General features: G+C 60.9%; 56 protein-coding genes, 2 tRNA genes and 2 pseudogenes (2 of these 60 cut by a window edge). 31 read left to right on the forward strand and 29 right to left on the reverse strand.

What is annotated here, in order from left to right:
* The 3 genes in view from HU749_RS24895 to HU749_RS24905 are tightly spaced (at most 39 nt apart) and all read right to left on the reverse strand, a layout consistent with a single transcriptional unit that may run on beyond the window.
* Window positions 1-418, reverse strand: partial view of an SOS response-associated peptidase gene (locus HU749_RS24895; protein ID WP_046063546.1) — the 5' portion only. The gene continues 206 nt to the left of window position 1, outside the view; the window shows 418 of its 624 coding nt (coding positions 1-418); the start codon lies at window positions 416-418; the stop codon falls past the left edge of the window.
* A gap of 39 nt (window positions 419-457) precedes the next feature.
* Window positions 458-718, reverse strand: coding sequence for a putative signal transducing protein (locus HU749_RS24900; RefSeq protein WP_046063545.1), 261 nt, complete (start codon window positions 716-718; stop codon window positions 458-460).
* A 14-nt stretch (window positions 719-732) separates the two neighbouring features.
* A complete protein-coding gene (locus tag HU749_RS24905) occupies window positions 733-915 on the reverse strand; it encodes a CPXCG motif-containing cysteine-rich protein (RefSeq protein WP_041476139.1) in 183 nt (60 codons plus the stop codon).
* A 139-nt stretch (window positions 916-1,054) separates the two neighbouring features.
* Here HU749_RS24905 and HU749_RS24910 point away from each other — a divergent pair, with 139 nt between their 5' ends.
* The gene (locus HU749_RS24910) at window positions 1,055-2,221 is read left to right on the forward strand and encodes a 1-acyl-sn-glycerol-3-phosphate acyltransferase (RefSeq protein WP_046063544.1); all 1,167 of its coding nucleotides are present in this window, start codon (window positions 1,055-1,057) and stop codon (window positions 2,219-2,221) included.
* 201 nt (window positions 2,222-2,422) lie between these two features.
* On the opposite strand, the gene HU749_RS24915 is transcribed toward HU749_RS24910, so the two are convergent.
* Complete coding sequence (locus HU749_RS24915) at window positions 2,423-2,704, reverse strand: hypothetical protein (protein WP_014340169.1); 282 nt, start codon at window positions 2,702-2,704, stop codon at window positions 2,423-2,425.
* 230 nt (window positions 2,705-2,934) lie between these two features.
* Here HU749_RS24915 and HU749_RS24920 point away from each other — a divergent pair, with 230 nt between their 5' ends.
* A complete protein-coding gene (locus tag HU749_RS24920) occupies window positions 2,935-3,141 on the forward strand; it encodes a hypothetical protein (RefSeq protein WP_046063543.1) in 207 nt (68 codons plus the stop codon).
* A gap of 63 nt (window positions 3,142-3,204) precedes the next feature.
* Here the strand turns inward: HU749_RS24920 and HU749_RS24925 are convergent, their stop codons facing one another.
* Window positions 3,205-3,789: a YajG family lipoprotein gene (locus HU749_RS24925; RefSeq protein ID WP_003205489.1), complete on the reverse strand. Its 585-nt coding sequence runs from the start codon at window positions 3,787-3,789 to the stop codon at window positions 3,205-3,207.
* 205 nt (window positions 3,790-3,994) lie between these two features.
* Here HU749_RS24925 and HU749_RS24930 point away from each other — a divergent pair, with 205 nt between their 5' ends.
* On the forward strand, window positions 3,995-4,228 hold the full coding sequence (locus HU749_RS24930; RefSeq protein ID WP_072344449.1) for a hypothetical protein: 234 nt from the start codon (window positions 3,995-3,997) through the stop codon (window positions 4,226-4,228).
* A 738-nt stretch (window positions 4,229-4,966) separates the two neighbouring features.
* Window positions 4,967-6,475, forward strand: coding sequence for a malate dehydrogenase (quinone) (gene mqo, locus HU749_RS24935; protein ID WP_095974503.1), 1,509 nt, complete (start codon window positions 4,967-4,969; stop codon window positions 6,473-6,475).
* Between the two features lie 116 nt (window positions 6,476-6,591).
* Here the strand turns inward: mqo and HU749_RS24940 are convergent, their stop codons facing one another.
* Window positions 6,592-6,879: a PA4642 family protein gene (locus tag HU749_RS24940; RefSeq protein WP_014340173.1), complete on the reverse strand. Its 288-nt coding sequence runs from the start codon at window positions 6,877-6,879 to the stop codon at window positions 6,592-6,594.
* 61 nt (window positions 6,880-6,940) lie between these two features.
* Entirely contained in the window at window positions 6,941-7,426 is a 486-nt protein-coding gene (locus HU749_RS24945) for a hypothetical protein (RefSeq protein ID WP_014340174.1), read from the reverse strand.
* A gap of 324 nt (window positions 7,427-7,750) precedes the next feature.
* Between HU749_RS24945 and dauA the strand changes: the two genes are divergently transcribed.
* Window positions 7,751-9,493, forward strand: a complete 1,743-nt coding sequence (dauA, locus tag HU749_RS24950) for a C4-dicarboxylic acid transporter DauA (RefSeq protein ID WP_046063541.1) — start codon at window positions 7,751-7,753, stop codon at window positions 9,491-9,493.
* Window positions 9,494-9,517: 24 nt separating this feature from the next.
* Here the strand turns inward: dauA and HU749_RS24955 are convergent, their stop codons facing one another.
* The gene (locus tag HU749_RS24955) at window positions 9,518-9,994 is read right to left on the reverse strand and encodes a WbuC family cupin fold metalloprotein (protein ID WP_079302624.1); all 477 of its coding nucleotides are present in this window, start codon (window positions 9,992-9,994) and stop codon (window positions 9,518-9,520) included.
* Window positions 9,995-9,997: 3 nt separating this feature from the next.
* Entirely contained in the window at window positions 9,998-10,555 is a 558-nt protein-coding gene (locus HU749_RS24960; protein WP_018606488.1) for a hypoxanthine-guanine phosphoribosyltransferase, read from the reverse strand.
* Between the two features lie 162 nt (window positions 10,556-10,717).
* Between HU749_RS24960 and upp the strand changes: the two genes are divergently transcribed.
* Entirely contained in the window at window positions 10,718-11,356 is a 639-nt protein-coding gene (upp, locus tag HU749_RS24965; RefSeq protein ID WP_018606486.1) for a uracil phosphoribosyltransferase, read from the forward strand.
* Between the two features lie 2 nt (window positions 11,357-11,358).
* Window positions 11,359-12,633 carry a uracil-xanthine permease family protein gene (locus tag HU749_RS24970; protein ID WP_046063539.1) on the forward strand — a complete coding sequence of 425 codons (1,275 nt, stop codon included), beginning with the start codon at window positions 11,359-11,361 and terminating at the stop codon, window positions 12,631-12,633.
* Window positions 12,634-12,757: 124 nt separating this feature from the next.
* Here HU749_RS24970 and hemH read toward each other — a convergent pair whose 3' ends face one another.
* Window positions 12,758-13,783: a ferrochelatase gene (hemH, locus tag HU749_RS24975; RefSeq protein ID WP_186652093.1), complete on the reverse strand. Its 1,026-nt coding sequence runs from the start codon at window positions 13,781-13,783 to the stop codon at window positions 12,758-12,760.
* A 13-nt stretch (window positions 13,784-13,796) separates the two neighbouring features.
* Complete coding sequence (locus tag HU749_RS24980) at window positions 13,797-14,696, reverse strand: TIGR01777 family oxidoreductase (protein ID WP_095974934.1); 900 nt, start codon at window positions 14,694-14,696, stop codon at window positions 13,797-13,799.
* A 196-nt stretch (window positions 14,697-14,892) separates the two neighbouring features.
* On the opposite strand from HU749_RS24980, the gene HU749_RS24985 reads away from it, so the two are divergent.
* The 6 genes from HU749_RS24985 to HU749_RS25010 all read left to right on the forward strand — a co-directional run bounded on the left by HU749_RS24985 (window position 14,893) and on the right by HU749_RS25010 (window position 20,658).
* Window positions 14,893-15,879 (forward strand): NAD(P)/FAD-dependent oxidoreductase, encoded by a 987-nt coding sequence (locus HU749_RS24985; RefSeq protein WP_014340182.1) that lies wholly within the window; start codon window positions 14,893-14,895, stop codon window positions 15,877-15,879.
* A 174-nt stretch (window positions 15,880-16,053) separates the two neighbouring features.
* Window positions 16,054-17,016 (forward strand): YbgA family protein, encoded by a 963-nt coding sequence (locus HU749_RS24990; protein WP_046063537.1) that lies wholly within the window; start codon window positions 16,054-16,056, stop codon window positions 17,014-17,016.
* Window positions 17,016-17,963, forward strand: coding sequence for a MerR family transcriptional regulator (locus tag HU749_RS24995; RefSeq protein ID WP_186652091.1), 948 nt, complete (start codon window positions 17,016-17,018; stop codon window positions 17,961-17,963). Before HU749_RS24990 ends, HU749_RS24995 begins: the two co-directional genes overlap by 1 nt.
* Window positions 17,964-17,975: 12 nt before the next feature.
* Window positions 17,976-19,427: a deoxyribodipyrimidine photo-lyase gene (gene phrB / locus HU749_RS25000; RefSeq protein WP_186652089.1), complete on the forward strand. Its 1,452-nt coding sequence runs from the start codon at window positions 17,976-17,978 to the stop codon at window positions 19,425-19,427.
* A 124-nt stretch (window positions 19,428-19,551) separates the two neighbouring features.
* Window positions 19,552-20,325 carry an SDR family NAD(P)-dependent oxidoreductase gene (locus tag HU749_RS25005; RefSeq protein WP_186652087.1) on the forward strand — a complete coding sequence of 258 codons (774 nt, stop codon included), beginning with the start codon at window positions 19,552-19,554 and terminating at the stop codon, window positions 20,323-20,325.
* Between the two features lie 27 nt (window positions 20,326-20,352).
* Window positions 20,353-20,658: a YkgJ family cysteine cluster protein gene (locus HU749_RS25010; protein WP_041476142.1), complete on the forward strand. Its 306-nt coding sequence runs from the start codon at window positions 20,353-20,355 to the stop codon at window positions 20,656-20,658.
* 124 nt (window positions 20,659-20,782) lie between these two features.
* On the opposite strand, the gene HU749_RS25015 is transcribed toward HU749_RS25010, so the two are convergent.
* The 6 genes from HU749_RS25015 to hemA all read right to left on the reverse strand — a co-directional run bounded on the left by HU749_RS25015 (window position 20,783) and on the right by hemA (window position 26,162).
* Entirely contained in the window at window positions 20,783-21,301 is a 519-nt protein-coding gene (locus tag HU749_RS25015; protein WP_014340188.1) for an acyloxyacyl hydrolase, read from the reverse strand.
* A 114-nt stretch (window positions 21,302-21,415) separates the two neighbouring features.
* The gene (gene murI / locus HU749_RS25020; RefSeq protein WP_079302631.1) at window positions 21,416-22,207 is read right to left on the reverse strand and encodes a glutamate racemase; all 792 of its coding nucleotides are present in this window, start codon (window positions 22,205-22,207) and stop codon (window positions 21,416-21,418) included.
* A complete protein-coding gene (locus tag HU749_RS25025; RefSeq protein ID WP_003205517.1) occupies window positions 22,200-22,955 on the reverse strand; it encodes a molybdopterin-synthase adenylyltransferase MoeB in 756 nt (251 codons plus the stop codon). The genes murI and HU749_RS25025 overlap by 8 nt, the downstream gene beginning before the upstream one ends.
* A complete protein-coding gene (prmC, locus tag HU749_RS25030) occupies window positions 22,949-23,779 on the reverse strand; it encodes a peptide chain release factor N(5)-glutamine methyltransferase (protein ID WP_079302632.1) in 831 nt (276 codons plus the stop codon). Before prmC ends, HU749_RS25025 begins: the two co-directional genes overlap by 7 nt.
* Before the next feature lie 14 nt (window positions 23,780-23,793).
* Complete coding sequence (prfA, locus tag HU749_RS25035) at window positions 23,794-24,876, reverse strand: peptide chain release factor 1 (protein ID WP_003205519.1); 1,083 nt, start codon at window positions 24,874-24,876, stop codon at window positions 23,794-23,796.
* Window positions 24,873-26,162 carry a glutamyl-tRNA reductase gene (gene hemA / locus HU749_RS25040; RefSeq protein ID WP_014340192.1) on the reverse strand — a complete coding sequence of 430 codons (1,290 nt, stop codon included), beginning with the start codon at window positions 26,160-26,162 and terminating at the stop codon, window positions 24,873-24,875. Before hemA ends, prfA begins: the two co-directional genes overlap by 4 nt.
* Window positions 26,163-26,334: 172 nt before the next feature.
* Between hemA and HU749_RS25045 the strand changes: the two genes are divergently transcribed.
* The 8 genes from HU749_RS25045 to ychF all read left to right on the forward strand — a co-directional run bounded on the left by HU749_RS25045 (window position 26,335) and on the right by ychF (window position 33,255).
* Window positions 26,335-28,059, forward strand: coding sequence for a tetratricopeptide repeat protein (locus tag HU749_RS25045; protein ID WP_186652085.1), 1,725 nt, complete (start codon window positions 26,335-26,337; stop codon window positions 28,057-28,059).
* 4 nt (window positions 28,060-28,063) lie between these two features.
* The gene (gene lolB, locus HU749_RS25050; RefSeq protein ID WP_018606458.1) at window positions 28,064-28,681 is read left to right on the forward strand and encodes a lipoprotein insertase outer membrane protein LolB; all 618 of its coding nucleotides are present in this window, start codon (window positions 28,064-28,066) and stop codon (window positions 28,679-28,681) included.
* A gap of 1 nt (window position 28,682) precedes the next feature.
* Window positions 28,683-29,534: a 4-(cytidine 5'-diphospho)-2-C-methyl-D-erythritol kinase gene (ispE, locus tag HU749_RS25055; RefSeq protein ID WP_014340195.1), complete on the forward strand. Its 852-nt coding sequence runs from the start codon at window positions 28,683-28,685 to the stop codon at window positions 29,532-29,534.
* A gap of 37 nt (window positions 29,535-29,571) precedes the next feature.
* A tRNA-Gln gene (locus tag HU749_RS25060) sits at window positions 29,572-29,646 on the forward strand.
* 47 nt (window positions 29,647-29,693) lie between these two features.
* Window positions 29,694-30,635 (forward strand): ribose-phosphate pyrophosphokinase, encoded by a 942-nt coding sequence (locus HU749_RS25065; protein WP_003171603.1) that lies wholly within the window; start codon window positions 29,694-29,696, stop codon window positions 30,633-30,635.
* 143 nt (window positions 30,636-30,778) lie between these two features.
* Window positions 30,779-31,381: a 50S ribosomal protein L25/general stress protein Ctc gene (locus tag HU749_RS25070; protein ID WP_018606432.1), complete on the forward strand. Its 603-nt coding sequence runs from the start codon at window positions 30,779-30,781 to the stop codon at window positions 31,379-31,381.
* A 166-nt stretch (window positions 31,382-31,547) separates the two neighbouring features.
* A complete protein-coding gene (gene pth, locus HU749_RS25075) occupies window positions 31,548-32,132 on the forward strand; it encodes an aminoacyl-tRNA hydrolase (protein ID WP_003185374.1) in 585 nt (194 codons plus the stop codon).
* A 22-nt stretch (window positions 32,133-32,154) separates the two neighbouring features.
* Entirely contained in the window at window positions 32,155-33,255 is a 1,101-nt protein-coding gene (gene ychF / locus HU749_RS25080; protein WP_079302634.1) for a redox-regulated ATPase YchF, read from the forward strand.
* A 763-nt stretch (window positions 33,256-34,018) separates the two neighbouring features.
* On the opposite strand, the gene HU749_RS25085 is transcribed toward ychF, so the two are convergent.
* The 5 genes and pseudogenes from HU749_RS25085 to HU749_RS29730 form a co-directional block, all read right to left on the reverse strand.
* Window positions 34,019-34,396 carry a c-type cytochrome gene (locus HU749_RS25085; RefSeq protein ID WP_079303959.1) on the reverse strand — a complete coding sequence of 126 codons (378 nt, stop codon included), beginning with the start codon at window positions 34,394-34,396 and terminating at the stop codon, window positions 34,019-34,021.
* Between the two features lie 106 nt (window positions 34,397-34,502).
* Window positions 34,503-35,090, reverse strand: coding sequence for a hypothetical protein (locus HU749_RS25090; RefSeq protein WP_079303961.1), 588 nt, complete (start codon window positions 35,088-35,090; stop codon window positions 34,503-34,505).
* Window positions 35,091-35,094: 4 nt separating this feature from the next.
* A complete protein-coding gene (locus HU749_RS25095; RefSeq protein ID WP_095963349.1) occupies window positions 35,095-35,538 on the reverse strand; it encodes a DUF3592 domain-containing protein in 444 nt (147 codons plus the stop codon).
* 131 nt (window positions 35,539-35,669) lie between these two features.
* Window positions 35,670-36,575: a methyl-accepting chemotaxis protein gene (locus HU749_RS29725; RefSeq protein WP_373419653.1), complete on the reverse strand. Its 906-nt coding sequence runs from the start codon at window positions 36,573-36,575 to the stop codon at window positions 35,670-35,672.
* Window positions 36,570-37,832, reverse strand: a pseudogene (locus HU749_RS29730) (methyl-accepting chemotaxis protein); the annotation flags it as partial. The pseudogene HU749_RS29730 and the gene HU749_RS29725, both read right to left, overlap by 6 nt.
* Window positions 37,833-38,764: 932 nt before the next feature.
* On the opposite strand from HU749_RS29730, the gene HU749_RS25105 reads away from it, so the two are divergent.
* Complete coding sequence (locus tag HU749_RS25105; protein ID WP_186652081.1) at window positions 38,765-41,065, forward strand: hypothetical protein; 2,301 nt, start codon at window positions 38,765-38,767, stop codon at window positions 41,063-41,065.
* A gap of 243 nt (window positions 41,066-41,308) precedes the next feature.
* On the opposite strand, the gene HU749_RS25110 is transcribed toward HU749_RS25105, so the two are convergent.
* Window positions 41,309-42,526, reverse strand: a complete 1,218-nt coding sequence (locus HU749_RS25110) for an MFS transporter (RefSeq protein WP_018604610.1) — start codon at window positions 42,524-42,526, stop codon at window positions 41,309-41,311.
* Between the two features lie 332 nt (window positions 42,527-42,858).
* Between HU749_RS25110 and HU749_RS25115 the strand changes: the two genes are divergently transcribed.
* From HU749_RS25115 to ggt, 3 genes are all read left to right on the forward strand, one after another.
* A complete protein-coding gene (locus tag HU749_RS25115; RefSeq protein ID WP_186652079.1) occupies window positions 42,859-44,916 on the forward strand; it encodes a methyl-accepting chemotaxis protein in 2,058 nt (685 codons plus the stop codon).
* A 103-nt stretch (window positions 44,917-45,019) separates the two neighbouring features.
* Window positions 45,020-45,096: transfer RNA gene (locus HU749_RS25120), tRNA-Met, on the forward strand.
* Between the two features lie 162 nt (window positions 45,097-45,258).
* The gene (gene ggt / locus HU749_RS25125; RefSeq protein ID WP_186652077.1) at window positions 45,259-47,112 is read left to right on the forward strand and encodes a gamma-glutamyltransferase; all 1,854 of its coding nucleotides are present in this window, start codon (window positions 45,259-45,261) and stop codon (window positions 47,110-47,112) included.
* A gap of 168 nt (window positions 47,113-47,280) precedes the next feature.
* Here the strand turns inward: ggt and HU749_RS29735 are convergent, their stop codons facing one another.
* Entirely contained in the window at window positions 47,281-47,712 is a 432-nt protein-coding gene (locus HU749_RS29735; RefSeq protein WP_370873836.1) for a methyl-accepting chemotaxis protein, read from the reverse strand.
* A 108-nt stretch (window positions 47,713-47,820) separates the two neighbouring features.
* Window positions 47,821-48,597: pseudogene (locus HU749_RS29740) on the reverse strand (PAS domain-containing protein); the annotation flags it as partial.
* A 217-nt stretch (window positions 48,598-48,814) separates the two neighbouring features.
* On the opposite strand from HU749_RS29740, the gene HU749_RS25135 reads away from it, so the two are divergent.
* The 3 genes from HU749_RS25135 (at window position 48,815) to HU749_RS25145 (ending at window position 52,223) form a co-directional block, all read left to right on the forward strand.
* Entirely contained in the window at window positions 48,815-50,233 is a 1,419-nt protein-coding gene (locus tag HU749_RS25135) for a short-chain fatty acid transporter (protein ID WP_079301793.1), read from the forward strand.
* 113 nt (window positions 50,234-50,346) lie between these two features.
* Window positions 50,347-51,516, forward strand: coding sequence for a hypothetical protein (locus HU749_RS25140; RefSeq protein WP_186652073.1), 1,170 nt, complete (start codon window positions 50,347-50,349; stop codon window positions 51,514-51,516).
* A gap of 179 nt (window positions 51,517-51,695) precedes the next feature.
* Window positions 51,696-52,223, forward strand: coding sequence for an SET domain-containing protein (locus HU749_RS25145; RefSeq protein ID WP_079301791.1), 528 nt, complete (start codon window positions 51,696-51,698; stop codon window positions 52,221-52,223).
* 10 nt (window positions 52,224-52,233) lie between these two features.
* Here HU749_RS25145 and can read toward each other — a convergent pair whose 3' ends face one another.
* The gene (gene can, locus HU749_RS25150; protein WP_003205581.1) at window positions 52,234-52,878 is read right to left on the reverse strand and encodes a carbonate dehydratase; all 645 of its coding nucleotides are present in this window, start codon (window positions 52,876-52,878) and stop codon (window positions 52,234-52,236) included.
* Window positions 52,879-52,883: 5 nt separating this feature from the next.
* A complete protein-coding gene (locus HU749_RS29385) occupies window positions 52,884-53,012 on the reverse strand; it encodes a hypothetical protein (protein ID WP_256365268.1) in 129 nt (42 codons plus the stop codon).
* Between HU749_RS29385 and HU749_RS25155 the strand changes: the two genes are divergently transcribed.
* Window positions 53,011-53,415: a hypothetical protein gene (locus HU749_RS25155; protein WP_046063523.1), complete on the forward strand. Its 405-nt coding sequence runs from the start codon at window positions 53,011-53,013 to the stop codon at window positions 53,413-53,415. The two genes, HU749_RS29385 and HU749_RS25155, sit on opposite strands and share 2 nt — an antisense overlap.
* A 52-nt stretch (window positions 53,416-53,467) precedes the next feature.
* On the opposite strand, the gene rimI is transcribed toward HU749_RS25155, so the two are convergent.
* Window positions 53,468-53,920 (reverse strand): ribosomal protein S18-alanine N-acetyltransferase, encoded by a 453-nt coding sequence (rimI, locus tag HU749_RS25160; protein WP_003205585.1) that lies wholly within the window; start codon window positions 53,918-53,920, stop codon window positions 53,468-53,470.
* Window positions 53,913-54,692 carry a hypothetical protein gene (locus tag HU749_RS25165; RefSeq protein WP_018604593.1) on the reverse strand — a complete coding sequence of 260 codons (780 nt, stop codon included), beginning with the start codon at window positions 54,690-54,692 and terminating at the stop codon, window positions 53,913-53,915. Before HU749_RS25165 ends, rimI begins: the two co-directional genes overlap by 8 nt.
* Before the next feature lie 181 nt (window positions 54,693-54,873).
* On the opposite strand from HU749_RS25165, the gene mksB reads away from it, so the two are divergent.
* Window positions 54,874-56,154 (forward strand): Mks condensin complex protein MksB, encoded by a 1,281-nt coding sequence (gene mksB / locus HU749_RS25170; protein ID WP_041476417.1) that lies wholly within the window; start codon window positions 54,874-54,876, stop codon window positions 56,152-56,154.
* Window positions 56,144-56,413: the beginning of an Mks condensin complex protein MksE gene (gene mksE / locus HU749_RS25175; RefSeq protein ID WP_186652071.1), read on the forward strand. Its footprint extends 432 nt past the window's final position; 270 of the gene's 702 nt are visible here — the first part of the coding sequence; it begins with the start codon at window positions 56,144-56,146; the stop codon falls past the right edge of the window. Before mksB ends, mksE begins: the two co-directional genes overlap by 11 nt.

The raw sequence follows: 56,413 nt of genomic DNA on the forward strand, positions 1-56,413 counted from the left end.
CCGTGCTCAGCCACACCTGTTCCTGTACCGGATACGCCTCCCAGATCGCGGCAAAAAACAGCGATGAACCCTCTCCCGGCGTCAGCCAGTACGGACGCTTGCGCGTACCGCCGCGCCACTCATAGAAACCATTGGCCGGCAGCAGGCAGCGGCGCAGGCGCAAGGCCTCGCGGAACATCGGCTGCTCGGCGACGGTTTCGGCCCGGGCGTGTGCTGGCGTGCGGGACAGGTCGGTCAGCCACGGCGGCGTCAGGCCCCAGCGCGCCCGGGCCAGTTCGCGCTGGCCCTCGGCACCGGCCCGCAGGATCAACACCGAATCGTTGGGCGAAATATTCCATTGAGCCTTCTGGTCGGCGGGAAAGCCGGGCAAGGCCGCGAAGGTGGGGTTCCAGCGAAACAGGGCATAACGTCCACACATGGGGCAACACGACTCTTGATCGAACAAACGGCCGCCAGCCTAACAGACCAGCGTGCCGGGATAGCTGTCCGGTTCATCGCCGGGCAACGGCAGTGCGACATTGTACGCGGCGATCAACTCTCGGGCGTATTGCGCCTGGTCGTCTTCCACCGCCAGCCCGAGCAATCCATACATCGGCAATTCCCCCGCGCCACCGACCAGATCGCGCCCCACCAGGTGCGCCGTGATGCCCTCACTGGCGAGCATCCCTTGCAGCAACTCGCCTTCCATCAGGTTTTCCAGCTCGTAGATTCGCTGCATCGGTGTCGCCCCCGTCAGTCGTTTTCGCTGAAGACCTCGAGATGCCATTCCTCACCATGGACCTGCAGTACAAAGGTGATTGGCCGGCAACACACCTGACAGTCCTCGATGTAGGTCTGGTCGCCGCCGGACAAGTCCACGGATGTCTCAACTTCCTCCCCGCAATAGGGACATTCATAACGAGCGCTTTCCAGCATCGCGGTCTCCCAGGTGACTTGTGCGTATAATCGCCGGTCTATTTGCAGGGCTATTTTTGTCTGGCTTATCTTCCAGGCCGTGCCCTGTCGGTTTTTCGATCGAACCTTTACTTACCCTAGCCGTTTCCTACAAGAGAGCATGATGGGCGAATTCGATGCCATCCGACCTTACGACGACAGCGAAGTCCCAGCGGTGCTGGCACGACTGCTTGGCGACAAGGCGTTTCTAGATATCCTCACCCACTTCCGCTTCCCACGCCTGGCCGGCGCCTTCGGCTGGATGCTCAAACCCCTTATAGCGCAAAGATTGCGCCGTGAGTTCGCCGGAGTGACGTCGGTCGCCACGTTACAGGACAAGGTGGAGTTCTACGTCGACCACACCATCGAGCGCGCCACCGATGGCGTGACCTATACCGGGGTGGAGCAATTCAAGTCCGGCAGTGCGTACCTGTTCATCGCCAACCACCGCGATATCGTGATGGACCCGGCCTTCGTCAACTATGCCGTGTACCACGCCGGCCTGCCGACCCCGCGCATCGCCATTGGCGACAACCTGCTGCAAAAGCCTTTTGTCAGCGACCTGATGCGCCTGAACAAGAGCTTCATCGTGCACCGCTCCATCACCGGCCGGCGGGAAAAAATGGCGGCGTACCAGTTGTTGTCGGCGTACATCAACCATTCGATCCGCCACGACTGCGCCTCGATCTGGATCGCCCAGGCCGAAGGGCGGGCCAAGGACGGTGACGACCGGACCGAATCGGCGATCCTCAAGATGTTCCACATGAGCCGCAAGGACGAGCCGTTCGGCGAGGTGATCCAGTCACTGAATCTCACACCGGTGTCGATCAGCTACGAATACGACCCGTGCGACCAGGCCAAGGCCCGCGAGTTGTACATCCGCGCCACCACCGGCACCTACACCAAGGCACCGGGCGAGGACGACGTGAGCATCGCCAAGGGCATCACCGGCTACAAGGGCCGGGTCCACGTGAACTTCGCCGCGCCCATCACCGAGCTGTTCGAGGACACCAAGCAATTGGCCCAGGAAATGGATCGGCAGATTCTCGGCGGCTACCGCCTGTTCCCAGTGCACTACCTGGCTTATGCCCAATGGGCCGATGCCGACCCGCAGTTGCAGGTGCCCACGGCGGCCGAGGTGTTTGGCGCCGAAGAGCTGGCCAAGGCCCAGGAAGAATGGCAACGCCGGCTGGACGCTTGCCCGCCGGAACACCGGCCGTTCCTGGTGCTGCAATACGCAACGCCGGTGCGAAATCAGTATCGGGTCAAGGCGGGGTTGGCGCTTTAAAGCCAGGTTGGCCAGGGCCTGAAGTGGCCTCTGTGGCGAGGGAGCTTGCTCCCGCTCGATTGCGCAGCAATCGCAACACAGGCTTGGCGTTAGGGTTGAGCGTTCGAGAGGGGCTGCTTTGCAGCCCAGCGGGAGCAAGCTCCCTCGCCACAAAAGCGTCTTTGCCTGACAAACCTCACTTGCCCTGCCACGGCTACTGCTTCAGAACTGCGTACTGATCCACGACACCAGCAACGCCAGCGCCAGGCAACCAAAGCCAAACCGGTAGAAAAACCGGTTCATCCGCTGAGTGGCCAGATCCAGCAGCGCTTCAAATCGTTCGTTGCCATCGCGATTGCGTGCTTCAAGGCAGGCCCGCGCCCGTTGTTCACGGCGGCGCGTCGCATGCAGCACCCAGCCACCCGGGCAGGCAAACAGCAACGCGAGCAGGTTGATCAGTTTGGCGGGGTGGGCGGCGAACAACGAAAGCAGATGCGACGACATTACGAACCTCAAACGAAAAACGGACAGGGCACGTCCGTGGCCTACGAACAGGGCGCGGATTCTACCGAAAGCCTGCCGCCCTGCGCCGCTTTTTCCGACCAGTAACGATCCCGCCGCAACGCTGGGTTCTTTTGTGGCGAGGGAGCAAGTCCAGGGTTAATTTCACCCGTCACGGTTTCGTCATCTGATTAGGCCACTCTGTCGCCCTTCAAACCTGCACGGAACCCGTCATGCTGCACGCCGAAAACCAGGACCGCCTCTATCTCATCAGCCCAAGCGACGAACAACAGAACCTCGTCGGCAGCCTGTCCTTCAACGTGCAGGACCGACATTGGCTGGTGTATTGCGCCCTCGGCGGCCATCAACATGCCGACCTGCCAGAGACAGACCTGCTGACCGGGATCAGTGTGCTGGAGTTCTATTCCCAGGCAGCCTGAGAATCTCGCCCATAAAAAACCCTGTGGGAGCAAGCTTCCACAGGGTTTATGAGGCCTTGTTACTTACTCAGCCAGCACCTGGCCAATGGTCGGGTCCTTGAACAGCCGGGTCAGGGCATCGCTCAAGACGTCGCTGACCAGCTTGGTGTTGGTGTCCTGGTTAGGCGCCATGCCGAAGCGCTGGTCCAAAGAAGCACCGTAACGACCACTGTAGCGGCGGTTGGCGTTCTGCACGTCGGAGCGGAAGGTCGCGCCGATGGTGGCTTCGGTCACGTACATGCCTTCCTTGGGCGACTGGTACTTGAGCTCGGCCAGGGTCACGGTCAGTTGCGGTGCATTCAAGGCATTGGCGGTCGGCGTGAAGCCCAGCAAACGCACGGCGGCTTCAGCCTGGGCCTGCAGCTTGGGCAGGATCTGCGCGCCCTGCACCGTGATCACACTGGTTTCCGGATACAGCCCGCCACGGGTGCCGAGCGTCGGCGACGGACGACCGTCCACCACCCGCACCACCACCGGCTGGCCACGACCCACAGGCGCCAGCTGGGCATTGAGCTTGGGCTCCGGGTTAAGTTGTTGCGGGCTGTGGGCGCAGCCGACGAGGGTCAGACTGGTCACAGCGATCAAACCGAACAACAGGCGTTGCAACATGCTCTTCTCTCCAGAATCGGGCACAAACAGGCCGGCAGTATAGCGGTGCGCCATCGCGGTGAACTAGAGACTTGCGATGAATACTGGAATGTCTGACACGGGCCGTGGTTGCCGGTTCCTGTCACCCCACTGTCACGGTCCTTACACCGGCATGTCATGGGCCGCTGTCAAGCTTATCCCAAGCTCCCTGACCCGGTATTCGATCATGCGCTTCCTTATTTCCCTGTTCACCCCTCGTCCCCATCACCGCAGCTTCGCCTTGCTCGATCGCAACGGCCGTTGCCAGGCGTTCAAGCAGTGCAGTCTGCAACCCATGGGCGAAGGCTGGGTGGAAATCGAAGAGATCCGTCTCAACTGGCTGCACCAGCCATTGCCCGCCAGCGCCCGCGTGCAACCGCTTCCTGCCCGCGCACGTAACCGGCAGCTGTTGACCATCTGACCGGACGGCTAATAAAAGTCATTAAACACGACCATTTCCCTGCGTTTCTTCGATACAATCTCCCCCCGATTATAAGGACGTCTCCTGATCGGGCCTCGCAACGCCGCTGATGCGCTGGTATTGGCACCCCGCAACGCCCACAGAGAGCCGCCCACACAGATCGAGTGAAGCTGGCGCGCTTGCTGTTCCTCCAGGCAAATCACCACTTTTCGCGAATCTGCAGAGCTGTCATTACGCTCGGTCACTGAGCTGTCTGCCCGTTTTGCCTGTCATGTACTACATGGGGGCAACCAAACCGGGCGCAGTGCCAGGCTGGGACAGCCCTTTTTTGAGGTTCACGTCTTCAAAAGAGCGTGAAAAAACGGGTTTTCACAACTTCACGAGAGTGTGGCGAGCAAATGAATAGTTTTGCGTCTGAACAAGCACCATTAGCGTCTGAAACAGCCCAACGACACAGGACCGGATATCGCTCAAGAACCGGCGCCTGAAGCCTGTCCGCTACGGATTTGGTTGCACGAACGGATGTCTCGGCCATAAGTCGAATTGCCTGCCCGGCGCTTAAATGAGTTCATGTGACTCTTGAGGCCAGGCTGCATGCATCCGCAGTAGGTGCGAAAAATTGCGAAGATTCGGACATGGCGATCCTGGCCATGGATAACTGGGGCGCAACTGACCTGCCCCGCCTCTCTTGGCCGCTATGCCGACAATTTGGTGCTGCAGATTTTGGAGACGCGTTAAATGGCGCATAACGAAGCAGTCGATGTAGTTCTGGTAGGGGCCGGTATCATGAGTGCCACCCTGGCCGTACTGCTCAAGGAGCTCGACCCCGCGATCTCGCTGGAAGTCGTCGAGCTGATGGATTCCGGTGCCGCGGAGAGTTCCAACCCTTGGAACAACGCCGGTACCGGCCACGCCGGGCTGTGTGAGCTCAATTACACGCCCCAGGCGGCCGACGGCAATGTCGACATCAAGAAAGCCGTGCACATCAACACCCAGTTCGAGGTGTCGAAGCAGTTCTGGACGTACCTGACCAAAAAAAGCACGTTCGGCTCCTCCAAGTCCTTCATCGCCCCGGTGCCACACCTGAGCTTCGTGCAAGGCGAGAAAGGCGTGTCGTTCCTGAAGAAGCGCTTCGAGCTGATGCACCAGCATCACGCCTTTGCCGACATGGAATACACCGAGGACAAGGCCCGGATGGCCGAGTGGATGCCGCTGATGATGCCTGGCCGGCCTGACGACGAAGTCATCGCCGCCACCCGGGTCATGAACGGTACCGACGTCAACTTCGGCGCCCTGACCAACCAGTTGCTCAAGCACCTGACCAGCGCCCCGGACACCCAGGTCAAATACTGCAAGCGCGTCACCGGCCTCAAGCGCAACGGCAGTGGCTGGACCGTGAGCATCAAGGACGTCAATTCCGGCAGCAGCCGCGATGTCGACGCCAAGTTCGTGTTCCTCGGTGCCGGCGGTGCGGCGTTGCCGCTGCTGCAAGCCTCGGGCATCGAGGAAAGCAAGGGCTTCGGCGGCTTCCCGGTCAGCGGCCAGTGGCTGCGTTGCGACAACCCGGAAGTGGTCAAGCACCACCAGGCCAAGGTATACAGCCAGGCCGCCGTGGGCTCGCCGCCGATGTCGGTGCCGCACCTGGACACCCGTGTGGTCGATGGCAAGAAATCCCTGCTGTTCGGGCCGTACGCCGGTTTCACCACCAAGTTCCTCAAGCACGGCTCGATCATGGATCTGCCGCTGTCGGTACGCGCCGGCAACATCGGCCCGATGCTGGCCGTGGCCCGGGACAACATGGACCTGACCAAGTACCTGATCAGCGAAGTGATGCAGTCCATGGAACAGCGCCTGGAATCCCTGCGTCGCTTCTACCCCGAGGCGAAAGCCGAGGACTGGCGCCTGGAAGTGGCCGGCCAACGGGTGCAGATCATCAAGAAAGACCCGAAGAAAGGTGGCGTCCTGCAGTTCGGCACCGAACTGGTGGCGGCCAAGGACGGCAGCCTCGCCGCCCTGCTCGGCGCATCGCCAGGTGCTTCGGTGACCGTGTCGATCATGCTGGAACTGATCGAGCGCTGCTTCCCGGACAAAGCCAAGGGCGAGTGGGCTGCCAAGCTCGCAGAAATCTTCCCGGCCCGGGAAAAAGTGCTGGAAACCGACGCGGCGCTGTATCGCAAGATCAATGCGCAGAACAACATCGCGCTGGAGCTGGTTGAAGAAAGCAGCGAGACCCAAAGCTACGCTTGATTTGATCGCATAAAAAAACGCCCCGTTCTCCATGAGAGCGGGGCGTTTTTTATGGGTGACGCTTTCGTGGCGAGGGAGCTTGCTCCCACTGGCCTGCGAAGCAGGCCCAGGATCAATCAGCCACGCGCCTTCTCGATCAATTCGATGTAATCCTCAGCATTACGCTGGTCGCGAACCAGCGCGACGAAATCGTTGCCGTGCTCGTCCTTGCCATTGAGGTCATGGCCGGCCTCGACGAAGAACGTCAGGAAACGCTCGAAATCGTCGACCCGCAGGCCACGGTAGGCCTTGATCAGTTTGTGCAGCGACGGCGAAGTGGCATCGACCGGTTCGAAATTGAGGAACAGCTTGATCTGTTCATCGCCAATCTCGTCGCCAATCACTTGTTTCTTGTCTTTACGCATTGCCGGCTCCAGCTCGCACAGTTCACGGGGCGGGCAGTTTACCCCCGGCAGGCCCCGGGGCTCAACGCGGGCGTTCGGCACCGGTGTGCAGGTCGGCCCAGATATGGCCGTTGGCGTAGGTGAGAAACTGCACATAGACCGTGTTGTTGCGCAGCAGATCGATGACCACCCGGTACTGGGCCTGTGGATAAGACAGCGTCAGGGTCTTGCTCGCCTCGTCGAAGACCGGTTTCTTCAGGCTTTTGCTTTCGCCGTCGAAGTTGAGGATCACCTGGTTGATGGTCGCCCCTTTGTTCATCGGCTTGCCCTTGAGACGGACCAGCAAGGGTGAAGTGACCGGAATCGGTTGCTGGTTGGACTGACGCTGGTTACCCAGTACCACCGAATACTCGGTCACTTGCAGCAACTGCTGCTGTTCAGGCTGTTCCTGGCGCACCACCAGGTCATCAGGCGGCAGGAACTGACTGTGCATCGGCGCAGCCACGACCGCCAAGGGCAGGCTGGAGATCAACAGCAAAGTGGCGCAGCGGCGGATCGATACACGCATGACAAGCTCCAGGGTCTTGGCCGGGCACTCTAGCATGAGCCTGAGCGGTAAAAATAACGATCCAGATCAATACATCCGCGCAACGAGCACGGCATACTCAAAGAGCCATCAGCCCTGACACCCGCCACAGAATGCTTTTTGTGGCGAGGGGATTTATCCCCGCTGGGCTGCGAAGCAGCCCCAAACCGGATACTCGGTGAGTCAGATAGATCACCCCAACCCGATGGGGGCCGCTACGCAGCCCAGCGGGGATAAATCCCCTCGCCACAGGTTGGGTGTTTGCCGGGAGTTCGGTGTTTGCCCCGTTCACTTAGTGGAGTGCCCATGTCTTTCTCCGCCCCACCGTTGTTTGCCGCCTGGCGCCAAACCTGGCGCGCCGGTTACACCCTTGAGCGCCTGCGTGGCGACCTGGTGGCCGGGCTGACCGTCGGCATCATCGCCATCCCACTGGCCATGGCCCTGGCGATTGCCGTTGGTGTCCCGCCGCAACATGGCTTGTACACGGTATTGGTGGCCGCACCCTTGATCGCCCTCACCGGCGGCTCGCGCTTCAACGTCAGCGGGCCGACAGCGGCGTTCGTGGTGATCCTGCTGCCCATCACCCAACAATACGGCCTCGGCGGCCTGTTGTTGTGCACCATGCTCGCTGGCCTGATTCTCATCACCCTGGGGTTGATGCGCGCCGGACGGCTGATCCAATACATCCCCTACCCGGTGATCCTCGGCTTTACCGCCGGGATCGGCGTGGTCATCGCCACCTTGCAACTCAAGGATCTGCTGGGGCTGACCACCGTCGGGCAAGCCAAGCACTACATCGAACAGTTGGGCGAACTGATCGTGGCACTGCCCAGTGCCCGACTCGGCGATGGCATCATCGGCGTCACGTGCCTGGCGGTGTTGATTGCCTGGCCTCGTTGGGTACCGCGAGTTCCCGGGCATTTGGTTGCCTTGCTGGTCGGGGCCCTACTGGGACTGGCGCTGGAGCACGGCGGTTGGCCGGTGGCGACATTGGGTGAGCGTTTCAGCTACGTGGTCGATGGCATCAGCCATCCCGGCATCCCGCCGTTTTTACCGAGCTTCGAGTGGCCATGGAACCTGCCAGATGGCCAAGGCCATCCCCTGACGCTTTCCTATGACCTGATCCGCCAACTGCTGGGCCCGGCCTTCGCCATTGCCATGCTTGGCGCCATCGAATCGCTGCTGTGCGCCGTGGTGGCCGATGGCATGACCGGCAGCAAGCACGACCCCAATGCCGAGCTGATCGGCCAAGGCCTGGGCAACGTCGTGGCGCCGCTGTTTGGCGGTATCACCGCCACGGCGGCCATTGCCCGCAGTGCGACCAATGTGCGCAGCGGCGCCTCTTCACCGCTGGCCGCGATCATTCACAGCCTTGTGGTGCTGCTGGCGATGGTGCTGCTGGCGCCACTGTTCAGCTACCTGCCCATGGCTGCCCTGGCGGCGCTACTGGTGATAGTGGCCTGGAACATGAGCGAAGCCGGACACGTGCTGCATACCTTGCGCATCGCCCCGCGCAGCGACGTACTGGTGCTGCTGACCTGCCTTAGCCTGACCGTCCTGTTCGACATGGTCATGGCCGTCGCCGTCGGCCTGCTGCTGGCCGCCGGGCTGTTCATCAAGCGTATGAGCGAACTGACCGACAGCGCCGAATTGCCCCGTCACTTCCACCAGGCCCTGTTGGACATGCCCGAGCATGTGCGTTGCTACGGGATTCGCGGACCGCTGTTCTTCGGCGCGGCGGAAAAAGCCCTGGATGTGCTGCGCAAGTTCGATCCGGGGGTCCGGGTGGTGGTCGTGGAAATGAGCGCCGTGCCCATGCTGGACATGACCGCGCTGGCCGCGTTCGAAAACATCCTGAAGGATTACCGCAAGCAGGGCATCGGCCTGATCCTGGTCGCGACGGCGCCAAGGGTACGCCTGAAACTGCGCCGCGCCGGCATTCATCGCGAGCAGCGGCAATTGGCGTATGTGCAGACCCTGGAGCAGGCACGGGTCAAGAGCGAGCAATGGCTGGCTGCTGGCAGCACCGCTCATTCAAGGCTGGCTTGATCTGTAGTGAGGGTGCATCTGAATTCATGTGGCGAACTGGGCGCGCATCCAGGCATGGTATTGCGCCACGCCGGCCTCGCCTTCACGGGGCGCCCAGTGGGCCAGTTCGCCCTCGCCCACGGGCCGGTAGGGGCCGGCCTTGCATTCGAACATCAGGCTGTCGGCTTCCAGCACCACCAATCCGTGATACACACCGGCCGGCAGGTCAACGCCGAGGCAATCGCCACCGGCCTGCAGGATGCGCTTGTCTACCACCGCGCCGGTTTCATCGAAGATCAATATCCCCAACCGGCCCTTGAGCACCAGCAAGGTTTCCGCCTTGTCGGCGCTCAGGTGGCGGTGCGGCGGGATGTAGGTCGAAGGCTGCAGCCCCACCGCCATGCGGTGGCACGGCTCATCCATCTCATGGAAGTTATGATGCTGCCGCCCACGAGGACTGGCCGCAGATTTTTCGGCCAAGTCATCGAACAGTGCATGATCCAGAAAGCTTGGCCGAGTCATCGATTACATGCCCTTGACGGCGAAAATGCCATTGGCGTTGCGCCAGTAACCTTTGTAGTCCATGCCGTAACCGAAGATGTAGCGGTCGATGCACGGAAGGCCGACGAAATCGGCTTTCAAGTCCGGACGGGCCTTGCGGTCGTGGTCCTTGTCGATCAGCACGGCGGTGTGCACGGCGCGGGCACCGGCGTGTTTGCAGAAGTCGATGATCGCGCCCAGGGTGTGACCTTCGTCGAGGATGTCGTCGATGATCAGCACGTCGCGGTCGATGAACGAGACTTCCGGCTTGGCTTTCCAGAACAGGTCGCCGCCGCTGGTTTCGTTGCGATAACGCGTCGCGTGCAAGTAGGACGCTTCCAGGGGGAAGTTCAGGTAGGTCAGCAGCTTGCCGGAGAAAATCAACCCGCCGTTCATGACGCAGAACACCACCGGGTTGGCCTCGGCCAATTGATCGTTGATTTGCGCACCGACACGGGCGATGGCCGCTTCGACTTCGGCTTCGGTGTACAGGCAGTCAGCCTCTCGCATGATTTGACGGATATGCTCGAGATCAGCGGACATGTCGCTCTCCAGGGGTAGCGGATCGGAAAAACCGGCAAAGGTACGCACCCCGCCCGGCCAGATCAAGCGTTTGTGGACTAACGTTCTGTATTGTCTATAGGACAACACCCTCGGATAGATTAATCTAGGCCGGTTTTTTTGCCCGCCGCCGGAGCCTTCCCCATGCCCATCCTCGAGATCCGCCATCCGCTGATCAGACACAAACTCGGCCTGATGCGCCGCGCCGACATTAGCACGAAGAACTTCCGTGAACTCGCCCAGGAAGTCGGTGCCCTGCTCACCTACGAGGCCACCAAGGACCTGCCGCTGGAGTCCTATGAAATCGACGGCTGGGCCGGTACGGTCCAGGTCGAGAAAATCGCCGGCAAGAAGATCACCGTGGTGCCGATCCTGCGCGCCGGCATCGGCATGCTCGAGGGCGTGCTGAGCCTGATCCCGGGGGCCAAGGTCAGCGCTGTGGGCGTGGCTCGCAACGAGCAGACCCTGCAGGCGCACACCTACCTGGAAAAACTGGTGCCGGAAATCGACGAGCGCCTGGCGATGATCATCGACCCGATGCTCGCCACCGGCAGTTCCATGGTCGCCACCATCGACCTGTTGAAAAAGGCCGGTTGCCGGGACATCCGCGCCATGGTGCTGGTCGCGGCCCCCGAAGGCATCAAGGCCGTGCACGATGCCCACCCGGATGTGACCATCTACACCGCGTCCATCGATCAGAAACTCAACGAACACGGCTACATCATCCCGGGCCTGGGCGATGCCGGCGACAAGATCTTCGGCACCAAGCAGAAGGACGCTTGAGCATGCAGGATGAGTTCAACGATCCGCTCTGGCGCCAGGTGCTGTCCGGCGCGCAGATGCTGTTCGTCGCCTTCGGCGCGCTGGTACTGATGCCGCTGATCACTGGGCTGGACCCTAACGTGGCGCTGTTCACGGCCGGCCTGGGAACGATCCTGTTCCAAATCGTCACCGGGCGCCAGGTGCCGGTGTTCCTGGCCTCGAGCTTTGCCTTCATCACCCCGATCATCCTCGCCAAGGGCCAGTTCGGCCTGGCTGCGACCATGGGCGGCGTGATGGCGGCAGGTTTCGTCTACACCTTTCTTGGCCTGGCGGTGAAGATCAAGGGCACCGGGTTCATCGACCGGCTGCTGCCGCCGGTGGTGATTGGTCCGGTGATCATTTCCATCGGCCTGGCCATGGCGCCGATTGCCGCCAACATGGCGATGGGCAAGGCCGGCGACGGCAGCGAGCTGATTCATTATCAAACCGCGATGCTGATTTCGATGCCGGCCCTGCTCACCACCCTCATCGTGGCGGTGTTCGGCAAAGGCATTTTCCGCCTGGTGCCGATCATTTCCGGCGTGCTGGTGGGCTTTGCCATGGCGTTTTTCTTCGGGGTCGTGGACACCGCGAAAATCGCCGCTGCACCCTGGTTCGCCCTGCCGGCCTTCACCGCGCCGGAATTCAACTGGCAGGCAATCCTGTTCATCGTGCCGGTGGCGCTGGCACCGGCCATCGAGCACATCGGCGGCGTGATTGCCGTGGGCAGCGTGACCGGTCGTGACTACCTGAAAAAACCCGGTCTGCACCGCACACTGCTCGGTGACGGCATTGCCACCACCGCCGCCGGCCTGTTCGGCGGCCCGCCCAACACCACCTACGCCGAGGTGACCGGCGCGGTGATGCTGACCAAGAACTACAACCCGAAGATCATGACCTGGGCGGCGATCTTTGCCATCAGCCTTGCATTCATCGGCAAGTTCGGCGCGCTGCTGCAAAGCATCCCGGTGCCGGTGATGGGCGGGATCCTGTGCCTGTTGTTCGGTTCGATTGCGGCGGTGGGCATGAACACCTTGATCCGCCACAAGATCGACCTGGGCGAGGCGCGCAACCTGGTGATCGTTTCAGTGACGCTGGTGTTCGGCATCGGCGGCGTGCTGGTGGGCACCGGCACTGGCCCGGACGACTTCGGCCTCAAAGGCATCGCGCTGTGCGCGGTGGTGGCGATCGCGCTGAACCTGCTGCTGCCAGGCAATGATGGCTGGAAGCAGAAGAAGGCGGATGAACCGCTGCTGTAGATTCACCGCCTGCACTATTGTCATCGCGGGCAAGCCTTGCTCCCACAGGTTTTGAGTGGACCATGCTTGAGTGGTCAAGACAAAATCTGTGGGAGCAAGGCTTGCCCGCGATGCTTTTCGAGGTTTACAGAGCTATCGGTGCCCGTTCGCAGAGGGTACTCAACGCCTGCGCCCACTGCGGCTCATCATTAAGGCAAGGCACCAGCACCAACTCCTCCCCCCCTGCCGCGCGGAACTGCTCACGGCCGCGATCGCCGATTTCCTCCAGGGTTTCAATGCAGTCGGCCACGAACGCCGGGCACATCACCAAGATTTTCTTCACGCCGCTTTTGGCCAGTTCCTCCAGGCGTGCTTCGGTATAGGGTTCGATCCATTTGGCCCGGCCCAATCGCGACTGGAACGACACCGACCACTGGCCAGCCTTGAGCCCCATGCGTTGGGCGAACAGCTCGGCAGTGCGAATGCATTGCGCGCGGTAACAGGTCGCCATGACCTCCGGCGGCGCGTTCCTGCAGCAGTCGGCATCCTTGAAGCAATGAAACCCCGTGGGGTCGAGCTTGGTCAGGTGCCGCTCCGGCAAGCCGTGGAAACTCAACAACAGATGATCGTGCTCCTGCATAAGGTACGGCTTGGCGCTGGCCACCAGGGCGTCGAGGTATTCGGGCTGATCGTAGAACGGTTGGAGAATCGAGAACTGCACATCGAGTTTCTTTTCCCGCGCGACCCGCTTGGCCTCCTCGATCACCGTGGTCACGGTGCTGTCGGCGAACTGCGGGTACAACGGCGCCAACGTGATTTTTTTATGACCCTGACTCGCCAGCCGCACCAGCGCAGATTCAATGGACGGCTCGCCATAACGCATCGCCAGTTCCACTGGGCCCTGGGTCCACTGCGCGGTCATGGCCTGTTGCAACCGACGACTGAGCACCACCAGCGGCGAACCCTCCTCCCACCAGATCGAGGCATAGGCATGGGCCGACTGCTCGGGACGCTTGATCAGGATCAGCGACACCAGCAAGCGCCGCACCGGCCATGGCAGGTCGATGACATACGGGTCCATCAGGAATTGATTGAGGTAGAGGCGCACATCGGCCACCGAAGTGGAGGCAGGCGAACCCAGATTCACCAGAAGCAACGCGTGATCGGTCATGCAACGTCCTATTTCAAAGGCGGCTGGACAAGTCTTCCAGGGCCGCAGGCAAATCAGTGAAGCGGAATGTGAAACCCGCCGCCTGCAATCGGGCCGGCGTGGCGCGCTGGCCGCCAAGCAACAACAAGGACAATTCCCCCAGCGCGACTTTCAACGCAAGTTCCGGCATCGGCACCACGGCTGGCCGATGTAATACATGCCCCAGGGCCTTGGCAAAATCGCGGTTGCGTACCGGGTTCGGAGCGCACGCATTATAAGGACCGCTGGCCTCAAAGCGGTGTAGAAGAAAATCAATCAGGGCGATTTGATCGTCAATATGAATCCACGGCATCCACTGCCGACCATTGCCGATACGCCCGCCCAGCGCCAGTTTGAATGGCAACAGCAGGCGCGACAAAAAGCCGCCCTCGGCAGACAGGACCAGGCCGGTACGAACCAGCACCACGCGTATCCCCAACGCCTCGGCCCGTTGCGCGGTTTCTTCCCAGGCAATGCACAACTGGCTGGCGAAATCTTCGCTCACCGGCCCCGACTCCTCGGTCAACTCACGCTCGCCACCGTCGCCATACCAGCCCACCGCGGAACCGGAAATCAATACCTGCGGTTTCTGCTCGCAACGCTCCAGCCACGCCAGCAGAACTTCCGTCAACGTGATGCGACTGCTCCACAACAACATCTTGCGTTTGTGGCTCCAGGGCCGATCGGCAATCGGCGCTCCTGCGAGGTTGAGCACCGCGTCCACCGGCTCGACAATTTCATCAAGCTTGGCAACGCCTCGCACATCTGCCCCACAGATTTTCGCCACTTCTTCGGGTCGACGACTCCATACCGTCAAGCGATGTCCCTGCCCCAACCAGAGGCGGCAGAGCTGACGTCCGATCAAACCAGTACCGCCGGTCAGCAATATGTGCATGAGATGTTCCTCGCATCGCGTTTTACCCGGCCCATTAGTCTATTTTTATAAGCAGGGATTTTTCGTATCGGACAGGGTCTGTGTTTAACAATAGGACAACCTGTCCAAACGCGAACGGTAAAACTTATACCAAAAACCCGAATTGTACAGGTTTAAACGACGGCGTAGTCTGTACAGAAAGGTAAACGAGGCCCTCATGACTGTACCTATCGCAATCATCGGCACCGGCATCGCCGGACTTTCAGCCGCCCAGGCCCTGACGGAGGCCGGGCACATCGTTCAACTCTTCGATAAAAGCCACGGCAGCGGCGGACGCATGTCGAGCAAGCGCAGCGATGCCGGCGCGCTGGACATGGGCGCGCAGTATTTCACTGCCCGCGATCGCCGCTTTGTCACGGAGGTCCAGCGCTGGCAAGCCAATGGCTGGGCCGCGGAATGGAACCCACAACTCTACAACTTCCAGAATGGACAACTGAGCCCATCGCCGGACGAACAGACCCGCTGGGTCGGCACGCCGCGCATGAGCGCCATCACCCGCGCCTTGCTCGACAAGTTGCAGGTGCAGTTTGCCTGCCGGATCACAGAGGTCTACCGCGGCCAGGAGCATTGGCATTTGCAGGACGCGGAAGGTTTCACCCACGGCCCCTTCGGCCAAGTGGTGATCGCCACACCCGCGCCCCAGGCCACCGCATTGCTGGCGGCCGTACCGAAGCTGGCCGCAGTGGCCGCCGGCGTGAAGATGGACCCGACCTGGGCCGTGGCGCTGGCCTTCGAAGCACCGCTGGATACGCCCATGGAAGGCTGCTTCGTACAGGACAGCCCCTTGGACTGGCTGGCGCGCAACCGCAGCAAACCGGGACGCGACAGCAAGCTCGACACCTGGGTCCTGCACGCCACCAGCGACTGGAGCCGGCAGCACATCGACCTGTCCAAGGAAGCAGTGATCGAACACCTGCATGGCGCCTTCGCCGAACTGCTGCACAGTGCGATGCCTGCACCGAGCTTCAGCGTGGCCCATCGCTGGCTCTACGCCCGCCCCGCCGGCAGCCACGAATGGGGCGCGCTGGCCGATGCCGACCTGGGCCTGTATGTGTGCGGCGACTGGTGCCTGTCCGGCCGGGTCGAAGGCGCATGGCTCAGCGGCCAGGAAGCTGCCCGCCGCCTGCATGCAAGCCTGCAGTAGATCGCATCACCCATCGCCCTTCGCTGCTGTCGAAAGAGACAGCAGCCTGCTTGCGACACAGATTGACGTCGCCTCGCCCCACAAATCCGGTTGACTTGTGCACGTTCGGACCTATGATGAAAATATTGTACAGAAATACAAGCCTGTACAAGATTTAGTAATCAGAGGTCGCCCATGCCCAGCACAGCCATCGCCAAACCCAGAATCGCCATTAGCGCCTGCCTGATGGGTGCTGAAGTTCGCTTTAACGGCGGGCACAAGCAATCGCAGTTGTGCAGCCACACCCTCGTCGACTATTTCGATTTCGTGCCGGTGTGCCCCGAAGTTGCCATCGGCCTGGGTATCCCCCGGGAGCCGATTCGCCTGGTGGGCAACCCCGAACACCCCGAGGCGCTCGGCACGGTGAATCGCGACCTCAACGTGACCCGGGCACTGGCCGACTACGGGCAGCAAATGGCTGGGGAACTGGATGACATCTGCGGCTACATCTTCATGCAGAAATCGCCGTCCTGCGGACTGGAGCGGGTCAAGGTCTACGACCACAACGGCGTGACCCAGGACGGCGGTGGCCGCGGCATCTATGCCCAGGCCTTCTGCGAACGCCACCCCGACCTGCCGGTGGAGGAAGACGGCCGTCTCAACGATCCGGTTCTGCGCGAGAACTTCCTGACCCGGGTATTTGCCTATGCCGCCTGGCAATCCTTGCGTCGCCAAGGCTTGACCCGTCGCGACCTGATCGAATTCCACTCGCGCTACAAATACCTGCTGATGGCCCACAACCCGGTGCAGTACAAGGCCCTGGGCAACTTGCTGGGCAACATGGGCAAGGCCGACCCCAATGAGCTGGGCCCACGTTATTTCAGTGCATTGATGGCGGCCTTGAAGAAATGCGCCACCCGCCGCACCCACACCAATGTGCTGCAACACCTGAGCGGTTACCTCAAGCGCGCCATCGACGCCGAGGACAAACAGGAGGTGCAGCATCTGATCGGGCAATATCGCCTCGGCATCGTGCCCTTGGTGGTGCCACTGACGTTGCTCAAGCATCACTTGCGCCAGCACCCCGATCCTTACCTGGCGCAGCAGGTCTACCTGCAACCGCACCCGGAAAACCTCAGTTTGCGAAACGCTATTTGATGAGGAACGAACCCGATTCCAGTGCCAGCGAAGACCTGGGGGCCGATTTTGCCAAGGCCTTGGCGCAAGGCTGGCTGCCCATACGCGAGGTCGCCCGGCAAACCGGTGTCAACGCCGTCACGCTGCGAGCCTGGGAGCGCCGCTATGGCCTGATCGTGCCGCACCGCACACCCAAGGGCCACCGACTGTTCAATGCCGAGCATGTGCAACGGATCCTGAGCATCCTCACCTGGATCGACCGTGGCGTTGCGGTGAGCAAGATCAAGCCGTTGCTGGACACGCCGCAGCCACCGAGCGAACCCACCCAGGTGCCGGAGAATGACTGGCAGCGTCAGCGCCATGCCCTGGTGCTGGCGGTGACGCAACTGGCCGAGCGCCAGATCGATGACCAGGTCAACCAGGCGATGGCGCTGTACCCGCCCTGGACCGTGTGCGAGCAGTTGCTCTTGCCGTTGCTGGCCGAGCTTCACCTGCGCTGGCAAGGCCAGTTCGGCGCGCAACTGGAACGGGTTTTCCTGTACTCGTGGCTGCGCAGCAAGTTCGGCAGCCGGATCTACCACAACAACCGCCAGTTGCGCGGCGCACCACTGTTACTGGTCAATCATTCGGACTCGCCCCAGGAGCCGTACCTCTGGCTCACTGCCTGGCTGGCCAGCAGCGCCGACTGCCCGGTGGAAGTGTTCGACAGCCCGCTACCGGCGGGTGAACTGGCCCTGGCGGTCGAACGCCTCAAGGCCCGCGGCGTCCTGCTGTATTCCAGTCACGCCCTCAACCTGTCCCAACTGCCCAGGCTGCTGGGCGCAATTAATTGCCCAATCATCATCGCCGGCCCCGCAGCGTCGATCCACCAGGCCAGGTTATCCACAGGCGTTGCGATGATTGACGTCTCCTGGGCCGAAGACCCGTTATCGGCTCAACGCGAACTGAGCCGCCGAGAACTCCTTTAGATGGAAGACAGCATGCAACTGATCTGGCTGCGCAGCGACTTGCGCCTGCACGACAACACCGCTCTTGCAGCAGCCGCAGCCCAAGGACCCTGCGTGGCGGTGTACCTGACCAGCCCGGAACAATGGCGCGCCCATGATGACGCACCGTGCAAGATCGATTTCTGGTTGCGCAACCTAGGCGCGTTGAGCGCGGCCCTGGACGAATTGAACATCCCACTGCTGATCCGCGCCGCAGCGCATTGGCACCAGGCCCCACACGTGCTGCTCAAGCTGTGTCGAGAACTGAATGTCGGCGCCGTGCATGTCAACGAAGAGTACGGCCTGAATGAAACGCGACGCGACGCCGAGGCCGCCCGCGCATTGAATGACCAGGGCATTGAGTTTCACAGTCACCTCGACCAATTGCTGTTCAAGCCCGGCAGCGTGCTGACCAAGACCGGCAACTATTTCCAAGTGTTCAGCCAGTTCCGCAAGGTCTGCTACGCCCGTCTGCATTTCTCATTGCCGAGCCTGGTCGCCACACCGGTCCGGCAGGCTCCCACCGGCATTACCCGCGACCCGGTGCCGACGCAAGTCGATGGGTTCGCACCGCCCAGCGAAGCGCTACGAGCGCTCTGGCCTGCCGGGGAAACCGAAGCCCGGCGGCGCCTGGACACCTTTGTCGACCAGCACATCGACGATTACCAAGGCGAGCGGGACTTTCCCGCCAAGCCCGGCACCAGCCAGCTATCGGCCTATCTGGTGGCTGGGGTGGTGTCACCGCGTCAGTGCCTGCACGCCGCGCTGCAAGCCAACCAAGGTGAATTCGAAAGCGGAAGTGCCGGTGTTGTGACCTGGGTCAATGAATTGCTCTGGCGTGAGTTCTATAAACACATTCTCGTGGGCTATCCACGCGTGTCGCGCCATCGCGCGTTCCGCCCCGAAACCGAGGCGCTGGCCTGGCGCAAAGCCCCCGCAGAACTGGAGGCCTGGAAACAAGCGCGCACCGGCCTGCCGATTATCGATGCGGCCATGCGTCAGTTGCTGGAGACCGGCTGGATGCACAACCGCTTGCGGATGGTCGTCGCCATGTTCCTGACCAAGAACCTGTTGATCGATTGGCGCGAAGGTGAGCGCTTTTTCATGCAGCACCTGATCGACGGCGACCTGGCCGCCAACAATGGCGGCTGGCAGTGGAGCGCCTCCACCGGCACCGATTCGGCCCCCTGGTTCCGCATCTTCAACCCGTTGAGCCAGTCGGAAAAATTTGACCGCGAAGGCCTGTTCATCAAACGCTGGCTACCTGAACTGAACGATCTGGACAGGCAACAGGTCCATAGCCCAAATACCCAGGGCGGCTTGTTTGGTGCCGTGAATTATCCGGCACCGATTGTCGACTTGAGCCAATCCAGGGCGCGTGCGCTGGCAGCATTCAGAAACCTGCCGGCGCGACAGGACGCAGCCTTTGAAGGCATGGGCGATTAGCGAACATGAAATTGCCAGCCTGCGGGATGCATTGTTTACCCGATAACATATAGTCTTACTAGTCGTACGGACTCTACTGAAAAAGCTACGAATCAGTGCGCAGTCCAATCGAAAGGAGTAGGGAATGGGTCTAAGACTGCCACGGCGCTATTGGCTCACCGGGGCTGGCAACGGAATCGGCGCTTCGTTGGCTGAAGCGATACTGCAGACGGGTGCATACCTGGCCGTCAGTTCGTGCTCGGCTCGATCGTGCGAAACCCTTTCGGTACGTTATCCAGGACAAGTGCTGAGCGTGCCCGGCAATTTGACCGACAGCCAGGCCGTGCGCGCAGTCGGCGAACAGATCGCCCGGCAATGGGGCGCCCTGGATCAGGTGATCGTCAATGCCGGGACCGCTGAGTACATTGACGGGCAGCCCGCTGATCACACATTGATCGAGCATATCGTGCGCAGCAATCTGCTGGCCGCCAGCTTCTGCATCGAAATGGCCTTGCCTTTGTTGCGCGCCGGGACCGAACCTCATCTGGTGGGTATTGCCAGCCCGGCGACCTATCTACCGCCTTCGCAAATCGAAGCGGGTGGCCGTGGGATGCGTCATCTGTTCGACTCGGCCCGGGCAGAACTGGCGTGCGCGGGTGTTGATGTGACGTTGATACACCCGGGGTACGACGGCCCATCGCTGGGGCCTGACGGTTGTTTTCCAACGCCGACCCACTGGTCGGCGGACGAAGCGGCACGGCATGTGCTCGATCACCTGGTCGAACGCCCCAGGGAAGTCGCGCTCCCCATCGCGTCCATGACCGCACTCTGGCCTTTACCTTCGTCGACCGAAACCATGCAGCCCGATATCGACGCATGCCAGGCAAAAAATGGCTATCCGATCAAGGGCCAACCCTGAGCCGCCGATTGCCTTACACTGCGCGCCATGAAAACCATCCCCCTCCATGAAATCCCGGCACCGGCTGTCACGTGTTCGACGTGCGCGGCATGCTGCTGCCAGTTGGAAGTGATGCTGATCACCGACACCGGGGTCCCGGAGCGCTTTATCGACACCGACGATTGGGGTGGAGAGGTGATGCTGCGGCTTGATGACGGTTGGTGCGCGGCTCTGGATCGCAACAGCATGATGTGCACCATCTACGAAAAGCGTCCGCTGATCTGCCGCGAGTTCGAGATGGGCGCGCCGGAATGCCTGGAAGAACGCCAAGGGATTGCGACGGCGTATCGATAAAGGCCTGGTCTGATCTACTGTGGGAGCGAGCTTGCTCGCGATAGCGGTGGCTCAGACAACTTTATCTTGGCTGATCTATTGCCATCGCGAGCAAGCTCGCTCCCACAGTTCTCAAACTGTTTTGTTACAGCGGCATCGTGTAGTGCAGCGCGTAGCTTTCCACACCGTCGTTAGTCGACTTGATGCCGGCGTTGGAGTAATGAGTGGCGCGAATGCCCACTTCATGTCCACCGTTGAAGCGCAGGCCGAAGCCAATGCGATCTTCGAACTGGAAGGCCGTACCGAGCTTGTTGTCTTCGACTTCGGTATTGGCAAATAACGCCACGCCGATACCTGCCTCGATGTAAGGCTTCACGTTCTGACCGGAAAATTCATACACAAACACAGGCGAGAACGACAGGCTGTGATTGCTGGATGTCTCGTCCCCTTCCCAATAGGTATAGGCGCCACTCCAGTAGCCGGTCAGGCGACCGACATCACTTTGCAGCCAACTCTTGTCCCAGTCGAACTGCATGCCCAGGCGATAGGTCATGGTCGAATCGCTGGTCTGGCCAACCCCGAACTCCACACCCGCTGCTTGCGCAGTGTAAGTATGCCCCAGCAATGCAGCCGCAAACGCGGCAAAGCAGAATAAGCGCTTCATTAGAAACATCCTTTTCCGAACAGACTTAGTTGATTTTGTTACAAACAGACAAAGCTATAGAAATCCGCGCTAAAACAGAAGTTCAGAACGTTTAATGCAATTTTCACGTTTTTTTTACAGATCGAAGCTTCGCACAACGCCGGACGAATGCCATAGCATCGGTAGGATTTTTCTTAAATGTATCGGGTCTGCACTCGTCCAGAAGTGCGTTTCGCTGGCAGGTCCTTCAGCCAACAACCCTCGCTCCGCCAGGAGGCGCTGAAGTTGCCGGGCCACGGCGGCACCGGTATCGATCAGGCTGATGTGCTCCGGAATCATCTGCGCGAGCAATGGCTTGAGGAACGGATAGTGCGTGCAACCCAGGATCAGCGTATCGCAGCCGGCGGCCAGCAAGGGGTCGACGTAATGTTGCAGCAGTTGGTACAAGGTCGGGCTGTGCAGGTCACCCGCTTCGATCAGTTCCACCAACCCCGGACATGGTTGCGTAATGACCCGCACATCCGTGGCGAAACGGTCGAGCAAAGCGGCGAACTTGGCGCTCTGCAAGGTGCCGGTGGTGGCGAGCACACCGACGATACCGCTGCGGGTCGCGGCGGCCGCCGGCTTGACCGCCGGCTCCATGCCGACGATGGGCCAATGGGGAAAATCACGGCGTAGATCGGCAACTGCGGCGACCGTTGCGGTGTTGCAGGCCACGACCAGTGCCTTGGCCCCCTGGCCCAGGAGAAAGTCGGCAATGATCGCGCAGCGTTGGCGGATGTATTCCGGGGTCTTCTCGCCGTAGGGAATATGCCCACAGTCAGCCACATACAACAGCGACTCATTGGGCAGCAGCTGACGAATTTCCCCCAGCACCGACAACCCGCCGACACCCGAGTCGAGCACACCGACCGGCGCTTCACTCATGTTGACCACCACAGACGCTGCAACCTGGATCACGCTTGACCCGCAGTTCACGGAATCGCGTACCCAAGGCATCGATCAACAGCAGGCGCCCCACCAACGGCTCACCGAAACCGGCGAGCAACTTCAAGGCTTCAAGGGCTTGCAGGCTGCCCACCAACCCCACCAGCGGCCCGATCACACCGGCTTCGCTGCAGGTCAGTTCGGCTTCGCTGCCGTGGCCGTAGAGGCAGTGGTAGCAAGGGCTTTCGGGGCGGCGTGGGTCGAACACCGACAACTGCCCTTCCAGGCGAATCGCCGCGCCACTGACCAGCGGTTTACCCGCCGCGACACAGGCTGCGTTCACCGCTTCGCGGGTCGAAAAATTGTCGGAGCAGTCAAGCACCACATCCACCGCCGCGACTGCCGCGGCCAGGCTGTCTTCGTCCATGGCCGCCCGGTGAGGCACCAGTCGAACCTCAGGGTTGATCGCCCCCAGGCGTCGCATCGCCGAATCGACCTTGCTCAGGCCGACGCTGTCGGTGTCGTGAATAATCTGGCGTTGCAGGTTGGTCAGGTCGACGGTGTCGAAATCCGCCAGGTGCATCTCGCCTACCCCAGCGGCGGCCAGGTACAACGCCACCGGGGCACCGAGACCACCAAGGCCGATGATCAGCACGCGGCTTTGCTTGAGCCGCAATTGGCCGTCGATGTCGACGTGCTGCAAGAGAATCTGCCGGCTGTAGCGCAACAGTTCCTGATCGTTCAGCACGGCCGGCACCCCAGGCTGATGCGCTCATGGCCGCCCAGGTCCTTGCGGCTGTGGACGTCAGCAAAACCTTGGAGGCGCAGCAAATCGCGCACCGCCTCGGCCTGATCGTAACCGTGTTCGAGCATCAGCCAGCCGCCCGGCTCGAGGTGAGCCGGGGCCTGGGCAACGATCTGGCGCAGATCATCAAGCCCGTCCGGCCCGGCAACCAGGGCACTGGCCGGCTCGAAACGCACGTCGCCCTCGATCAGGTGCGGATCGCTGGCCGCGATGTACGGCGGGTTGCTGATGATCAACTCGAAACGCTCGTCTTCCAGCGCACTGAACCAGTGGCTGCTCAACACCGTGACGTTGCGCAGGTCCAGACGCTGACGATTGCGTTCGGCCAGGGCCACGGCCTCCAGCACCCGGTCGACCGCCGTGACTTTCCAGGCCGGGCGCTCACTGGCCAATGCCAGGGCAATCGCGCCGCTGCCAGTGCCCAGGTCCAGGACCCGGGCCGGTGTCGCCGGCAACAACGCCAGCGCGGTCTCCACCAGCAGCTCGGTGTCGGGACGCGGGATCAGGGTATGGGGTGCGACTTCCAGATCGAGTTTCCAGAAACCCTGCTGCCCGAGGATGTACGCCACCGGCTCGCCGGAACGACGTCGCCGCAGGTATTCGGAGAACAGCAACGCTGCCTCGCTGGGCACGATCCGCTCGGGCCAGGTGTGCAGGAAGCTGCGGGACTTGCCCAGCGCAGCGGCCAGCAACAATTCGGCGTCCAGCCGTGAGGTGGGCGAATCCGGCAACTCGGCAGCGCGTAACAGACTGGCGATGATGGTCATTTGTTCACCTGTGCTTACTCGCCAATCGCCGCCAACTGGTCGGCCTGGTATTCGGCCAGCAACGGCTCGATCACCGCATCGACACCACCGGCAAGGATCTCGTCCAGGGAATACAGGGTCAGGTTGACGCGATGGTCGGTGACCCGGCCCTGGGCGAAGTTGTAGGTACGGATCCGCTCGGAACGATCGCCCGAGCCCACCAGCAACTTGCGTTCGCTGGCGATGGCATTGGCGGCGGCGCTGGTCTGCTGGTCGTTGAGCTTGGCCGACAACCAGGCCATCGCCCGCGCGCGGTTCTTGTGCTGGGAACGTTCTTCCTGGCACTCGACCACGATGCCCGAGGGCAAGTGCGTGATACGGATCGCCGAGTCCGTCTTGTTGACGTGCTGGCCGCCGGCGCCGGAGGAACGGTAAGTGTCGACCCGCAGGTCCGCCGGGTTGATCTCGATGGCTTCCTGCTCGTCCGGCTCGGGCAATACCGCCACGGTGCAGGCCGAGGTGTGGATGCGTCCCTGGGACTCGGTGGCCGGCACGCGTTGCACGCGGTGGGCGCCGGATTCGAATTTCAGCTTGCCGTAGACATTATCGCCTTCGACCCGGGCGATGACTTCTTTATAGCCGCCGTGTTCGCCTTCGTTCTCCGAGAGAATCTCCACTCGCCAACCACGACGTTCGGCGTAACGCGAATACATGCGAAACAGATCGCCGGAAAAAATCGCCGCCTCATCGCCGCCGGTACCGGCACGGATCTCAAGAAACACATTGCGCCCGTCATTCGGGTCCTTGGGCAGCAGCATGCGTTGCAGGCTGCTTTCCAGTTCAACCAGTTGATCCTTGGCTTCGCGGACTTCCTCCACGGCCATTTCGCGCATGTCCGGGTCGCTGTCCTTGAGCAGCGCCTGGGCGCCTTCGAGATCGCCCTGCACTTTGAGCAACTGTTTATAGGTGGCGACAATCGGCTCGACTTCCGCGTATTCCTTGGAGTAGGTGCGGAATTTGTTCTGGTCGGAAATGACTTCGCCGTCGCCCAGCAAGGCGGTCAATTCTTCGAAACGGTCCTGGAGGATGTCCAGTTTGTTGAGCAGTGACGCTTTCATTGCGGTTTTTTATCCGAAAAGCTATCCGGTGAACCCTCACCGAGGGCAAAGAGTTCCTGGGCCATGGCCAGCGCATCGAGGCGGCCTTCGGCGGTCAGCTTCTTGAGCTGGACACTGGGGGCGTGGAGCAATTTGTTGGTCAGGCCGCGGGCCAGTTGCACCAGCACCTCTTCGGCACTGCCGCCGTTGGCCAGCAGGCGCTGGGCCTTTTGCAGTTCCTCGTCGCGCAGGCGTTCGCTCTGCTGACGATAGGCCTTGAGCACATCCACCGCGGCCAGCTCGCGCAAGCGCACCATGAAGTCGTCGGCGCCGACGGTAATCATCTCTTCGGCCGCCTGGGCCGCGCCCTGCCGGCTCTTGAGGTTCTCGGCGACCACCTCGTGCAGGTCGTCGACGCTGTAGAGATAAACGTCGTCCAGCTCGCCGACTTCCGGCTCGATGTCCCGGGGAACGGCAATGTCCACCATGAAAATCGGCTTGTGCTTGCGCAGCTTCAGGGCACTTTCCACGGCGCCCTTGCCCAGGATCGGCAACTGGCTGGCGGTGGAACTGATGACGATGTCGCTGTGCACCAGTTCCGCGGGAATGTCCGACAGCAGCACCGCATGGGCGCCGAACTGCTCGGCCAGGGTACTGGCCCGTTCCAGGGTCCGGTTGGCGACAACAATGCGCTTGACCCCAAGGTCGTGGAGATGGCGGGCGACCAGGGTAATGGTCTCGCCAGCGCCGATCAGCAGCGCCTGGCTGCGTTGCAAATCACTGAAAATCTGTTTCGCCAGGCTGACCGCGGCAAACGCCACGGACACCGGGTTCTCGCCGATGGCGGTGTCGGTGCGTACCTGCTTGGCGGCGTTGAACGTCGCCTGGAACAGGCGCCCCAGCAGCGGGCCGACGGTGCCGGCCTCGCGGGCCACGGCGTAGGCCGACTTCATCTGGCCGAGAATCTGCGGCTCGCCCAACACCAGCGAGTCGAGCCCCGAGGCGACGCGCATCATGTGACGAACGGCCGCATCGTCTTCGTGCACATAAGCACTGGCGCGCAGTTCTTCAAAGCTCAGGTTGTGGTATTCGGCCAGCCAGCGCAGGACTGAATCGGCCGAAACGTGATCCTGTTCTATATATAGCTCGCTGCGATTGCAGGTGGAGAGGATCGCAGCTTCGCGACTGTCGGTGAGTCGGCAGAGCTGCTGCAAGGCCTCAACCAGCTGCTCAGGCGTAAAGGCCACGCGCTCGCGGACGTCTACTGAAGCAGTCTTGTGGTTAATACCGAGTGCAAGGAAGGCCATTCAAGGTCGCTGATGGTGACGTGAAGCCGGCAATTGTCCTACTTCGTCAGATTCAGAACAACCACTCGATCTCTATCGCCCTGCCCAGGGTTGTAAATCGACGGGGCGGTTATGTTTGACCGAAGGCTTGTGTCATGATGATCCGACCGCAGGTTAGTCGTCCTCTTCCTATATGAATAGATCTTCCGCGTTGCTCCTCGCCCTTGCCTTGCTCAGCGGCTGCCAGTCCATGGCCCCCGTTTCGACAGACGGTACGCCGCCCGTCGAAGACAGTGTGCAGGTACCTGAAAAACCCAAGGTCTACGGCTCGTTCAGCGAAGAAACCATCTTCAGCCTGTTGAGCGCCGAACTGGCAGGCCAGCGCAATCGCTTCGACATTGCCCTGGACAACTACGTGACCCAGGCCATCAACACCCAGGACCCGGGGATCTCCGAGCGGGCATTTCGCATTGCCGAATACCTGGGCGCCGACCAGCCCGCGCTGGATACCGCGTTGATCTGGGCGAGGAACGCCCCGGACGACCTCGAAGCGCAGCGCGCCGCCGCCGTGCAACTGGCCCGGGCCGGGCGCTACGACGACTCCATGATGTATATGGAGAAAGTCCTGCTGGGCAAGGGCGACACTCATTTCGATTTCCTGGCGCTGTCCGCCGCCGATACCGACCAGGAAACTCGCAACGGCCTGATGAAAAGCTTCGATCGCCTGTTGCAGCGCCACCCGAACAACGGCCAGCTGATTTTCGGCAAGGCCCTGCTGCTGCAACAGGACGGTGACACCCAGGGCGCCCTCACCCTGCTGGAAGACAACCCACCGGAAGCCGGCGAAGTGGCGCCGATCCTCCTGCGTGCTCGCCTGCTGCAAGGCTTGAACCGTGGCGACGAAGCGCTGCCGCTGCTGGAAAAAAGCATCAAGAAGTACCCGGACGACAAACGCCTGCGCCTCACCTACGCCCGCATGCTGGTGGAAAACAACCGCATGGACGACGCCAAGGTGGAGTTCTCCAGCCTGGTCCAGCAATACCCGGAAGACGACGACTTGCGCTACTCCCTGGCGCTGGTCTGCCTGGAAGCCAAGGCCTGGGAAGAGGCCAAGGGTTACCTGGAAGACCTGATCGCCCGGGAAAGCCACGTCGACTCGGCCCACCTGAACCTGGGTCGCATCGCCGAGGAACGCAACGACCCCGAGAGCGCGCTGATCGAGTACGCCCAGGTTGGCCCGGGCAACGACTACCTGCCGGCACAGTTGCGCCAGGCCGATATCCTGATCAGCAATGGCAAGACCGCCGATGCCCAGAGCCGCCTCGCCGTACAGCGCGACTCCCAACCGGACTACGGCATCCAGCTGTACCTGATCGAAGCCGAAACCCTGTCGGCCAACAACCAGGGCGACAAGGCCTGGAACGTGCTGCAACAAGCCTTGAAGCAGTACCCGGACGATCTGAACCTGCTGTATACCCGCGCCATGCTGGCAGAGAAGCGCAACGACCTGGCCCAGATGGAAAAGGACCTGCGCCTGATCATCCAGCGTGACCCGGACAACGCCATGGCCCTCAACGCCCTGGGCTATACGCTGTCGGATCGCACCACCCGCTATGACGAAGCCAAGCTGCTGATCGAACAGGCCCACCAGATCAATCCGGAAGACCCGGCGGTGCTCGACAGCCTTGGCTGGGTGAATTACCGCCTGGGCAATCTCGACGAAGCCGAACGCCTGTTGCGCCAGGCCCTGGAGCGCTTTCCCGACCAGGAAGTCGCCGCCCACCTGGGTGAGGTCCTGTGGGCCAACGGCAAACAACGCGAAGCCCGGCAGATCTGGAGCCGATTCCTCAAGGATCAGCCTGACAGCCCTATCTTGCGCAGCACCATCAAACGCCTGACCGGATCCGAGACTCTTTAAGATTATGTTTTTGCGCCATCTCATCGTTTTCAGCTTCATTGCCCTGCTCGCCGGTTGCGCGGGCTTCGGCGCCCGTGAATCCGTCCAGGGCCAGGGCAACCAGGCCCAATGGCGCGAGCACAAGCAACAACTGAGCAGCCTCGACGGCTGGCAGATCGACGGCAAGATCGGCATCCGCGCCCCGAAAGACTCCGGCAGCGGCACGCTGTTCTGGCTGCAGCGCCAGGACTACTACGACATTCGCCTGTCGGGCCCACTGGGTCGCGGTGCGGCCCGCCTGACCGGTCGGCCGGGCCAGGTATCGCTGGAAGTCGCCAACCAGGGACGCTACGAGGCGCCCACGCCCGAAGCACTGCTGGAAGAACAAATGGGCTGGAAGCTGCCGGTTTCCCACCTGACCTGGTGGGTTCGCGGGCTGCCGGCACCGGACAGTAAAAGTCGCCTGACCCTCGATGCCGACAGCCGCCTGTCCAACCTCGAACAGGATGACTGGCAGATCGAATACCTCAGCTATGCCCAGCAGAACGGCTATTGGCTGCCCGAACGCATCAAGCTGCACGGTAGCAACCTCGACGTCACGCTGGTGATCAAGCAATGGCAGCCGCGCAAGCTGGGGCAATGACATGAGCGCTGCACGCCTGACCCTGCCCTCCCCGGCCAAGCTCAACCTGATGCTGCACATCCTCGGCCGTCGCCCGGACGGATACCACGAACTGCAGACGATTTTTCAGTTCCTGGACTATGGCGACGAAATCACCTTTGCCGTGCGCGACGACGGCGTGATTCGCCTGCACACCGAATTCGAAGGCGTTCCCCACGACAGCAACCTGATCGTCAAGGCCGCGAAAAAACTCCAGGCGCAATCCGGTTGTCCGTTGGGCATCGATATCTGGATCGAAAAAATCCTGCCCATGGGCGGCGGCATCGGTGGCGGCAGCTCGAATGCGGCAACGACTTTATTGGGCCTCAACCATTTGTGGCAGCTGGGCTGGGACGTGGATCGCCTGGCGGCCCTGGGCCTGACACTGGGCGCCGACGTGCCGGTTTTCGTGCGTGGCCACGCCGCTTTCGCCGAGGGCGTAGGGGAAAAACTCACCCCGGTGGAACCCGAAGAACCCTGGTACTTGGTGCTGGTGCCGCAAGTATCTGTAAGTACAGCAGAAATTTTTTCAGATCCACTGTTGACACGTAACTCTCCTCCCATTAAAGTGCGCCCCGTTCCCAAGGGAAACAGTCGAAATGACTGCTTACCGGTGGTAGCAAGGCGTTATCCAGATGTTCGTAACGCTTTGAATTTGTTAGGTAAATTTACCGAAGCAAAACTCACCGGAACTGGAAGTTGTGTGTTTGGGGGCTTCCCAAGCAAAGCTGAAGCTGATAAAGTCTCGGCCCTTCTGACAGAGACCCTTACAGGATTTGTAGCAAAAGGAAGCAACGTTTCGATGTTGCATCGCAAGCTGCAAGACCTGCTCTAAAAGGAATCGAGTGCTGGGCACTCGCAGCAACAGATACAGGGGCGTCGCCAAGCGGTAAGGCAGCAGGTTTTGATCCTGCCATGCGTTGGTTCGAATCCAGCCGCCCCTGCCATTTTCCTATACTCATCCAGGTATACCCTCAGCCTTCAGGTACTGCGCGTGTCCAAGATGATGGTCTTTACGGGGAACGCTAACCCCGATCTGGCTCGGCGTGTCGTACGTCAGCTGCATATCCCTCTCGGTGACATTTCTGTCGGTAAGTTCTCCGACGGCGAAATCACTGCCGAGATCAATGAAAACGTTCGCGGTAAAGACGTTTTCATTATTCAGCCGACTTGCGCTCCGACCAACGATAACCTGATGGAACTCGTCGTGATGGCTGATGCCTTCCGCCGCTCCTCGGCTACTCGTATCACTGCTGTTATTCCTTACTTTGGTTATGCCCGTCAGGATCGCCGTCCGCGTTCCGCACGTGTGGCGATCAGCGCGAAAGTCGTGGCTGATATGCTGACCGTAGTCGGCATCGACCGTGTCCTCACGGTTGATTTGCATGCTGACCAGATTCAGGGTTTCTTCGATATTCCCGTGGATAACATCTACGGTTCCCCGGTCCTGGTGGATGATATTGAAGATCAGCGCTTCGAAAACCTCATGATCGTGTCCCCGGACATTGGCGGCGTCGTGCGTGCACGGGCGGTTGCCAAATCCCTGGGCGTTGATCTGGGTATCATCGACAAACGCCGTGAGAAAGCCAATCACTCCGAAGTGATGCATATCATCGGCGACGTCGAAGGGCGTACCTGTATTCTGGTCGATGACATGGTCGATACCGCCGGCACCCTGTGCCATGCGGCCAAGGCCCTGAAAGAGCATGGCGCTGCCAAGGTCTTTGCCTACTGCACACACCCTGTGCTGTCGGGTCGAGCGATCGAGAACATTGAAAATTCCGTGCTGGACGAGCTGGTGGTTACCAATACCATCCCGCTGTCCGCTGCAGCACAAGCCTGTGCGCGTATCCGCCAACTGGATATCGCACCGGTTGTTGCCGAAGCGGTTCGCCGCATCAGCAACGAAGAATCGATCAGTGCGATGTTCCGCTAAGGGCCCTGCCCTTCCCAGGACATCTCGTTGACGAAAAGCGCCCCGCCCCGGCATCACCTGTCGGGGCGGGGCTTTTTTGCCCATATCGCCTTAAGCGCTGGTCGCAAGCGCTGGGGTGAATGTGGTTACTTTGGAGATACAACATGAACGATTTTACTCTGAATGCTGAAGTGCGTTCCGACCTGGGGAAAGGTGCGAGCCGCCGCCTGCGTCGTCTCGCAAGCCTGGTTCCAGCTGTAGTCTACGGTGGCGAAAAAGCCCCTGAGTCCATCAGCATGCTGGCCAAAGAAGTTGCCAAACTGCTCGAAAACGAAGCGGCCTACAGCCACATCATCGAGCTGAACATTGGTGGCACCAAGCAAAACGTCGTGATCAAAGCCCTGCAGCGTCACCCGGCCAAAGGCCACGTGATGCACGCCGACTTCGTACGCGTAGTAGCTGGCCAGAAACTGACCGCTATCGTGCCTGTACACTTCGTTGGCGAAGCTGCTCCGATCAAGAAAGGCGGCGAAATTTCGCACGTTGTTTCGGAAATCGAAGTGACCTGCCTGCCGAAAGACCTGCCTGAATTCATCGAAGTCGACCTGGCTGACGCCGAAGTCGGCACGATCATTCACCTGTCCGACCTCAAGGCTCCTAAAGGCGTTGAGTTTGTTGCTCTGGCACACGGCGATGACAAGGCTGTTGCCAACGTCCACGCTCCACGTGTTGCTCCAGAAGCCACTGAAGAAGGCGCTGCAGAGTAATTTCACTCTGTCGCCGGAGTGACCGGAAACATCGCGGACTGGAACGTAGCGAGACAGCGGGCGAGAACGCGAAGTTTACTTAACGGTAAATCCGCCATTTTTGTCCACTGTCGCAACACCGCCTGATTGCGACATTGTTACCCACACTCCAGGAAGGGCCCCTATCGTGACTGCCATTAAACTGATCGTTGGCCTGGGAAATCCAGGCGCTGAATACGAACAGACCCGGCATAACGCAGGGGCCCTTTTTGTTGAGCGCATCGCGCACGCACAAGGCGTCAGCCTGGCAGCCGATCGCAAGTATTTCGGCCTGACCGGTCGCTTCTCGCACCAGGGTCAGGATGTTCGCCTGTTGATTCCCACCACCTACATGAACCGCAGCGGCCAGGCCGTGGCGGCATTGGCCGGTTTCTTTCGCATCAAGCCTGAAGAAATCCTGGTGGCCCACGACGAACTCGACCTGCCTCCAGGCGTTGCCAAGCTCAAGCAAGGCGGCGGCCATGGCGGTCACAACGGGTTGCGCGACATCATCGCGCAACTGGGTAATCAGAATACCTTTCACCGCCTGCGGCTCGGCATCGGCCACCCGGGCGTTGCCAGTATGGTTTCAAACTTTGTCCTGGGTCGTGCGCCTCGCGCCGAACAGGAAAAACTCGATGCCAGCATCGACTTTGCCCTCGGCGTGCTGCCGGATATCCTCGCCGGTGAATGGAACCGCGCGATGAAAAACCTGCACAGCCAGAAGGCCTGACACTTATCCGAGGGGAAACACCATGGGATTCAATTGCGGCATCGTCGGCCTGCCTAACGTCGGCAAGTCCACCCTGTTCAACGCCCTGACCAAATCCGGTATCGCGGCTGAGAACTTCCCCTTCTGCACCATCGAGCCGAACACCGGCATCGTGCCGATGCCCGACCCACGCCTGGACGCCCTGGCGGCCATCGTGATCCCGGAGCGCGTGCTGCCGACCACCATGGAGTTCGTCGACATCGCCGGCCTGGTGGCCGGGGCTTCGAAAGGTGAAGGCCTGGGCAACAAGTTCCTGGCCAACATCCGCGAAACCGATGCCATCGCCCACGTGGTCCGCTGCTTCGAAGACGAGAACGTGATTCACGTCTCCAACAGCGTCGACCCGAAACGCGATATCGAAATCATCGACCTGGAACTGATCTTCGCCGACCTCGACAGCTGCGAGAAGCAACTGCAGAAAGTCGCTCGCAATGCCAAGGGCGGCGACAAAGACGCCGTCGCCCAGAAAGCCCTGCTCGAGCAGTTGATCGCCCACTTCACCTTGGGCAAGCCGGCACGCAGCCTGATCAAGAACATGGGTGCCGATGAGAAGCAGATCGTTCGTGGCTTCCACCTCCTGACCACCAAGCCGGTCATGTACATTGCCAACGTTGCCGAAGACGGCTTCGAGAACAACCCGCTGCTGGACGTGGTAAAGGCTATCGCCGAAGAAGAAGGCGCGATCGTGGTACCGGTCTGCAACAAGATCGAAGCGGAAATCGCCGAGCTTGAAGACGGCGAAGAAAAGGACATGTTCCTGGAGGCCCTGGGCCTGGAAGAGCCTGGCCTGAATCGCGTGATCCGCGCGGGTTATGAAATGCTCAACCTGCAGACGTACTTCACCGCTGGCGTAAAAGAAGTCCGCGCCTGGACCGTTCGCGTCGGGGCTACCGCGCCACAAGCCGCGGCCGTGATCCATACCGACTTCGAAAAAGGCTTCATCCGCGCCGAAGTCATCGCCTATGACGATTTCATCCAGTACAAGGGCGAAGCGGGTGCCAAGGAGGCTGGTAAATGGCGTCTGGAAGGCAAGGAGTACATCGTCAAGGACGGTGATGTAATGCACTTCCGCTTTAACGTCTAAGTTGCGCGTGGTGTTGCGGGTGATGGTGTGTATATCCGTTATTTAGGTAACGGCTGCTTAGGGTTCCGCCCTGACGGCGGCTCACTTTTGAGAAGCGCAAAAGTAAGCAAAACGCTCTTGCCCCACCACTTGGTGCCTCGCCTAGGCTCGGCATGCCTGAACGAAGGCATTGCTCCGTGGGCCGCCGCGAAGGGCCATCCATGGCCCAGCGCGGCTAACCCGGCATCCATGCCGGGTTGCCCACTGCGCAATACCTTCGTTCAGCCAGCGTGGTTTAACGGGGCGCCCCAGATCAAAATCAAAATCAAAATCGAGGCGGCCTGACAGCCGACCTGGCTTTTTTGCGAACGCGTTTTTCCTGTGGGAGCGAGCTTGCTCGCGATAGCGGTGGTGCAGCTACATAAATGCTGGATGTGCCGCGCTTTTGCTTTGCTTTGGCTTTTGATCTCGGGTGCCCCGTTAAACCACGCTGGCCGAACGCAGGTATTGCGCAGTGGGCATCCCGGCATGGATGCCGGGATAGCCGCGCTGGGCCATGGATGGCCCTTCGCGGCGGGCCCACGGAGCTATGCCTTCGTTCGGGCACACCGAGCCTAGGCGAGGTGCCGAGTGGTGGGGCAGAAGCGTTTTGCTTACTTTTGCGCTTCTCAAAAGTGAGCCGCTGTAAGAGCGGAACCATAAGCCGCCGTAACCGCAGAAACGGATATACACACCACCCCAAACCGTTTCTATCGCACTCAAGAGATCAACAGCAGCCCAAAAATCATCGGCTCTTTGAAATCACACCACCCATATACTGATTCAAATCGCGAAAATCCTTAACACTCCAAGAATGCGGCGATAGCTTCACACCATTCTCTCGCAAGGTCCTCGGAATCAAATCCCCATTGGGTCGAAGTATGATCGACGACACAATGACACCCGGATAATCACTCAGTCGCTTCTTGAAAGCGGCAGTTGTAAGGTCAGGCGTAGGAGGATTGCTTTTATGAGCCAACGGCCCCGTCCCCTTGATATCTGCTCCGTGACACATGGCACATCTCTGTAAATAGAGATTTTTCCCATTGGCACTATCCGCAACGGATAGTGATGTTTGAATGAGCGATAAAAACCCGAGCGAAGCGATGACTAATATTTTCATTATGCTTTCGGCACATGCCAATTTTTATGGGCGCAACGCCCTGTGGGAGCGAACTCATTCCCACAGGTTTTAGATGCCGGGATTGTTGTCCGCTCGCACAATCTGACTAGAACAGGTAGCCCATGTAGATCGCCGCGCCACCACCGGCCTGCACACCCGCGTTCACACCCGCCATGACCACCGCGCCCTTGGCCGAGCGCGCCAGTTGCCGGTTGACCGTGGTCGAAGCGATGAGCGAGGTTGCCGGGTTGGAGCTCAGGGCCACCGACAGCGCCAGCAACTTGGGATCGAGCCCGAACAGCAGGGCCGTGGCCGAACCGCCGATCCCCAGGCCCACACCCACTTCGGTATACATGCAAGGGCCGGTGATGTCGTCACTGGTCAGGTCGCGATCGACCAGGGCGTCGCTGACAAACACCTTCCCGGTGCTGGGAAAGGCCTCCGCCGCCCCCGCTCCGGCCACGCTCTTGCCCTTGATCTGGATATTGATCTTGCCAAAGCGCGGCAGTCTGGCGCCAAACCCGACACCCACGCCGACCCCACCATAGCGGTAGCTGACGTCTTCGCCTTGGGGCGAGCGCAGGGTAATCGAGCCGCCACTGCCCGCCACCATGACCACGGTCAGGCCACCGCCGCTGGCGGTCTGGTACTGCCAGCGACTTTCATTGACCGGCAGAGGGATGTTGTAGCTCATACGTTCAAAGTCCTTTATGTGAATGAACCGCATCGCGACCGCGTTGACGGGTGGCTTTCAGCAGGCCGACCAGGGTGAACACCAGACCGATAAAACCCAGTACCCCGGAAGTGCCCCACAGTGCCGTCGGGGCATCAACGATGGCGCTGGTCGTCGGCTGCTCGGGCAGGTAATGCACCCGCACCGGCTGGTCCTTCTGATAGCCGAAGATAAAGCCGCCTTGAGGGTAGGAAATTTTTTCACCGCTGACGGTGGTGAAGGCGATCTCAGGATGCGAACCACCGGCATTCAAGTGGCTGACGATGCCATCGGCGGTCTGTGCCCGGGCGAGGAAGTCGCGGCGGTCGAGTGTGAGATTGACGGCAATGCCCAGCAAAACAATGCCAATCAGGGCAAAAAGCAGGCCCAGCAGTATCGTCCCGATGCGTGACGGGGTGTCGTTAGCCATAGCTTGTCCCGGTATTCATCCATGAAAGAAGGTGGCGAGGATAACAAAAAGCCTGCTATGCCGTAATGCTGTTCATTCGAGGTTTGTGACCGCCGTGGCAAGGGAACTTGCTCCCTCGCCACGGACGCCCATTAGCCTCTTTTGACTTTGAAGCGTCCCAACACCCGCTGCATCAGGGACGCTCGCTCCGAAAGGTCCTTGGCCGCCACTGCACACTCTTGCGAGTTCGACTGGTTTTTCTGCGTCACTTCGTCGATCTGCTCAAGCCCGATGCTGGCCTGCTGCAAGCCTGAAGCCTGCTCGCTGGAGGCCTGGTAGATCAGCGAAACCAGGCTCGACACCGCGCCGGTTCCACTGACGATGTTCTTCAGTGATTCGGCGGTCCGGCCGGCGATGATCATGCCGCGCTGGGTCTTGCTCGAGGAATCGGCGATCAACGCGGCAGTCTGCTGGGCGGCCTCGGCACTGCGGGCGGCCAGGCTACGTACTTCGTCGGCCACCACGGCAAAACCGCGCCCAAGCTCACCAGCCCGGGCAGCTTCGATCGCCGCGTTCAAGGCCAGCAGGTTGGTTTGTGCGGCAATGTTGTCGATGGTGGTGATGATCGCCGTGATGTCCTTGCCCGAGTTGTCGATTTCGGCCATGGCGGCAATCAGTTCGCTCATCAATTTGTCGCTTTCCCCGGCATCGGCCCGCGAGGCCTGGGATTGCTCGTCGGCTTTCTTGGCGTTGGCGGCATTGTCCCGGGTCTGGGCGGCCATCTGCGTCATCACCGCGCTGATTTCGGTGATGGACGAGGCGGAATTGGAGGCCCCGTCGGAGAGTGACTGACTCAAGTCGGTGACCTGCGCCGAGCTGCCAGTGATCTGGGTGGCGCTGATTTGAACCTCGGAAATCAGCTGGTTCAGGTTGCTGACCATCTTCTCCAATGACTTGCCAAGGGTGTCATGGGGCGAAGACAAGCGAACCTCCAGGTCCAGATCACCTTCGGAAATGCGCTCGGCTACCCGAACTTGCCGTTGCAGGCTTTCAGACATGTCGTTGAGGGCGGCAGACAACTGCCCGACCTCATCCTCGGATTTCTGCACCAGGCGACGAGAGAAATCGCCCAGGCTGATAGTGGCGGCCAAGGCGGCGGCTTCGCGAATCGGCCCAACGATTTTTGCCGCGGCATACCACAGGGCGGCCAGGGCCAACAACGAAATGACCAACCCTACCGACACCTGCCAGATGCTGTTGCTGAGGCTGCGCGCCTGCAGCTCCTGCTCCAGGGCGATGGCCTGGCTCATGACCACAGCCTTGGGCAGGCGAATCAACACCGCCCAGGGCTTGCCCGTGCGACCGAGCGCAATGGGCATCAGCACTTCGATGTTCTGTGTTTGCGCATTGAGCAGGCCATCACTCCGACCGCCCTGGATATCACTGAGCACTTTTTCCCAGGATTCAGGCAGCAAGGCCTTGATCGGCTGGCCAATCAGGTCGGTCCGCTGGCTATCCGCGACCACCAAGCCCTGGTTACTCAAGATCGAAACCGTGCCTTTGCCGCCGTAGAGATCGGCAGACATTTGTTCGCTGAGTTTCTGGATAAATGCGATATCGAAGTCAGCCCCGACCACACCGTAGAACTTGCCGTTGGACACGATGGGCACCGACAAGGTGGTCAGCCAGACGTTTTTCCCCTGGACCACATAAGGAATGGGGTCGAGCACGCTTTCCTTCAGGGTGTCGCGCGGGCCGCTATACCAACCGCCCTTGGGCACACCGTTGGGATGACGGTCCGGGGAGTCATACTCGACCAATGGCTGCACCGCGACGTGGCCATCGGCGCTGCGCGTCCAGTAAGGCGTGAAGCGCCCGGTCAGCGGGTTATTGCCATCCTCTGCATTGCGGAACGCCGGATCCTGCCCATCCAACGCATTCGGTTCCCAGCAGGAATAGGTGCCGTTGAAGTCCGGGTTATCCTTGAGGACGCTGAGCAGTACGCTGTTGATCTGTTCCCGGCCCAATGCCAGGGGGCTTTGCGAAACCTTGCTGGCGGCAAAGGCATTGGCCATGGTGCGAGCCGCATCCAGCGCGTTCTGCAACTTGGCCTGGATGGCGTTGGCCCGGGACTCGGCCAGGTTCTGGATTTCCCGGATGGTTGATTTTTCAACCAGTGCGCTGACCTCGGTCGAGACATATTGCTCGTTGGCCCGGGCGCTGAAGAGCCCGTAGACAATCAGGCTGATGGATGAAACAAACAGGCATACGCCTGCCGTGACACAAATGCGTGCCTGCAATGACTTGAACTTCATATCATTTCCCGCCTGATTCTATTTATGGCCAACGTCAAAAGACGGCAGCATCTAACGTGTGCACGACACGGCATAACAATCGATCACGGCCGCTACGCCGCCCCCAAGGCAAACACCTTGGAAGAACTTGGCGATACAGCTCTCTATAAGAATTTCAATATGGCAGGTGGGGGGCGCAACCCCTGTCCGCCCGCAGCGCAGAAGAGGTCATCAAACCAAGAACCGAAGGCCTTATGTCCGGGACAATAAGGGCGATAGGTGGAAAGAATGTGAAAGCCTGCTTTTCCAGTCACCACAGGGGTCACCCTTGAATAATGCTGCAGATTCCCTTCTAACCATTAACCACAACAGCAAATTAACACGACCAACCTTTATACAAATACCCACTTAAGGCTTATACAAACCAGTACTTTAGTCGCAACAGCGACGTACTCATCAAGTACAAAATTCACAGCGTTTCAAGTTGGGACTGACTCTTTGCCCGGCACGGGTCACCCCCCCGCAAAAGGGGGAGCTCAGGCAAGATATGAGCGCCGGACTACACTTCATGCGCGCCCTGCAAGGCACAACGCTCAAACGCCTTCTTCCGCATGGATAGGGAGATTCTCATGCACAGTCTCGCAAACTACGGATATACGAAGAGACCCGCCCCCGCCCCCGCCATTCGTGCAGTGCTGCCAGCCACTGGCGACATTGAACGGCACCCTCCTGGCTGAGTATTCCCTCGGCCACCTCAAGTCCGGGAGCGGTTGATTCGCTCCGGGACCTGTTCGCGACCCAACACTTGAAAAGACTTCCCGATCAATTGCATCGGCGTAGCAGGCACAGGCGCGCCAGATTCGTGGGAGCGCAACCGTGCCCATGCACTGCGCGCCCTCACGTCCGAAAACAACCGCAAGGCGTCCAACCAATGTCGTGAAAAGGAGATCAACATGAACAACCTGAGCGATATAACGCTGGCAACATCCACCAACCCCAGCATCTTCCTCACGGTCCCGCTCGGCGAGCCGGTCCAGGCTGACAACGGCAACATTCCACCCGGCACGCGGATGCTTCCCGGCCAATGGGCGGCAGCGGCCGGCAACGGCTATGTGTTGCTGCTGCAGCCTGATGGCAACCTGGTGCTGTACCAGGTCGTCACAGGTCCCGTGGCGGCCAACAGCTCGTTCACCGGTAGCGCGATCTGGGCCACAGGCACCAACAACGGTGCCTACTTCGATGTCCAGACCGATGGCAACCTGGTCCTGGGTACCAGTGACGGCAACGTGGCATGGTCGCCCTACACCAACGGCATCGAGCCTCAGGAACTGCTCGTACAGACCGACGGCAACCTCGTGCTGTACAACACCCTCAACCAAGCCAGCTGGGCCTCGAGCAGCAATCACTATCAGGTTTGGCCACCGACTCGCTGGGTCAATGTGCAAAGCAGCCTCGTCGCGCCCGTGAAAGGCGTGCCCCATGTACTCACCGCCAGTTCCGACGGCATGACGTTGAGCCCCTTCGTGGCCGGTTCGCCCAACCAGATCTGGCAAGTCACCGCCGATGGACGGCTGCTCAGTGGCCTGCTCGACGGTTTGGTGTTGACTCAGGATGACGGCAGCAATACGGCTATCAACACCACACAGAGCGTACCCGTCCCGGTCGAGCAGACCTGGCTCTGGGGAACGGGACTCGGCCCCACGGCCATCCAGAACAGCGCTTCGAACCAGTATCTGAGTGTCGATATCGCGGGGGGCTCGGTACAGATGCAAGACACCGACACCTCGAGCCAATGGTACTTCATGCCTACCACGCCCCTGGACAGCATCATGGCCTTGCCGGCGTCCGACCCGGCCTTCCCGGCCTTTACGCCTGACCAACAGGCTGTCTATGACTGGATCAACAACAAACTGGCGGCCATGAACAATCAGCCCCATTTGATCCTGCGCGAGCAGTACACCAATGGCGCCAGCACCCTGGACACTTACCGGCAAGACATGCTCGGCCTGGACTACAACGCGTTCCCAGCGCAAGTCTGGCACCCCGTAGTGGACCAGTTGAAGTTGGAGCTCAGCGCAGCGAGCGCCGTCAACAGCCTGTTCGCCTGCTATACCAGCTTCCACTCCCTGTTGTTCGAGGACCAGGGAGCGCTGCTCTCCGAACTGGGCCTGGATGCCGGCTTCGAGGACGGTGACTCGACCAATATCGGCGGCATCATCCTGGCGGTGCTCTCGGGGGTCATCTACACCGTGCTCTCGGCTGAAACGATGGAAGGCGAGATCAATTATTTCGCCGTCGCGGCCAACGTTCTCCAGAGCGGCATCAATGTGGCGGTCGCGGCCCAGAGTTCGAGTGTTTCTCCCAGCCTGTTCCAGGTGGCCTATGCCGACCTGTGGGGGCAATTGAGCTCCACCTTCGAAGGGCTGTTGGACACGTTCGGCACCATGGAAACCACGATCCTGACCGACTGGGCCAAGCTGAAAATCACCTATACGCTGATCGCTTCCACTGCGCCCGACGGATTGTTCTGGAACTCCGGTGAAACCGGAAATATGGTGAAAGCCGCCAAGCAGGGTTACGTGCTGTCGGTGATGCAGATGCTGCTGCCGGCCAAATACCAGATCTACCAATACCTGGACGTCAACAACAACCCCATCGACGGTGTGCCCGCCTACGCGCAGTACATCGCACCCGCGATCGACGGGACCTACTTCAAATACTGGATCGCCGATTCGACGGACTGGTCAATCTATCCGGAAGAAATCGCGCTCACCCAGGTCTGGGACAACGGCGGCTCGAAGGACGACTTCTTTAACAGCAGTAACGGTTGGGCGTTCGCCACGACGCGGCCCTACACCTACGGCGGCAATGACGCCAATTACCTGGTCATCGCGCTTACCAACCTGAGCCCGAACACGCTGGTGGCCACGGTGTTCAATCCGTCCCCCACTTCCGCCGGGCCGTCCCCACAGACCCTGTATCCCTACGAGACCGTGTTGATCGAGGCCGAAGCAGCATTTCCTGGTGGCGTAGCAATCACTCTCTCGATCTTCGACCCTTCCCGTGGCAACTACTTCGACGAGCCAATCGCCTCGTTCGATGCCTTTCAGGATTACTCTGGGTTCGCGGCCGGTAATGTACGCACCGCCAACGCCACGACAGCGGGTGACTACCAACTGTCGACACCGCTGTGCAACACGGGCGGGTTCAGGCAATACCCCGGCGCGATCCAGGCCAGTATCTACCGTCCTTGAGGGGTGAATCGCCGGCATGAGGAGCGGGCGTTCCGCTCGAAGAAAAAACCGTGTTGATCGGCGGGCTTGCTCCGAAGGCGTTGGGTCGGTTTGCATTGATACAGGATGTGCCGACGCCTTCGCGAGCAAGCTCGCTCCCACAGGTTTTTGTGTCGTGTGCAGATGGCCGAGAACACCCACCACCCCATGTGGGAGCGGGCTTGCTCGCGAAGGCGTCGGCTCAGCTACATGGATCTTCTCGCCTCAAGCCTTTCGAGTCCTCGGCAAGAAAATCGCCAACACCCCGAACAGCGGCAGGAACGAGCACAACCAGTACACATACTCGATGCCACGGATGTCCGCCAGGTGCCCCAATAGCGCGGCGCCAATCCCGCCAAAACCGAACATCAGCCCGAAGAACACGCCGGCGATCATCCCGACATTGCCCGGTACCAGTTCCTGGGCATACACCACGATGGCCGAGAACGCCGAGGCCAGGATGAAGCCGATGACCACGCTGAGGATGCTGGTCCACAACAGGTCGACATGAGGCAGGATCAGGGTGAACGGTGCCACGCCGAGGATCGAGAACCAGATCACCGCCTTGCGCCCGATCCTGTCGCCAATCGGTCCGCCAAAGAAGGTCCCCGCCGCCACCGCCCCGAGAAACAGGAACAGGTGCAATTGCGAAGAGGCCACCGACAGGTCGAACTTCTCGATCAGATAGAAGGTGAAGTAGCTGGTGAAACTGGCCATGTAGAAATACTTGGAAAACACCAGCAGCCCCAGCACCACCAGCGCACTCAAGACTCGGCCCTTGGATAGACCATGCGTAGCCGCCTGGCCTTGCTTGAGCTTGAACAAGTTCAGGTGGTTGGCGTACCAACGGCTGATGCGGTACAGCACGAACAGCGCAAACAGGGCGAACAACCCGAACCAGGCGACATTGCCTTGCCCATAGGGAATGATGATCGCCGCCGCCAGCAGCGGGCCGAAGGCTGAGCCGGCGTTACCGCCCACCTGGAACGTCGATTGCGCCAGCCCGTAGCGACCGCCCGAGGCCAATCGCGCCACCCGCGACGCTTCCGGGTGAAAGGTCGACGAGCCGATGCCGATCAATGCCGCCGCCAACAGGATCAAGGCAAAACTGCCGACCATGGACATCATCACAATGCCGATCAACGTGCACACCGTCCCGGCCGGCAGCAGCCAGGGCTTGGGGTGCCGGTCCGTGTGATAACCGACCCAAGGCTGCAACAATGAGGCGGTCAACTGGAACGTCAAGGTGATCAGGCCAACCTGAGTGAACGTCAGGCCATAGCTGTCCTTGAGCATTGGATAAATCGAGGGCAGCACGGCCTGGATCAAGTCGTTGATCAGATGCGCCAGCGCCACGGCGCCGATAATCCGCATGACCAACGGACTGCTTTGCGCAGTGGCGGCAACGGCTGGGATCTCGGCCTGGGTATTGCTGATAGCCATGGGAGTTTCCATACGAAAGAGGGTGCACACGGGCAGGTGCGTCAATGTGCCATTTTTCGGTGCAGCAAGGCTATCCCCTTAGCTAGCTATCGACCTCGAAAAATTGTCGAAATCCAAGGTGATAGCTCAACGCCATGGTCTGAATCTTGCCTTGTTAATGGCCTACAACGCGGCTCCTTACAAAGGGGACCGAGAATGGGAAGTTTCGCTACAGAGCTGGCCTACCGAGCCGATTTGGACAAACTTTCGAGGCCTTTTAAAAGGGCACCTGTTTCGGCACTTGTGTAGAAAACGCACAAAAATAGTGCAAGGGTGTTCAGGGGAGTATGGGCATGCAGGCTTTTTTATCACCAGGCATCAGGTTGTTGGGGCATTTCGGCTTCGCCCGCAAATTCCAATTGCTGTTCCTGCTTTTTATCCTGCCGCTCATGGGCAGCCTGTGGCTCATCGGCCAGGACTATCGCGACAAACTCAGCCTGATTTCCGGGGAACGCGCCGGGGTGCGCCAATTGCTGGCCCTGGATAACCTGGACAACCTGCTCACCGCCCAGCGCAACCGCGCAGCCCGCTGGCGCGCTACCGAGACCAATCGGCAGCCGACACCGGCGACTCTGGCCGCCATGGCGGCGTACGATGCCGTGCAACCGGCCCTCAACCAAGCCGCCAGCGACCTGGCCAACACGCTGCAAACCGAAGGGGCCGAAGCCGATACCCTCGCCCGCTATCAAACCCTGCAGACCAGCCTCAACGGCCTGGATTCGAAAAGCCTGGGCAGCGTGGGCTGGTGGCCAGATGGTTACGACCGCTTCACCGCCGCCCTCAGCGCCCTGCAAGCCTTGCGCGAGCAGATGGTCATGGACAACCGCCTGACCCTCGCTTCCTGGCTGGAGACGTACCTGCTGACCCAGATCTCCACCCAACAGACGCCAGACCTGATCGAACGGGTCGGCCGCCTTGCAAGCGTCGGCCAGGCCTCCGTGGTATCAGGCCAATTCACCTTGCAGAGTCGACTGCAACTGCGAGACCTGCGCAGCCGTATCGGCGACGCCCGGGACCAATTGGTCAAGACCGGAGCACTGCTGGAAACCCGCCTGCCCAGCGCATTGCAAACCTGGGCCGGACAATTCCAAGGCAGCCTCAAGCACTTGGATGCTGGCCTGAAAGTGCTGGATGACGGCGTGTTCGGCGGTTCCATCAATCTCAAGCCCGAAGACTTCGAGAAACACATGGATGCCCTTCTCGTCGATCTGGCGACCCTGCGGCAACAGTCACTGGTGGCACTGGATACGCGGCTGGACCACTACCACGGTTCGGCGATTCGCCAGTTCACCCTAGTAGCGACGGTACTGGGCTGCCTGCTGCTGGCGGCGCTGTATCTTTTTGTTTGTCTGCAAGCGTCGATCCGGCGCAGCGCCAGCGGCATCACCCTGCTGGCCGAAGCCCTGCGCGACGGCAATCTCAGCCTGCAAGTGCCAGTGCAAGGGCGCGATGAACTGGCGGCCATCAGCACCGCCCTCAACGTCGCCGTGGTGCAGTTGCGCAATAGCTTGCTGGGGGTGGACCACGAAACGTTGCAGTTGAGCAACGCTGTACGCACCCTCAATACCCACTCCAGCGGCGCCCTGGGCGAAGTCGAAGCCCAGCAGATGCAGATCAGCCAGATCGCCGCCGCCGCGACACAACTGGCCGCCACCTCCCAGGGCGTGGCAAAGAGTTGTGAACAGGCCTCCGATAGCGCCCAGCAGACCCGGCGTATCGCCACCGACAGCAGCCGTGACAGCCAACGCACCACGGCCAGCATCCAGCAGCTCAACCAGCGCCTCAACGAAACCGCCGCTGCACTGGGACGGGTCAGCGAACAGGGGCAACAGATCCAACTGGTGGTCGATACCATTCGTGGCGTGGCCGAGCAGACCAATCTTTTGGCCCTCAATGCCGCCATCGAAGCCGCTCGCGCCGGGGAACAGGGCCGTGGTTTCGCGGTGGTGGCCGACGAGGTGCGCAGCCTGTCGCAACGCACCCAATCCTCCACGCAGCAGATTGCCGCCACCGTCGACAGCCTGCGCGCCACGGTCAACGAGGCCGTCAGCCTGATGGAAGCCGCCTGCGGCCAGGCCCAGACCGACGCCCAAGCGGTCACCGGCCTTGGCGAACGGCTGGGGGAAATTGCCAGTGCGGTGCAAAGCGTCACCGACACCCTGGCGCAAATCGCCACCGCCGTGGATGAGCAAGCCAGCACCGCCGACGAGGTCAGCGGCAATATCCAGCAGGTCGACCAGGCAGCGATGCGTTTGCTTGAAGGCGCAAGGGCCGTGAACCTGGCGGCGGATACCCTGAGCCAGGGAAGCCAGGCCTTGAGTGCCAACACAGGGAGATTTCAGCTCGGTTGATAGCGATTTGCAGCGAGGATTGTTAAGCGGTTGAAAGCGCAGAGAAATATTTCAGATTTACGCTTGACACATCTTCGTTACCGGCGAATAATGCGCGCCACTTGGCTACATAGCTCAGTTGGTTAGAGCATAGCATTCATAATGCTGGGGTCCGGGGTTCAAGTCCCTGTGTAGCCACCAAGTACTAAAAACGGCCTATCGAAAGATAGGCCGTTTTTTTATGCCCGGAGAAAAGTGCCTGTCCTCTCAGGATTTGGTTGCCCCCCTGTGGCGAGAGGGCTTGCTGATTTGCGCCACACGCCTCGCGTCGCTACAGTCAATCTCCATACCCCAGGCCCACGGATGGAGCGACACGTGCTTATAGACCTGAAACCCAACCTTCATCGCCTGTCAGCCGTTTCGTTGCTGGCTGTCGCGCTAACGCTTAGCGCCTGTAAGGCCCCGCCCTCCTCCACAGCCACACCAGCATTACCTTCCCCGCCTGAAATCACGTCCGGCTACCGCACCGATGTACAGACCCGTTACGCCGACAAGCACATGGCGGCCGCGGCCAACCCGTTGGCGGCCGAGGCCGGGCGGGAGATGTTGCGACGTGGCGGCTCGGCCATCGACGCGGCAATTGCGATGCAAGCGGTGCTGACGCTGGTGGAACCGCAATCTTCAGGCATCGGCGGCGGCGCGTTCATTGTGCTGTGGGATGGCAAGGCCGTGCGCACCTATGACGGACGCGAAACAGCACCGGCCGGCGCCACCGAAAGACTTTTCCTGCAAGCCGACGGCAAACCCATGCCGTTTACCGCCGCCCAGATCGGCGGCCGTTCCGTTGGCACCCCGGGGGTGTTGCGCGGACTGGAACTGGCCCATCGCAAACATGGCCGTCTTGAATGGGCGAGGCTGTTCGAGCCGGCCATCGCGCTGGCGGAGCAGGGCTTCGCAGTCTCCCCCAGGCTGCACGCCTTGATCGCGTCCGACCCGTCGTTGCCGGGCTCGCCCGACATGGCGGCGTACTTTCTCAATGCCGATGGCAGCCCGAAGGCAGTCGGCACCGTGCTGAAAAACCCGGCATTGGCAGGCGTGCTCAAGCGCATCGCCAACGAAGGTCCCGATGTTTTGTACAAAGGGCCGGTTGCCGAGGAGATCGTCGCCAAGGTGCAGGGTCACGCCAACCCCGGCAGTCTTTCGCTGAACGACCTCCAGGGCTACACCGCACGGGAGCGGCCCGCGTTATGCACCGACTACAAGCGCTGGCAAATCTGCGGCATGCCACCACCGTCTTCGGGCGGGGTTGCCGTGGCGCAGATCCTCGGGACGTTGCAGGCCTTGGAACAGCGCGACAGCAACGCGGCCCTCGCCCCCTTGAAACCCCTCAAGACCGCCAAACCCGCCGGCATTGAACCCTCCCCCGAAGCGGTGCACCTGATCGCCGAAGCCGAGCGCCTGGCCTACGCCGACCGCGCCCAATACATTGCCGACCCGAATTTTGTTGCCGTGCCGCTCAAAGGGCTGGTCGATCAAGGTTACCTTGCCAGCCGAGCCAGCCTGATCGGCCCTCGTAGCATGGGCGTCGCCAAGCCCGGGACACCGCCGGGCATTCAGGTGGCCTATGCGCCGGACCGTTCGCCGCTACGCATTTCCACCTCGCAAGTGGTGGCGGTGGATGACCAGGGTGGTGCGGTGTCCATGACCACCACGGTGGAATCGGCGTTCGGCTCGCACTTGATGGTCCAGGGTTTCATGCTCAACAACCAGATGACCGACTTCTCGTTCATCCCTGAAGAAAACGGGCAAAAAGTCGCCAACCGCGTCGAACCCGGCAAACGCCCGCGCTCGTCCATGGCGCCGACGCTGATCTTCGATCATCAGGGTAGGCTGCTGGCCGCTGTCGGCTCCCCCGGCGGCTCGCAAATCATCGAATACGTCACCAAGTCAGTGATCGGCCTGCTCGACTGGAACCTGGACCCGCAAACCGCCATCAATCTCCCCAACTTCGGCAGCCGCAACGGCCCCACCGAACTGGAAAAAGGGCAGTTCAGTCCGATGCTGATCCAGGCGTTGAAAGACAAAGGCCATGCGGTGAGCGAGATCGACATGAACAGCGGCACCCAGGCGATCGTCCGGATGCGTGATGCGCAAGGGAAAACGTCTCTGGCCGGCGGCGCGGACCCGCGGCGCGAAGGTGCCGCGCTGGGGGATTGAGCGCTCGTCGATCAGGTTGAGTCAGCGTGCCAGGATGTTGAATGTGTGGCCGCCATCGCGAGCAAGCTCGCTCCCACAGGGGGTGGCGGCGAACACAATATCAAGGCTATTCAGGGAGAACTGTAGGAGCGAGCCTGCTCGCGATGGCAGCTCGCTCAGCAGTTTTCCTCAGGTCGATAGCTGGTTGGCAAACTGACTCACCGCATCGACCACCTTCTTCGCCCCGTCCTGGATCTCGACAATCACCGTCCCCGCCTCGGCGGCCAGGGCCAGGCCGTGTTCGGCCTGGTGCTGGCCGTCGGTCATCAGTGCCACGGCGTTGCGGGCCATGTCCTGGTTCTGGCGGACCACGCCAACGATTTCATCGGTCGCCTGGCTGGTACGCGACGCCAGTTGTCGCACTTCATCGGCCACCACCGCAAAGCCACGGCCTTGCTCACCGGCACGGGCCGCTTCGATCGCGGCGTTGAGCGCCAGCAGGTTGGTTTGTTCGGCGATGCCGCTGATGGTCTTGACGATGGTACCGATCACCAGGGATTGTTCATTCAGCGCCTCGATGCCTTCGCCAGCGGTTTGCATGTGCCGGGCCAGGTCGCGCATCACGTCCACGGCCTGCGTCACCACCGTCGTGCCGCGCTGGGCACTGCTGTCGGTCTGCAACGAGGTGCTATAGGCGATGCTGGCCGCCTCGGCGACGGCTTTTTCCTGGTTGACCTGGTCGGTGATGTTGGTGGCGAACTTGACCACTTTATACAGCCGCTCGTTGGCATCGAGCACCGGGTTGTAGGAAGCTTCCAACCAGACCTCACGACCACTGCTATCGAGACGCTTGAAGCGGCCAGCCACAAATTCACCACTGTTCAAGCGCTTCCAGAACTGCTCGTAGGCCGCGCTGTTGTATTCCTCAGGTTCACAAAACGTGCGGTGGTGCTTGCCCTTGACCTGCGCAAGGCTGTAACCCATGGCGTTGAGGAAGCGATCATTGGCCGTCAGTACGTGACCGCCCAAATCGAATTCGATCACCGCCGTTGAACGCACCAACGCGCCGATGAGGTTTTCATGCTCGCGGGAAGCCTCGATGGTGCGGGTCAGGTCATTGGAATACATCGAAAAATAGCGGATCCGCCCATCGGCACTCCGCACGGGCTGGAGGATCGAACGCAGCCAGGCTTCCTGGCCATTGCCTCGCAGCAGGCGCACGGCACCGGAAAAGTGTTCGCCACGGGTCAGTGCCGACTTGAAACGGACCTGGAACTCATTGGTTTTCAAATACCCGGGAACCAGCTCATCCACAGGCCGGCCAATCAAGTCCTGGCTCTTGTAGCGCATCTCGTCGAGGAAGTTCTGATTGACCGATTGAATCCGTCCATCGGCATCCAGGGTGAGGCCAAGCATTTCGCGATCCAGGCTTTCCTTGACTTGCACAAGGCTGGACAGTTCTTGGCGAAGAGCCAGTAGCTCCTGCTTCAGGCGGTTGTTGAACATGGGCAGCTCCGACAGCAGAAGAATTAAATGGCTGTTCCCTTGCCATCGGCCCGGCGATTTTTTTCTAAAGAGCGCCCCGAGCCCCTATCGAAAATATTCCAGGGCGCCCGCGAACCCGATGAGCCTCCCATGGTCACTGGATTGTTCTACTGTTGCGCCTGACCTTTGAAGCCTTGCCGCCATCAATACCCATAACCATAAAAACGAGGTAATTGCCGTGACCACTGACATCGAAGACAGCCGTTCCGCCCGCTTCGCCTTGCGCTGTTCCAGTTTCGCCGAGCGCTGGTTCCCCGATTCCTGGGTCTTTGCCGCGCTGGCAGTGCTGGTGGTCGCCGTGGCGACGCAATTCATCGGCGCCACACCCACGGCGGCGGCCATGGCGTTCGGCGACGGCTTCTGGAGCCTGATCCCGTTCACCATGCAAATGGCCTTCGTGGTGATCGGCGGATACGTGGTCGCCAGCTCGCCACCGGCCGTCAAATTGATTGACCGTCTGGCACGTATTCCGACCAACGGCCGCTTCGCCGTGGCGTGGGTGGCACTGATTTCCATGGTCGCGTCGCTGCTCAACTGGGGCCTGTCGTTGGTGTTTGGCGGTTTGCTGGTGCGCGCCCTCGCCCGACGCACCGACCTGAAGATGGATTACCGCGCCGCCGGCGCCGCCGCGTACTTGGGCCTGGGCGCAGTGTGGGCCCTGGGGTTGTCTTCGTCGGCGGCGCAATTGCAGGCCAACCCGGCCAGCCTGCCGCCCTCGATCCTGTCGATTACTGGCGTCATTCCTTTCACCCAGACGATTTTCCTCTGGCAGTCTGGCGTGATGCTGCTGGCGCTGATCGTGATCTCGTTGATTGTCGCCTACGCCACCGCTCCCGGGCCGAACAGTGCCCGTGACGCCGCCGCTTGTGGTATCGACCCCAGTTTCAGCATGCCGGCGTTGCAGCCCCGTACCCGCCCAGGGGAATGGCTGGAGCACAGTCCGCTGCTGACCATTGCGCTGGTGCTGCTGGCGGCCGGCTGGCTGTTCCATGAGTTTTCGACCAAGCCTGCGATCAGTGCCATTTCCGGGCTCAACACGTATAACTTCCTGTTCATCATGCTGGGCGCCTTGCTGCACTGGCGACCGCGCAGTTTTCTCGACGCCGTGGCCCGCGCGGTGCCGACCACCACGGGCGTGTTGATCCAGTTTCCGCTTTACGGCTCGATCGCCGCGCTGCTGACCACGGTCAAAGGCAGCGATGCCCAGACCCTGGCCCACCACATCTCGACCTTTTTCGTACAAATCGCCTCCCATGACACCTACGCCCTGTTGATGGGCGTCTATTCGGCGGTACTGGGCTTTTTCATTCCTTCTGGCGGCGGCAAGTGGATCATTGAAGCGCCCTACGTCATGCAGGTGGCCAATGACCTGAACTATCACCTGGGCTGGGCGGTGCAGATCTATAACGCCGCCGAAGCGCTGCCGAACCTTATCAACCCGTTCTACATGCTGCCGCTGCTGGGGGTCTTGGGGCTGAAGGCCAGGGACCTGATCGGCTTTTCCTTCGTGCAGCTGCTGGTGCATACGCCGTTGGTGCTGGCGCTGCTATGGGCGCTGGGGACAACATTGAGTTATTTGCCGCCCGTGATGCCATAAAGCCATAAAAAAGGGCCGATATTTCCATCGGCCCACTTCTTCTTCGGCTCGGTCTGTTTCAGTATGGATGCGCCCTGCTTTTGAGGGTCCCTCACGCTGAAAAGGATCTGAGCATGTTCAAACTCGCCGTACTTCCTCTTGCCGTCCTCACCCTGAGCGCCACCGTCCAAGCCGCCGACACGACCAATATCGACGTACAACTGGGCAGCACCGAGCGCGTCACCCGCCTCTTTGCCTACCCCAACAACTGCAACGTCATTTGTTTTCGCGACTGGACCCTGGAACAAACCGTCGAGCATTACCTGACCCAAAGCGTGCAGCGTGACGGCTACACCACGGCCAAGGTCGAGGTCAAAATCGACAACGACAAGGTCTATGCCAGCATCAATGGGGTACCGAAGAGCTACGGCCAACCGCTCAAGGCCCTGCTCGACGCCGGTGACCTGGCGTACAACGGCGCCTCCAAACTCAACAGCGACAAGAAATGGTCCTACAACTGGTACCTGTTCCTGCCGCTGGGCATGGCCCTGGAAAACCGCAAGAGTGTCGAGTTGCTGCACTTCCCGCCGGATTACTCCCTGACCCAGGCCCAGGACTATCTGGAGTCGGCGACCACCGATCGTTGGGCCACGCTGCTGACCGTCAACGGCATTGCGGTTGAACAGACACCGGCCTACCAGACCATCATCGACATCGCGCCCATCGCAGCGCCGTCCAATGCTGGCAGCACATTGGAGGGACTCTATAGCTACTTCAACGATTACCAAACCACCATGGTCACACAGGTCACCCAAACCGCCAGCGGCGCCGCGTTGCCGATGGTGGCCTTCGGAGCGCCCGTTCGGAACTGGATCAAGACCCAGTACGGCCAGACCGTGAATGTGCTCAGCTTGGCGACCATCACAACCGGCAGCGGGGTCAAGGTTCCGGTCCTGGGCTCCAACCATCCGAGCTACATCTGGTACGCCGCCGACAAGGACAGCTACGACGGTGACGAAGCCAAGGCGGATGCCGCGGGCCTGAAAGTCATGGGCCAGGACCTGAGTGCTTCATGCTGGCAGGCCGGCATGGGCAGCAAGCCGGGCACCGACCCGAGCACTCTGCTGAACCAGTGCACGCAGACCTGGCAAGTCACGCAAAAAGAAAAGACCTGCGAGTTGTTCTACACCTCCATTCGCAACTTGACGCCGGCTGATGCAGCGAAAAAATGCGAAACGCCGGCGATCAAGTCGCAACTTCCGCAACTGAAGGTGCCCATGCCGCTGCCTGCCGAGGCGGTCTAAACCTTGAGACGCCTTCCCGCGTAGGCTGGCGCTGACGCGGGAAAGCGCCTTTGGCACCTGTCAGAGTCGACAGTAGATGCCGCTCCCGACTTGGGCGAAGCTATCAAGGTTTTTTCAACGACCGCCGGCAGGATCGCCAGCGCCAGCAAGTCGAGTGTTTAGCACCGACAAGGACTGTCATGACCACGTTCATTACAGATCGCGCCTGTTCTCAGCATCGGGGCTGCATCTACCCGGAAAAACAACTCAGCACCCGCCTGGGCTACCCCTCGGTGCACGACTTCGAAGTGCATCACACGACCGACGGCCGCGGCAACGGCATCATCGCCCGTAAACCATTCGCTCCCATGACGAGGATGTGCAGGGTTTCGGGGCTGCTGGTCAGCCGACGGCGCCTGCACACGCTGCAGATCCTGCCGGACGTGCACATGTATGACCCGCGCTTCGCCGGATTGCTGCTGCATTCCTGCAACCCGAATGTCTTCCTCGACATGAGCGAACTGTGGCTGTGGTCACTGGCCTGTATCGATGAAGGTGACTGCCTGACGATGGACTACGCCAGTACCGAACAGAAACTGTATCGACAGTTCGCCTGCCGGTGCGGTTCATACAACTGTCATGGCTGGATTACCGGCTATGACGAACCGCCCAATGAGCAGGGAATGAAGTTTCTACGGCACTGGCGCCGTCAATGTCACCGCGACTGACGAACCGGGCTCAAGGCGCGTCGACCGGACGCAGCCGATACTGCGGCGGCAATTGCTCGAAACCGCTGATCGTGGTGTCCAGGCTCTTCCAGCGTCCGTCCTTGATGCCGTAGATGCAGCCATGGATCGACAGTTTCTGCCCGCGGTGCCAGGCGTTCTGCACGATGCTGGTATGGCCGACGTTGGCCACCTGCTGGATCACGTTCAGCTCGCACAGGCGGTCGACACGCTCCTCCTCGGTCGGCAATTGGCCCAACGCCTCGCGATGCTCGTAGTACAGGTCGCGAATCGAGCGCAGCCAGCCGTCGATCAGGCCCAGTTGCCGGTCCTGCATCGAGGCACGCACACCGCCACAGCCGTAATGGCCGGTGACCAGGATGTGTTTGACCTTGAGCACGTCCACCGCGTACTGGATCACCGACAGGCAGTTGAGGTCCGTGTGCAGCACTACGTTGGCCACGTTGCGGTGTACGAACAGATCGCCCGGCAGCATGCCGACGATCTCGTTGGCCGGCACCCGCGCATCGGAACAGCCGATCCACAGGTATTCCGGGGTTTGCTGACGAGCCAGCTTGGAGAAGAAGTCAGGATCTTCCTGCTTGATCGCATCGGCCCAACGCGCGTTGTTATCAATCAGATCTTGTAATTCGTTCATGCTGTCTAGCCTCGATTGAGAGTGCGCAACTGTGACAGACGACCGCCGGTCGAGGTCACGTCGGCGATGCATTGGAATTCCTGGATGCGCTGCCGGTCGACACCAGTAAGGCCCACAGTATGAGGAATTGCCATGAATGATTCACGACGCCCCTTCGATGCGACGCAACCGGAACCCATCGACGACAACGAAGATCGCATGGGCTCGATGCATGAGTTGGAATTCGACGACGAGCAGCCCAGCGCGAAAATCGGCGACGAATTGCCGCAAGGCGAACGCGAACAGCTGATGCCTCGTGAACGCGTCCGTGAAGCGGGCATGACCGGCGCCTCGACGGATGATCACCAGCCGACCGATGACGACATGAGCCCGGAAACCCTCATTCGCGAAGACGGCGCCCGAGATGCCCGTGAGGCCGGCGGCGACGAGCAGGCTGACTGGGACCTGAGTGTGGTGGATGAAAACGATATTGGCGGAGGCGATGGGCTGGACGAAGCGGAAATGGCGGATATCGATCCGCTGGATGGCAAGCGTTGACCCTACAATCGCCATCGCGAGCAAGCTCGCTCCCACAGGGGGGCGCGGCGCTTCAGTCCACCAAGGTACACGCCATGACCACCGCATCCTCACGCCCGCCCACTGCCGGGTAGTAATCCCGGCGCCGGCCAATTTCATTGAAACCATAGCGCTCATACAGCCGGAACGCCGTGCGGTTGCTGTCGCGCACTTCCAGGAAGCATTCCCGGGCCTCGGCCTTGTAGGCAATCGACATCAAGTGTTCCAACAGGCGCAAGCCCAGACCACGACCCTGGTTTTCCGGTTTGACGGTGATGTTGAGCAGGTGCGCCTCATCCAGGATGATCTGCACCACGCCATGACCCACTTGCTGCTGGCCTTCGAACATCAGCCAGATCTGGTATTTACCCAGCCCGTCGAGAAATATCCCCCGGGTCCAGGGGTGGCTGTAGGCGGCGTATTCGATTTTCAGTACAGCGTCGAGGTCCGCCTCGGTCATCGGGCGGAACGATACAGCGTCACTCATTCGATTCTTTCCAGCGCGCCATCAGCCGGCGCATGGCTTGCCAGACATCAGCCTTGCGCTGTGGCGTTTCCATTAACAGTTCCAACCCGGGCAACGCCCAGGCCGAGCCCAGGCCTTCGACCTGCAGTTCACGATTGAACGCCTCGGCATCCGCCTCGCCGGCAAACTTCACCGCCGGCAGGCCGATCAGCCACAGGCACACGCAGGGCTCGTCTTCGAGGCGCGCCGAAACGAAGCCCTGGACGAAATCCCGCGCCGCTTCGGGCCCCTGGTCCATGGTGCCGCGCGACAACAGCGGCCAGCGCACCGGTTCGCCAATGATCTGCGGGCTATCCGGTAGACCGGCGGCGCGCAGCATGTCCTTGAGCAGCAAGTAGGCCGGATCGCGACTTTGAAACGGCTCGCCCGTGGGCAACTCCACCAACAGCAGGCAACGCCCGGCCCGCAGCAGTTGCAGGGCGAAACGCGGCGGGGCGACGTAGGGAGCCTTGGGCGGCGCCTCGACAACCTCCTCCACCGGTTTGGCGTTGGTACGGGTCGAGGCCAGGCTTGGACGCGGCACTTCGATTTTCGGCCGCTCGGCCACGGGCGCCACCGGCTCGGCGACCGTCTTGGCCACAGGCGCGGTCACGACCGGCGCGATGTACTCGGGCTCGGGCGTTTCCAGCAGCTCGGGCCGCGACGGGGCGGCGAACGGCAATTCGGTACGCGGCAGCCAGTTGACCACCTGCATGGCGGTCAGATAGGCGCGGCGACGGGACTCGATAAGCAAGGGTCGGCCACTTGTGGATAACTGAAAGTGGGAGGGATTCTACCGCCCTTCGGCGCGGATCGCTTCCCTGTTGAGCCAATAGTTGATCGATAGCAAACGACAGTCCGTCCAAGGGGTGAATCGCAAGCGGCTCGATGCAGTACAATCGCCGCTTTTAATTGCCAACCCGACGGCCATTGCGATGATCGAACCCAAGCGCGTCTTGCGCGCCCTCGCTGAACACTGGGCATTGCTGGAACCTTTGTGCGAGCACTTCGACCAGGGCACCCTGAGCCTCAACGAATTGCGTTCACAGCTGGCCGCCCAACAGCTGGACAGCACGCCCCAGGACATCACCAGCCTGCTGGATGTGTGGATCCGCCTGGACATTCTCGTACCGGTGGCGAAAAGCCCGAACCGCTTCGAGCTCAACGCCCAGATCCATGACTTCCTCGCCTACCTGCGCCGCGAACACCGCCTGGGCCTGTGCCTGGAGATCGAAGCCTACCTGCGCCACCTCGAGCGCCTGGCCGGCTACATCCAGGACGCCTTCGACATTCGCGACGGCAACGACCTGGCTCGCCAGCTGCGCCTGCTGGACATGCGCGTGCGCGATGTGCTCAAGAAACTCGCCAACGACGAACAGGCCCTGGTGGCCGTGGCCGAACGGGCCAAGACCAGTGATCGGCAGATCCCGCTGCGCCAGCGCTATGCCGAGGTGCTGGCGACCTGGGACGAATACGTTGAGCCGATGATCCAACTGGTGAATGCCGACGGCGCCTTCGAGCAAGGCGTGCGCAAGGTCGAGAACGTGCTGTTGCGCATGCTCACCGAACAGCAGCGCCTCGGCCACCTGGTGGACGACGACATGCTGCTGCGCACCCACGCGCGCATCCTCGAGATGCAGACCAGCGCCCAACTGACCCTGCGGCATGCCCGTGAACTGCTCCTGCCGCTGCGCGAAGAGGCTCGCCGCCACAACGCCGTGACCCGTGGCGCCGCCCTGGCCCTGGCCGCCATTCGCCGCAAAGGCATCGATGCCGTGCCGCAGGCCGCCATGCCGATGTTCACCCGGCCGCAAAGCACCTTCCTGGGCAGCGCCAGCCAGGTCGAAGCCTACGTCTATGCCCTGGCCCGTTTCGAACCGAAACCGGCGCGCTTCCCCAAGTCCCACAAGACCCACAAGGGCGGCGAAGCACCGCGCGCGCCACGCACCGTGCGCGAGATGGTCGAGCGTTGCGAAGACGCCCTGCCGATGCCGGACCTGATGACCTGGCTGCTGGAACAGGAACCGGACGGCGCCACCGACGAATTGCTGTACTGGTTCTCGCGCCTGTCGCGGGAAAAACGCTTCAAGCGCGAGCGTCTGGAACGCCGCGACTATCACACTCACGAGCATCAGGTCAGCCTGCGCTCCTTCGCCCTGCTCTCGGCCGGCGACACCGCCGCCGAGGATTCTGCGAGCATCCCCCATGCATCTTGATCTATCCGAACTGTCCCAACTGGCGCCGATCTTCCGCGAGTTGTTCAAGGGCTACCACGTCAGCCGCCGCGACCCGGAGCTGTACGCGCAACTGTCGAACTTCCAGGACCAGTACCGCACACTGTTCAAGGCCCTGGGCTTCGAACTGGTGTGCGACACCCGTGGCTTCTATTACTTCGTGCCGGACCTGGCCGCCGCGGCAGTCAACAAGACCGCCCAGCGCCTGGCCCTGTTCACCTTCATTCTGGTGGAGCACCTG

Source organism: Pseudomonas ogarae (assembly GCF_014268695.2).
Lineage (GTDB): Bacteria > Pseudomonadota > Gammaproteobacteria > Pseudomonadales > Pseudomonadaceae > Aquipseudomonas > Aquipseudomonas kilonensis.

Coding starts and splice junctions, on each gene's coding strand:
- HU749_RS24900 (WP_046063545.1), bottom strand. CDS start 718: ATGCAGCGAATCTACGAGCTGGAAAACCTGATGGAAGGCGAGTTGCTG.
- HU749_RS24905 (WP_041476139.1), bottom strand. CDS start 915: ATGCTGGAAAGCGCTCGTTATGAATGTCCCTATTGCGGGGAGGAAGTT.
- HU749_RS24910 (WP_046063544.1), top strand. CDS start 1,055: ATGATGGGCGAATTCGATGCCATCCGACCTTACGACGACAGCGAAGTC.
- HU749_RS24915 (WP_014340169.1), bottom strand. CDS start 2,704: ATGTCGTCGCATCTGCTTTCGTTGTTCGCCGCCCACCCCGCCAAACTG.
- HU749_RS24920 (WP_046063543.1), top strand. CDS start 2,935: ATGCTGCACGCCGAAAACCAGGACCGCCTCTATCTCATCAGCCCAAGC.
- HU749_RS24925 (WP_003205489.1), bottom strand. CDS start 3,789: ATGTTGCAACGCCTGTTGTTCGGTTTGATCGCTGTGACCAGTCTGACC.
- HU749_RS24930 (WP_072344449.1), top strand. CDS start 3,995: ATGCGCTTCCTTATTTCCCTGTTCACCCCTCGTCCCCATCACCGCAGC.
- mqo (WP_095974503.1), top strand. CDS start 4,967: ATGGCGCATAACGAAGCAGTCGATGTAGTTCTGGTAGGGGCCGGTATC.
- HU749_RS24940 (WP_014340173.1), bottom strand. CDS start 6,879: ATGCGTAAAGACAAGAAACAAGTGATTGGCGACGAGATTGGCGATGAA.
- HU749_RS24945 (WP_014340174.1), bottom strand. CDS start 7,426: ATGCGTGTATCGATCCGCCGCTGCGCCACTTTGCTGTTGATCTCCAGC.
- dauA (WP_046063541.1), top strand. CDS start 7,751: ATGTCTTTCTCCGCCCCACCGTTGTTTGCCGCCTGGCGCCAAACCTGG.
- HU749_RS24955 (WP_079302624.1), bottom strand. CDS start 9,994: ATGACTCGGCCAAGCTTTCTGGATCATGCACTGTTCGATGACTTGGCC.
- HU749_RS24960 (WP_018606488.1), bottom strand. CDS start 10,555: ATGTCCGCTGATCTCGAGCATATCCGTCAAATCATGCGAGAGGCTGAC.
- upp (WP_018606486.1), top strand. CDS start 10,718: ATGCCCATCCTCGAGATCCGCCATCCGCTGATCAGACACAAACTCGGC.
- HU749_RS24970 (WP_046063539.1), top strand. CDS start 11,359: ATGCAGGATGAGTTCAACGATCCGCTCTGGCGCCAGGTGCTGTCCGGC.
- hemH (WP_186652093.1), bottom strand. CDS start 13,783: ATGACCGATCACGCGTTGCTTCTGGTGAATCTGGGTTCGCCTGCCTCC.
- HU749_RS24980 (WP_095974934.1), bottom strand. CDS start 14,696: ATGCACATATTGCTGACCGGCGGTACTGGTTTGATCGGACGTCAGCTC.
- HU749_RS24985 (WP_014340182.1), top strand. CDS start 14,893: ATGACTGTACCTATCGCAATCATCGGCACCGGCATCGCCGGACTTTCA.
- HU749_RS24990 (WP_046063537.1), top strand. CDS start 16,054: ATGCCCAGCACAGCCATCGCCAAACCCAGAATCGCCATTAGCGCCTGC.
- HU749_RS24995 (WP_186652091.1), top strand. CDS start 17,016: ATGAGGAACGAACCCGATTCCAGTGCCAGCGAAGACCTGGGGGCCGAT.
- phrB (WP_186652089.1), top strand. CDS start 17,976: ATGCAACTGATCTGGCTGCGCAGCGACTTGCGCCTGCACGACAACACC.
- HU749_RS25005 (WP_186652087.1), top strand. CDS start 19,552: ATGGGTCTAAGACTGCCACGGCGCTATTGGCTCACCGGGGCTGGCAAC.
- HU749_RS25010 (WP_041476142.1), top strand. CDS start 20,353: ATGAAAACCATCCCCCTCCATGAAATCCCGGCACCGGCTGTCACGTGT.
- HU749_RS25015 (WP_014340188.1), bottom strand. CDS start 21,301: ATGAAGCGCTTATTCTGCTTTGCCGCGTTTGCGGCTGCATTGCTGGGG.
- murI (WP_079302631.1), bottom strand. CDS start 22,207: ATGAGTGAAGCGCCGGTCGGTGTGCTCGACTCGGGTGTCGGCGGGTTG.
- prmC (WP_079302632.1), bottom strand. CDS start 23,779: ATGACCATCATCGCCAGTCTGTTACGCGCTGCCGAGTTGCCGGATTCG.
- prfA (WP_003205519.1), bottom strand. CDS start 24,876: ATGAAAGCGTCACTGCTCAACAAACTGGACATCCTCCAGGACCGTTTC.
- hemA (WP_014340192.1), bottom strand. CDS start 26,162: ATGGCCTTCCTTGCACTCGGTATTAACCACAAGACTGCTTCAGTAGAC.
- HU749_RS25045 (WP_186652085.1), top strand. CDS start 26,335: ATGAATAGATCTTCCGCGTTGCTCCTCGCCCTTGCCTTGCTCAGCGGC.
- lolB (WP_018606458.1), top strand. CDS start 28,064: ATGTTTTTGCGCCATCTCATCGTTTTCAGCTTCATTGCCCTGCTCGCC.
- ispE (WP_014340195.1), top strand. CDS start 28,683: ATGAGCGCTGCACGCCTGACCCTGCCCTCCCCGGCCAAGCTCAACCTG.
- HU749_RS25070 (WP_018606432.1), top strand. CDS start 30,779: ATGAACGATTTTACTCTGAATGCTGAAGTGCGTTCCGACCTGGGGAAA.
- ychF (WP_079302634.1), top strand. CDS start 32,155: ATGGGATTCAATTGCGGCATCGTCGGCCTGCCTAACGTCGGCAAGTCC.
- HU749_RS25085 (WP_079303959.1), bottom strand. CDS start 34,396: ATGAAAATATTAGTCATCGCTTCGCTCGGGTTTTTATCGCTCATTCAA.
- HU749_RS25090 (WP_079303961.1), bottom strand. CDS start 35,090: ATGAGCTACAACATCCCTCTGCCGGTCAATGAAAGTCGCTGGCAGTAC.
- HU749_RS25095 (WP_095963349.1), bottom strand. CDS start 35,538: ATGGCTAACGACACCCCGTCACGCATCGGGACGATACTGCTGGGCCTG.
- HU749_RS29725 (WP_373419653.1), bottom strand. CDS start 36,575: ATGTCTGAAAGCCTGCAACGGCAAGTTCGGGTAGCCGAGCGCATTTCC.
- HU749_RS25105 (WP_186652081.1), top strand. CDS start 38,765: ATGAACAACCTGAGCGATATAACGCTGGCAACATCCACCAACCCCAGC.
- HU749_RS25110 (WP_018604610.1), bottom strand. CDS start 42,526: ATGGCTATCAGCAATACCCAGGCCGAGATCCCAGCCGTTGCCGCCACT.
- HU749_RS25115 (WP_186652079.1), top strand. CDS start 42,859: ATGCAGGCTTTTTTATCACCAGGCATCAGGTTGTTGGGGCATTTCGGC.
- ggt (WP_186652077.1), top strand. CDS start 45,259: ATGGAGCGACACGTGCTTATAGACCTGAAACCCAACCTTCATCGCCTG.
- HU749_RS29735 (WP_370873836.1), bottom strand. CDS start 47,712: ATGCGCGACCTGGCCCGGCACATGCAAACCGCTGGCGAAGGCATCGAG.
- HU749_RS25140 (WP_186652073.1), top strand. CDS start 50,347: ATGTTCAAACTCGCCGTACTTCCTCTTGCCGTCCTCACCCTGAGCGCC.
- HU749_RS25145 (WP_079301791.1), top strand. CDS start 51,696: ATGACCACGTTCATTACAGATCGCGCCTGTTCTCAGCATCGGGGCTGC.
- can (WP_003205581.1), bottom strand. CDS start 52,878: ATGAACGAATTACAAGATCTGATTGATAACAACGCGCGTTGGGCCGAT.
- HU749_RS25155 (WP_046063523.1), top strand. CDS start 53,011: ATGAATGATTCACGACGCCCCTTCGATGCGACGCAACCGGAACCCATC.
- HU749_RS29385 (WP_256365268.1), bottom strand. CDS start 53,012: ATGGCAATTCCTCATACTGTGGGCCTTACTGGTGTCGACCGGCAGCGC.
- rimI (WP_003205585.1), bottom strand. CDS start 53,920: ATGAGTGACGCTGTATCGTTCCGCCCGATGACCGAGGCGGACCTCGAC.
- mksB (WP_041476417.1), top strand. CDS start 54,874: ATGATCGAACCCAAGCGCGTCTTGCGCGCCCTCGCTGAACACTGGGCA.